Source organism: Paenibacillus pinistramenti (assembly GCF_005869875.1).
In the GTDB taxonomy this organism is placed as follows: Bacteria; Bacillota; Bacilli; order Paenibacillales; family Paenibacillaceae; genus Fontibacillus; species Fontibacillus pinistramenti.
In genome coordinates this window covers 57,672-113,195 of record NZ_VAWG01000011.1, presented here as the reverse complement: position 1 = coordinate 113,195, position 55,524 = coordinate 57,672, and the positions used below count along the sequence as shown (strand labels likewise).

61 protein-coding genes and 1 other RNA gene (2 of these 62 running past the window's edge) are annotated in these 55,524 nt (G+C 52.0%); 20 read left to right on the top strand and 42 right to left on the bottom strand.

What is annotated here, in order from left to right; genetic code table 11:
• The 3 genes from FCN15_RS13680 to FCN15_RS13670 all read right to left on the bottom strand — a co-directional run.
• A protein-coding gene (locus tag FCN15_RS13680) for a L,D-transpeptidase (RefSeq protein ID WP_238996685.1) crosses the window boundary here: on the bottom strand, positions 1 to 1,119 show its 5' portion. The gene continues 366 nt to the left of window position 1, outside the view; only the first 1,119 of its 1,485 coding nucleotides appear in the window; the start codon lies at positions 1,117 to 1,119; its stop codon lies beyond the left edge, outside the window.
• Positions 1,120 to 1,319: 200 nt separating this feature from the next.
• A complete protein-coding gene (locus FCN15_RS13675) occupies positions 1,320 to 1,562 on the bottom strand; it encodes a ferredoxin (RefSeq protein ID WP_138495551.1) in 243 nt (80 codons plus the stop codon).
• A gap of 122 nt (positions 1,563 to 1,684) precedes the next feature.
• Positions 1,685 to 2,971, bottom strand: a complete 1,287-nt coding sequence (locus tag FCN15_RS13670; protein WP_138495550.1) for a DNA polymerase IV — start codon at positions 2,969 to 2,971, stop codon at positions 1,685 to 1,687.
• A 156-nt stretch (positions 2,972 to 3,127) separates the two neighbouring features.
• Here FCN15_RS13670 and cimA point away from each other — a divergent pair, with 156 nt between their 5' ends.
• Entirely contained in the window at positions 3,128 to 4,747 is a 1,620-nt protein-coding gene (gene cimA / locus FCN15_RS13665; protein WP_138495549.1) for a citramalate synthase, read from the top strand.
• A gap of 80 nt (positions 4,748 to 4,827) precedes the next feature.
• On the opposite strand, the gene FCN15_RS13660 is transcribed toward cimA, so the two are convergent.
• The gene (locus FCN15_RS13660) at positions 4,828 to 5,406 is read right to left on the bottom strand and encodes a TlpA family protein disulfide reductase (RefSeq protein ID WP_138495548.1); all 579 of its coding nucleotides are present in this window, start codon (positions 5,404 to 5,406) and stop codon (positions 4,828 to 4,830) included.
• A 98-nt stretch (positions 5,407 to 5,504) separates the two neighbouring features.
• On the opposite strand from FCN15_RS13660, the gene FCN15_RS13655 reads away from it, so the two are divergent.
• The gene (locus tag FCN15_RS13655) at positions 5,505 to 6,023 is read left to right on the top strand and encodes a M67 family metallopeptidase (protein WP_138495547.1); all 519 of its coding nucleotides are present in this window, start codon (positions 5,505 to 5,507) and stop codon (positions 6,021 to 6,023) included.
• On the opposite strand, the gene FCN15_RS13650 is transcribed toward FCN15_RS13655, so the two are convergent.
• From FCN15_RS13650 to FCN15_RS13640, 3 genes are read right to left on the bottom strand one after another with little or no spacing between them, the layout of a single operon-like run.
• On the bottom strand, positions 6,010 to 6,744 hold the full coding sequence (locus tag FCN15_RS13650) for an exonuclease domain-containing protein (protein WP_138495546.1): 735 nt from the start codon (positions 6,742 to 6,744) through the stop codon (positions 6,010 to 6,012). The genes FCN15_RS13655 and FCN15_RS13650 overlap by 14 nt on opposite strands.
• Complete coding sequence (locus FCN15_RS13645) at positions 6,741 to 7,817, bottom strand: DUF294 nucleotidyltransferase-like domain-containing protein (RefSeq protein WP_138495545.1); 1,077 nt, start codon at positions 7,815 to 7,817, stop codon at positions 6,741 to 6,743. Before FCN15_RS13645 ends, FCN15_RS13650 begins: the two co-directional genes overlap by 4 nt.
• Positions 7,818 to 7,863: 46 nt before the next feature.
• Positions 7,864 to 9,255, bottom strand: a complete 1,392-nt coding sequence (locus tag FCN15_RS13640; RefSeq protein WP_138495544.1) for an ammonium transporter — start codon at positions 9,253 to 9,255, stop codon at positions 7,864 to 7,866.
• 303 nt (positions 9,256 to 9,558) lie between these two features.
• On the opposite strand from FCN15_RS13640, the gene FCN15_RS13635 reads away from it, so the two are divergent.
• Both FCN15_RS13635 and FCN15_RS13630 read left to right on the top strand, forming a co-directional pair.
• Entirely contained in the window at positions 9,559 to 9,987 is a 429-nt protein-coding gene (locus FCN15_RS13635; protein ID WP_138495543.1) for a MerR family transcriptional regulator, read from the top strand.
• Between the two features lie 31 nt (positions 9,988 to 10,018).
• Positions 10,019 to 10,702 carry a zinc metallopeptidase gene (locus tag FCN15_RS13630; protein WP_138495542.1) on the top strand — a complete coding sequence of 228 codons (684 nt, stop codon included), beginning with the start codon at positions 10,019 to 10,021 and terminating at the stop codon, positions 10,700 to 10,702.
• 55 nt (positions 10,703 to 10,757) lie between these two features.
• Here the strand turns inward: FCN15_RS13630 and gltC are convergent, their stop codons facing one another.
• Positions 10,758 to 11,660 carry a glutamate biosynthesis transcriptional regulator GltC gene (gene gltC, locus FCN15_RS13625; RefSeq protein WP_138495541.1) on the bottom strand — a complete coding sequence of 301 codons (903 nt, stop codon included), beginning with the start codon at positions 11,658 to 11,660 and terminating at the stop codon, positions 10,758 to 10,760.
• Positions 11,661 to 11,699: 39 nt separating this feature from the next.
• The gene (locus FCN15_RS13620; RefSeq protein WP_138495540.1) at positions 11,700 to 12,323 is read right to left on the bottom strand and encodes a rhomboid family intramembrane serine protease; all 624 of its coding nucleotides are present in this window, start codon (positions 12,321 to 12,323) and stop codon (positions 11,700 to 11,702) included.
• A gap of 156 nt (positions 12,324 to 12,479) precedes the next feature.
• Here FCN15_RS13620 and tpx point away from each other — a divergent pair, with 156 nt between their 5' ends.
• On the top strand, positions 12,480 to 12,998 hold the full coding sequence (gene tpx / locus FCN15_RS13615) for a thiol peroxidase (protein ID WP_138495539.1): 519 nt from the start codon (positions 12,480 to 12,482) through the stop codon (positions 12,996 to 12,998).
• 86 nt (positions 12,999 to 13,084) lie between these two features.
• On the opposite strand, the gene FCN15_RS13610 is transcribed toward tpx, so the two are convergent.
• The 4 genes from FCN15_RS13610 to cshA form a co-directional block, all read right to left on the bottom strand.
• Complete coding sequence (locus tag FCN15_RS13610) at positions 13,085 to 13,477, bottom strand: DUF1499 domain-containing protein (RefSeq protein WP_138495538.1); 393 nt, start codon at positions 13,475 to 13,477, stop codon at positions 13,085 to 13,087.
• 118 nt (positions 13,478 to 13,595) lie between these two features.
• Positions 13,596 to 13,785, bottom strand: a non-coding RNA gene (ssrS, locus tag FCN15_RS13605) — 6S RNA.
• Positions 13,786 to 13,890: 105 nt separating this feature from the next.
• Positions 13,891 to 14,706, bottom strand: coding sequence for a YesL family protein (locus tag FCN15_RS13600; RefSeq protein ID WP_138495537.1), 816 nt, complete (start codon positions 14,704 to 14,706; stop codon positions 13,891 to 13,893).
• A gap of 172 nt (positions 14,707 to 14,878) precedes the next feature.
• Complete coding sequence (gene cshA / locus FCN15_RS13595) at positions 14,879 to 16,450, bottom strand: degradosome RNA helicase CshA (RefSeq protein WP_138495536.1); 1,572 nt, start codon at positions 16,448 to 16,450, stop codon at positions 14,879 to 14,881.
• 301 nt (positions 16,451 to 16,751) lie between these two features.
• On the opposite strand from cshA, the gene FCN15_RS13590 reads away from it, so the two are divergent.
• From FCN15_RS13590 to FCN15_RS13580, 3 genes are all read left to right on the top strand, one after another.
• The gene (locus tag FCN15_RS13590) at positions 16,752 to 17,573 is read left to right on the top strand and encodes a YitT family protein (RefSeq protein ID WP_138495535.1); all 822 of its coding nucleotides are present in this window, start codon (positions 16,752 to 16,754) and stop codon (positions 17,571 to 17,573) included.
• A 221-nt stretch (positions 17,574 to 17,794) separates the two neighbouring features.
• Positions 17,795 to 17,983 carry a hypothetical protein gene (locus tag FCN15_RS13585; RefSeq protein WP_203232146.1) on the top strand — a complete coding sequence of 63 codons (189 nt, stop codon included), beginning with the start codon at positions 17,795 to 17,797 and terminating at the stop codon, positions 17,981 to 17,983.
• A gap of 143 nt (positions 17,984 to 18,126) precedes the next feature.
• Positions 18,127 to 19,497, top strand: a complete 1,371-nt coding sequence (locus FCN15_RS13580) for an MATE family efflux transporter (RefSeq protein WP_138495533.1) — start codon at positions 18,127 to 18,129, stop codon at positions 19,495 to 19,497.
• Between the two features lie 63 nt (positions 19,498 to 19,560).
• Here FCN15_RS13580 and pfkA read toward each other — a convergent pair whose 3' ends face one another.
• The 4 genes from pfkA to FCN15_RS13560 all read right to left on the bottom strand — a co-directional run bounded on the left by pfkA (position 19,561) and on the right by FCN15_RS13560 (position 22,520).
• Positions 19,561 to 20,532 (bottom strand): 6-phosphofructokinase, encoded by a 972-nt coding sequence (gene pfkA / locus FCN15_RS13575; protein WP_138495532.1) that lies wholly within the window; start codon positions 20,530 to 20,532, stop codon positions 19,561 to 19,563.
• A gap of 141 nt (positions 20,533 to 20,673) precedes the next feature.
• Complete coding sequence (locus tag FCN15_RS13570) at positions 20,674 to 21,753, bottom strand: tetraprenyl-beta-curcumene synthase family protein (RefSeq protein ID WP_420819576.1); 1,080 nt, start codon at positions 21,751 to 21,753, stop codon at positions 20,674 to 20,676.
• Positions 21,754 to 21,839: 86 nt separating this feature from the next.
• A complete protein-coding gene (locus tag FCN15_RS13565; protein WP_138495531.1) occupies positions 21,840 to 22,160 on the bottom strand; it encodes a hypothetical protein in 321 nt (106 codons plus the stop codon).
• Positions 22,161 to 22,322: 162 nt separating this feature from the next.
• A complete protein-coding gene (locus tag FCN15_RS13560; protein WP_068694440.1) occupies positions 22,323 to 22,520 on the bottom strand; it encodes a cold shock domain-containing protein in 198 nt (65 codons plus the stop codon).
• A gap of 247 nt (positions 22,521 to 22,767) precedes the next feature.
• On the opposite strand from FCN15_RS13560, the gene FCN15_RS13555 reads away from it, so the two are divergent.
• The 6 genes from FCN15_RS13555 to serS all read left to right on the top strand — a co-directional run bounded on the left by FCN15_RS13555 (position 22,768) and on the right by serS (position 28,536).
• A complete protein-coding gene (locus tag FCN15_RS13555; RefSeq protein ID WP_138495530.1) occupies positions 22,768 to 23,001 on the top strand; it encodes a hypothetical protein in 234 nt (77 codons plus the stop codon).
• A 51-nt stretch (positions 23,002 to 23,052) separates the two neighbouring features.
• A complete protein-coding gene (locus tag FCN15_RS19335) occupies positions 23,053 to 23,223 on the top strand; it encodes a hypothetical protein (protein WP_203232142.1) in 171 nt (56 codons plus the stop codon).
• Between the two features lie 226 nt (positions 23,224 to 23,449).
• Complete coding sequence (pepF, locus tag FCN15_RS13550; protein ID WP_138495529.1) at positions 23,450 to 25,240, top strand: oligoendopeptidase F; 1,791 nt, start codon at positions 23,450 to 23,452, stop codon at positions 25,238 to 25,240.
• Between the two features lie 104 nt (positions 25,241 to 25,344).
• A complete protein-coding gene (locus tag FCN15_RS19660) occupies positions 25,345 to 25,800 on the top strand; it encodes a lipopolysaccharide assembly protein LapA domain-containing protein (RefSeq protein ID WP_138495528.1) in 456 nt (151 codons plus the stop codon).
• Between the two features lie 36 nt (positions 25,801 to 25,836).
• A complete protein-coding gene (locus FCN15_RS13540) occupies positions 25,837 to 26,868 on the top strand; it encodes a M42 family metallopeptidase (RefSeq protein WP_420819575.1) in 1,032 nt (343 codons plus the stop codon).
• 354 nt (positions 26,869 to 27,222) lie between these two features.
• Entirely contained in the window at positions 27,223 to 28,536 is a 1,314-nt protein-coding gene (serS, locus tag FCN15_RS13535; protein WP_138495526.1) for a serine--tRNA ligase, read from the top strand.
• Positions 28,537 to 28,595: 59 nt separating this feature from the next.
• Here serS and FCN15_RS13530 read toward each other — a convergent pair whose 3' ends face one another.
• The 9 genes from FCN15_RS13530 to hemE form a co-directional block, all read right to left on the bottom strand.
• The gene (locus tag FCN15_RS13530) at positions 28,596 to 30,569 is read right to left on the bottom strand and encodes an ABC-F family ATP-binding cassette domain-containing protein (RefSeq protein WP_138495525.1); all 1,974 of its coding nucleotides are present in this window, start codon (positions 30,567 to 30,569) and stop codon (positions 28,596 to 28,598) included.
• A gap of 30 nt (positions 30,570 to 30,599) precedes the next feature.
• A complete protein-coding gene (locus FCN15_RS13525; protein WP_138495524.1) occupies positions 30,600 to 31,166 on the bottom strand; it encodes a TetR/AcrR family transcriptional regulator in 567 nt (188 codons plus the stop codon).
• Between the two features lie 145 nt (positions 31,167 to 31,311).
• Positions 31,312 to 32,187 carry a DUF92 domain-containing protein gene (locus tag FCN15_RS13520; RefSeq protein ID WP_138495523.1) on the bottom strand — a complete coding sequence of 292 codons (876 nt, stop codon included), beginning with the start codon at positions 32,185 to 32,187 and terminating at the stop codon, positions 31,312 to 31,314.
• A 3-nt stretch (positions 32,188 to 32,190) separates the two neighbouring features.
• Positions 32,191 to 32,817 (bottom strand): fumarylacetoacetate hydrolase family protein, encoded by a 627-nt coding sequence (locus FCN15_RS13515; RefSeq protein WP_138495522.1) that lies wholly within the window; start codon positions 32,815 to 32,817, stop codon positions 32,191 to 32,193.
• A 4-nt stretch (positions 32,818 to 32,821) separates the two neighbouring features.
• On the bottom strand, positions 32,822 to 33,598 hold the full coding sequence (locus FCN15_RS13510; protein WP_138495521.1) for a glycerophosphodiester phosphodiesterase: 777 nt from the start codon (positions 33,596 to 33,598) through the stop codon (positions 32,822 to 32,824).
• Positions 33,599 to 33,722: 124 nt separating this feature from the next.
• Positions 33,723 to 35,048: a CapA family protein gene (locus FCN15_RS13505; RefSeq protein ID WP_238996684.1), complete on the bottom strand. Its 1,326-nt coding sequence runs from the start codon at positions 35,046 to 35,048 to the stop codon at positions 33,723 to 33,725.
• Positions 35,049 to 35,275: 227 nt separating this feature from the next.
• The gene (gene hemG, locus FCN15_RS13500) at positions 35,276 to 36,694 is read right to left on the bottom strand and encodes a protoporphyrinogen oxidase (protein ID WP_138495519.1); all 1,419 of its coding nucleotides are present in this window, start codon (positions 36,692 to 36,694) and stop codon (positions 35,276 to 35,278) included.
• 5 nt (positions 36,695 to 36,699) lie between these two features.
• The gene (gene hemH / locus FCN15_RS13495; RefSeq protein ID WP_138495518.1) at positions 36,700 to 37,647 is read right to left on the bottom strand and encodes a ferrochelatase; all 948 of its coding nucleotides are present in this window, start codon (positions 37,645 to 37,647) and stop codon (positions 36,700 to 36,702) included.
• A gap of 31 nt (positions 37,648 to 37,678) precedes the next feature.
• Entirely contained in the window at positions 37,679 to 38,743 is a 1,065-nt protein-coding gene (hemE, locus tag FCN15_RS13490) for a uroporphyrinogen decarboxylase (protein ID WP_138495517.1), read from the bottom strand.
• 147 nt (positions 38,744 to 38,890) lie between these two features.
• On the opposite strand from hemE, the gene FCN15_RS13485 reads away from it, so the two are divergent.
• Positions 38,891 to 40,108, top strand: coding sequence for an MFS transporter (locus FCN15_RS13485; protein WP_138495516.1), 1,218 nt, complete (start codon positions 38,891 to 38,893; stop codon positions 40,106 to 40,108).
• Between the two features lie 21 nt (positions 40,109 to 40,129).
• On the opposite strand, the gene FCN15_RS13480 is transcribed toward FCN15_RS13485, so the two are convergent.
• Positions 40,130 to 40,759 carry an O-methyltransferase gene (locus FCN15_RS13480; protein ID WP_138495515.1) on the bottom strand — a complete coding sequence of 210 codons (630 nt, stop codon included), beginning with the start codon at positions 40,757 to 40,759 and terminating at the stop codon, positions 40,130 to 40,132.
• A 115-nt stretch (positions 40,760 to 40,874) separates the two neighbouring features.
• Between FCN15_RS13480 and FCN15_RS13475 the strand changes: the two genes are divergently transcribed.
• Positions 40,875 to 42,020, top strand: a complete 1,146-nt coding sequence (locus FCN15_RS13475; protein WP_138495514.1) for a THUMP domain-containing class I SAM-dependent RNA methyltransferase — start codon at positions 40,875 to 40,877, stop codon at positions 42,018 to 42,020.
• A 121-nt stretch (positions 42,021 to 42,141) separates the two neighbouring features.
• Positions 42,142 to 44,214, top strand: coding sequence for an LTA synthase family protein (locus FCN15_RS13470; protein WP_420819578.1), 2,073 nt, complete (start codon positions 42,142 to 42,144; stop codon positions 44,212 to 44,214).
• A 39-nt stretch (positions 44,215 to 44,253) separates the two neighbouring features.
• Here FCN15_RS13470 and FCN15_RS13465 read toward each other — a convergent pair whose 3' ends face one another.
• From FCN15_RS13465 to FCN15_RS13420, 10 genes are all read right to left on the bottom strand, one after another.
• The gene (locus FCN15_RS13465) at positions 44,254 to 44,490 is read right to left on the bottom strand and encodes a YuzB family protein (protein WP_138495513.1); all 237 of its coding nucleotides are present in this window, start codon (positions 44,488 to 44,490) and stop codon (positions 44,254 to 44,256) included.
• Positions 44,491 to 44,514: 24 nt separating this feature from the next.
• Positions 44,515 to 44,817, bottom strand: a complete 303-nt coding sequence (locus FCN15_RS13460) for a HesB/IscA family protein (protein ID WP_138495512.1) — start codon at positions 44,815 to 44,817, stop codon at positions 44,515 to 44,517.
• Between the two features lie 115 nt (positions 44,818 to 44,932).
• A complete protein-coding gene (locus FCN15_RS13455) occupies positions 44,933 to 45,175 on the bottom strand; it encodes a YkvA family protein (RefSeq protein ID WP_138495511.1) in 243 nt (80 codons plus the stop codon).
• Positions 45,176 to 45,226: 51 nt separating this feature from the next.
• Entirely contained in the window at positions 45,227 to 46,162 is a 936-nt protein-coding gene (locus tag FCN15_RS13450; RefSeq protein ID WP_138495510.1) for a M14 family metallopeptidase, read from the bottom strand.
• Between the two features lie 218 nt (positions 46,163 to 46,380).
• Positions 46,381 to 47,208, bottom strand: coding sequence for a glutamate racemase (racE, locus tag FCN15_RS13445; RefSeq protein WP_203232145.1), 828 nt, complete (start codon positions 47,206 to 47,208; stop codon positions 46,381 to 46,383).
• Between the two features lie 162 nt (positions 47,209 to 47,370).
• Positions 47,371 to 47,769, bottom strand: coding sequence for a YtxH domain-containing protein (locus FCN15_RS13440; protein ID WP_138495508.1), 399 nt, complete (start codon positions 47,767 to 47,769; stop codon positions 47,371 to 47,373).
• Positions 47,770 to 47,879: 110 nt separating this feature from the next.
• Positions 47,880 to 48,302, bottom strand: coding sequence for a DUF86 domain-containing protein (locus FCN15_RS13435; RefSeq protein ID WP_138495507.1), 423 nt, complete (start codon positions 48,300 to 48,302; stop codon positions 47,880 to 47,882).
• A 48-nt stretch (positions 48,303 to 48,350) separates the two neighbouring features.
• Positions 48,351 to 48,638, bottom strand: coding sequence for a Dabb family protein (locus FCN15_RS13430; protein ID WP_138495506.1), 288 nt, complete (start codon positions 48,636 to 48,638; stop codon positions 48,351 to 48,353).
• A 95-nt stretch (positions 48,639 to 48,733) separates the two neighbouring features.
• Positions 48,734 to 49,456, bottom strand: coding sequence for a DUF1361 domain-containing protein (locus FCN15_RS13425; RefSeq protein WP_138495505.1), 723 nt, complete (start codon positions 49,454 to 49,456; stop codon positions 48,734 to 48,736).
• A gap of 239 nt (positions 49,457 to 49,695) precedes the next feature.
• A complete protein-coding gene (locus tag FCN15_RS13420) occupies positions 49,696 to 49,947 on the bottom strand; it encodes a type B 50S ribosomal protein L31 (RefSeq protein WP_138495504.1) in 252 nt (83 codons plus the stop codon).
• 189 nt (positions 49,948 to 50,136) lie between these two features.
• Between FCN15_RS13420 and FCN15_RS13415 the strand changes: the two genes are divergently transcribed.
• Positions 50,137 to 50,319, top strand: a complete 183-nt coding sequence (locus FCN15_RS13415; RefSeq protein WP_138495503.1) for a hypothetical protein — start codon at positions 50,137 to 50,139, stop codon at positions 50,317 to 50,319.
• Between the two features lie 177 nt (positions 50,320 to 50,496).
• Here the strand turns inward: FCN15_RS13415 and FCN15_RS13410 are convergent, their stop codons facing one another.
• From FCN15_RS13410 to FCN15_RS13390, 5 genes are all read right to left on the bottom strand, one after another.
• The gene (locus FCN15_RS13410; protein WP_138495502.1) at positions 50,497 to 51,099 is read right to left on the bottom strand and encodes a histidine phosphatase family protein; all 603 of its coding nucleotides are present in this window, start codon (positions 51,097 to 51,099) and stop codon (positions 50,497 to 50,499) included.
• Between the two features lie 218 nt (positions 51,100 to 51,317).
• Positions 51,318 to 52,274 (bottom strand): D-2-hydroxyacid dehydrogenase, encoded by a 957-nt coding sequence (locus FCN15_RS13405; protein WP_138495501.1) that lies wholly within the window; start codon positions 52,272 to 52,274, stop codon positions 51,318 to 51,320.
• 60 nt (positions 52,275 to 52,334) lie between these two features.
• Positions 52,335 to 52,943, bottom strand: coding sequence for a ferric reductase-like transmembrane domain-containing protein (locus FCN15_RS13400; protein WP_162515361.1), 609 nt, complete (start codon positions 52,941 to 52,943; stop codon positions 52,335 to 52,337).
• A gap of 15 nt (positions 52,944 to 52,958) precedes the next feature.
• Positions 52,959 to 53,975, bottom strand: a complete 1,017-nt coding sequence (locus tag FCN15_RS13395; protein ID WP_138495499.1) for an FAD:protein FMN transferase — start codon at positions 53,973 to 53,975, stop codon at positions 52,959 to 52,961.
• Between the two features lie 20 nt (positions 53,976 to 53,995).
• The gene (locus FCN15_RS13390; protein ID WP_138495498.1) at positions 53,996 to 54,388 is read right to left on the bottom strand and encodes a hypothetical protein; all 393 of its coding nucleotides are present in this window, start codon (positions 54,386 to 54,388) and stop codon (positions 53,996 to 53,998) included.
• Positions 54,389 to 54,590: 202 nt separating this feature from the next.
• On the opposite strand from FCN15_RS13390, the gene FCN15_RS13385 reads away from it, so the two are divergent.
• Together FCN15_RS13385 and FCN15_RS13380 are read left to right on the top strand one after the other, a co-directional pair.
• Entirely contained in the window at positions 54,591 to 55,286 is a 696-nt protein-coding gene (locus FCN15_RS13385; protein WP_138495497.1) for a response regulator transcription factor, read from the top strand.
• Positions 55,276 to 55,524, top strand: partial view of a sensor histidine kinase gene (locus FCN15_RS13380; protein WP_138495496.1) — the 5' end (the start) only. Its footprint extends 1,212 nt past the window's final position; only the first 249 of its 1,461 coding nucleotides appear in the window; it begins with the start codon at positions 55,276 to 55,278; its stop codon lies beyond the right edge, outside the window. The genes FCN15_RS13385 and FCN15_RS13380 overlap by 11 nt, the downstream gene beginning before the upstream one ends.

Sequence of the window (55,524 nt, the reverse complement as noted above, 5' to 3'; positions counted from 1 at the left end):
CGTGCGAAGCACCACTTTCCCGCTCACCAGGGCAAGCAAATGCCTGCTCTTGTCGATCTTGATTTCAAGCGGCTGCTGAAAAAAAGGCTCTCCCGGAGCCGCAGTCTGCTCTCCGGCAGTTACAGATGCCCCGGTCTCCGCCTTCGAAGCGGCGGACTGTCCGGTCTGACTCTTGGCCTGAGCCAGCGCGGTTTGAAAGGCCGGCCCTGCCTCCGGAGCATCTCCGGCAATCCAGTTGTTCGGATAAGGCTGGTTTAGTTCGCCAAGCTTACCCGGATAACGGCCCTCAGCCTCCTTGAACTGCTCAATCGCAGAGGACAAAACCGCCAGCAGCTCCTGTTCGCCTGTCCACTCTGCAGCCTGGCTTTTGAGAACAGAGGAGGAATCCTCAGGCGGTTCACAGCCGCAGGAAGCCGGATTCAGCGCCTGAATGGAGGTTTTACCGGAACCGGCGTCCTGCAGGACGCTGTATTCAAGCGGCAGATCCCGCTTCCACAGCAGCCAGCCATCCAAGCTTTCCATACCAAGCATGACCGTCTGAGTCTCCAGCTGACTGCCTGTTTGCTTGCTGCCTGTTTGGAGCAGGCCGGCCAGCGCCTCTGCCCGCTGCTCCGCGCTTCCTGCCGCCGCAGCTGTAAATAACGGCCCCTTCTTCTGCTTGGCCGTCCCTTGATTCCCTTTGCCGGATGGAGCGGCAGCCGAGGCTATTACAGAATCTTCCTGCCCGCCTCCGTCCGCCGCTTGTCCAACTCCAGGAGCCTCCGTCCACAGCGGGGCCGATAATACGAGCAGCAGAAGCATCAAGGCTGCAAGCGCCCTGCGCCACCGGGTCCGGCTTGCAGCTTTGCGCTTTGAAGCAGCCAGCAGCTCCGCTGCATATTCTTTCCACACCTCGTCCGGTGTCTTGCTGGATTCAAAAGCTTCATAAACATTTCCTGCTTGTATGTAACAATAATTCGCTTTGCCTTCCTGGCCGCTCTGCTCATACTCTTTCCCCAGCAGATACCAGGCCATGCGGTTATCCGGATGCATCCGGACGTATTCTTTCAAATAGGCCGAATTGCTCATCGCGTCCTCCGTAGGTTCTCTTCTTAGATTTTGGATACCGGCTTCCGCCAATTTCCTTCTTCTCCTATTATCGGCAGTATGATACCTATTCGATATACAACAAAAGCACCAGTTGCTATAACAGATAACTGCCCGTGGTTCTATAAAAACGGCCTTGATTCTATAAAAAAACGGTCTATGCTTCTATAAAAAACACCCCTTGCCTTCGGCAAGGGGTGTTTACCATTCATCAACTGCTCTGCGAACAGCGATTAACCTTCTTTGTTGAAAGGTTCATCCGCAATTTTGATGGAATCTGTAGGGCAGCCGTCGCAAGCATCTTGAAGATCATCATGCAAATCGTCCTCAATGGCAGTAACGCCGCGGTTTGCGTCGCTTTGGTAGATTACTTCCGCCAAGCCTTCATCATCATAATCAAAAATGTCTGGTGCTGTAGCGCCGCAAGCTCCGCATGCGATGCAGGTGTCTTTATCAACCCAACTATATTTTGCCATATTCGTCTGCCTCCTGTTAAAAAACAATACAAGTTCTAGTGCGGTCGGACTCTCCACTCAAGTACATTATAATGAAATAACTATTTATATTCAATTACCTCTTTGTCCCAGCCTGCCTGATTCTATTCAAAACCCTCGTTCTTCAGGAAATCGGTCTGTAAAGATGTTCCCCGTATTTTATGATTCCGGATCAGGGTTGAAGGATCGTCTCCCAGCATCCCGGCCGTCAGCACGGCGCTTTCCCCAAACTTATCCCTCAGCTCATCCATTACTTTGGTCAGCTGCTCTTTCCTCGGCTGCTGCTCGTAGCTGAATAGATCCAGCTGCATGGCCGATTCTTCCCTCGGAACCAGATTTTGAAGCGTGATTCCCAGCAGACGTACGGGCTTGCCTTCCTTCCAGTGCCTGCGGAACAACTTGCATGCCTCATGATATACCTCATCCGCCGTTTCCGTTACACTGGCAAGAGTTTGGGATCTGGTGATCGTCTTCATATCCGGCGTACGGATTGTGATCTGCACCGTCTGCGCCATTAATCCCTGCCTGCGCATCCTTCTGGACACTTGGTCCGCCAAATTCAGCATGACGCGTTCTACATCCTTCATCTCCGAGATGTCATATGGAAGAGTTGTTGTATGGCCTACCGATTTATTCTTGTCCCTTTCTTCCCGGACAGGGCTCAGGTCGATCCCGTTCGCTGCCTGCTTCATCCAGGCGCCCATGACGCCGAAGCGTTCCTGCAGCCTTCTTTCATCCGCAGCGGCCAGCTGGCCAATGGTATAGATGTGCAGCTTCTTCAGCTTATCCGCCGTTCTCCCTCCGATCCCAAACAGCTGGGAGCAGGGTTTATCCCACAATAGATTTGGAACGTCCCGAATCCGCAGGACCGTGATGCCGCTGGGTTTCTTCATATCAGACGCCATCTTGGCAAGCAGTTTATTCGGCGCAATGCCAACCGAGCAGGGAAGCCCGAGCTCGTCACCTATCCGCCGCTGAAGCTCTTCCGCAATTTGAAGCGGAGTTCCGAATTGTCTTGAACCCGTTATATCCATGTAACACTCGTCTATGGATGCTGTCTCCAGCAGGGGAGTATACGAGTAAGCGATGCTTTGAAAGCCCTTGGAGTATTTCCGGTACAATTGAAAATCAGGCTGTAAGACAATAAGATCCGGACACAGCTTAAGCGCCTGTTTCACGAGCATGCCGGTCTTCACCCCAAGCTTCCTTGCTGCATATGAACTGGTTACAATGATCCCTTTGCGCTGCTCCGCGCTTCCGGCAACTGCCGTTGCCCTTCCTTTATATTTGCCGGGCTCTTCGGCCTCGTGCACCGAACAATAAAAGGCGTTCATATCCACATGAAGAATTACCCTGCCGTTAGCCGGATAATATTCATCTACACTGCTCACGCCTTCCCCTCCTCAAGCAAAACCGATTATACAAATTTGACAAACCATGATACAGTAAAGCAATAAAGTCTATTCGGGATTACTTTTTTTATATACCATTATATCAAATGAGCAATGAACAGCGTTATGTTTATCATTCCAAAAGGGGGACTCTTCATGTCTAAGGCTCTATCTATCTTTGATACCACCTTGCGCGACGGCACTCAAGGGGAGGGAATCAGCCTTTCGGCCGACGATAAATTAAAAATCGCCAGAAAACTGGACCAATTGGGCGTTCATTATATAGAAGGCGGAATTCCCGGCAGCAACAATAAAGACATTGAATTCTTCCGCAGAGTTCAAGAGCTTGGATTAAGCGCAACAATAACCGCTTTCGGCAGCACGCGCCGCAAGAACAGCGAAGCCCATCTGGATGCCAACCTGAACCGGATTGTAGAATCCGGCGTCAAAGCCGCCACCCTTGTCGGCAAATCGTGGGATTTCCACGTTCACACCGCACTGCAGACTACGCTTGAAGAAAATCTGGCCATGATCGCCGATTCCATCGCTTATTTGAAGCAGCGGGGGCTTGAAGTGATTTTTGATGCCGAGCATTTCTTTGACGGATACAAGCATAACAGCGAATATGCAGCAGCTGTCCTGAAGAAAGCCGCTGCTGCCGGTGCCGACTGGCTGGTCATGTGCGATACGAACGGCGGCAGCATGCCCGGAGAAATCCATTCCATTGTATCCGACATTCACGGCAAGCTCGGAGGTGCCCAGCTCGGAATCCATACGCATAACGATTGTGAACTGGCCGTTGCCAACGCCCTCAGCGCTGTCCAAGCCGGAGCAACCCAGATTCAGGGCACCATTAACGGGTACGGGGAACGCTGCGGCAACGCCAATCTCTGCTCTGTCATTCCAAATCTGCAGCTCAAGATGGGTTATGAAGTTTTGTCGGCCGAACAAATCGCCCAATTGACCAACACGGCCAGATATGTCAGCGAAATCGCGAACGTGCATATGCCTAACAACCAATCCTATGTCGGCACTTCCGCTTTCGCCCATAAAGGCGGAATTCACGTTTCTGCCATTCTGCGCGACTCCAGAACGTATGAGCACATCCAGCCGGAGCTGGTCGGCAACAAGCAGCGGGTACTGGTATCCGAGCTGGCCGGACAAAGCAACGTCGTGTCCAAAGCCCAGGAAATGGGCATCGCTTTCGATCCTGCTAATGAACAAACGAAAGAAGTTATTCAGCACATTAAAGACTTGGAGCACCAGGGTTATTCCTTTGAGGGCGCCGACGCTTCTTTGGAAATGCTGCTGAGGGGAGCAAACGGAGAAATCGAAGAGAAATTCGAGTTTGAATCCTTCAAGATGCTTGTAGAAAAAACCGCCGGGAAACCGGTCGTCTCCGAGGCCTTTGTTAAGGTGAATGTTGCCGGCACCAGCGTTTATACGGCAGCGGAAGGCAACGGTCCGGTCAATGCGCTCGACAATGCCCTGCGTAAAGCGCTTGTCACTTATTTTCCTAAACTCAAAGAGATGCACCTGTCCGACTATAAAGTTCGTGTGCTGGACGAGAAAGACGCTACCGCAGCCAAGGTCCGCGTTCTGATCGAATCCCGCGATCTGGCCAGCAGCTGGAACACGGTCGGCGTCTCCGAAAACGTTATTGAAGCAAGCTGGGAGGCGCTGGTCGACAGTATCCGGTACGCCTTGCTTGGGGAAACCTACAAAGAGACTGAGCAGGAGACCAAAGAGCAGACCCACGGTCTGTTTAACCATTAGCCCTTGATGACGGCAAGAGCGGCACCACAAGGACCCGGAAATCCCGTACAGGGGCTCCGGGTTATATTTTTTCAAGCTGGTTATGGACCACCGCCCGGCTGCCTTGATCCTGTCTCTTCTGCATCCAGCACCCTGCGGATCCGTTCCTCCAGCTCTTCCGGCGGAAGCAGGCCGATGATAATGTCTCTTACCAATCCGTCCCGGCCGATCAGCACCTGGGTAGGAAAAGCCTGCCCTTCGTACTTGGCATAGACCTTCTCCTTCCGGTCCATCAAGATCGGATAATGCACACCGTACTGTTCAACAAAAGATTTTACCTGGGCTTCTTCATCATAAGCGGTAACGTTGACGCCATAGAGGTCTAGTTCAGTCTCATATTTTTCAGCCAGATGTTCAAGGTCAGGGGCCTCCAGCCTGCAGGGCTCACACCAGGATGCCCAGAAATTCAGCAGCAGCACTTTGTCTCTTCTGCCTTCGACACGATAGGTCTGCCCGTCAAGCCCCTTGAGCTCAAAGGCGGGAGCTGTTTTTCCGATTTCAAGGCCTGTCCCTTTGGCAGCAGCAGCTTGCCCGGACCAAAGCGTAATAGTTATACTGCATATGAAGACGAAGGCCATTTTTCCACCTAAAGTATGTAGAGGCAAGATTTTCTCCTTCATGACCGCCGCTCCTTCTCAAGAGAGTGATTCAATTCTGTCTATATTGTTTCCCTAAAGATTAGATACCATTACATACACCCCCTGAAAAGAGGAATTTTATGGAATATTCAGGAATTGGATCTACAGGAAGGCTGGGCGTACAGATCAGCGAAGAGATTATGGAGTCTATTCTCCAGCATATGCGAAAGAGTTATCCTGCTGAGGGGTGCGGAATCCTGTTTGGAAAGCCCCTTGATGGCGGGAACAGCTGGAGCATCAACAAGTTTCTCCCCTGCCGGAATTTATCCCCTTCCCCGGGAAAAGAATTTCTGCTTGATCCCAAAGTTTGGATACCGGGCAGCCTATCCCCAGACCTTACAGGCATCGTCCACAGCCATCCCGTCTCCGGGCCGGAGCCCTCGCTGAAAGATCTTAAGCAGCTGCAGCAGTTTGGGGCTATGATCAAACTCTATCTGATCGTTTCAACCTCTCCTACGGTCAGCAGGAACGCCGCTTTTTCCGGACATAAAAATCCCCCTCATTTCTCCTTCTACGGAGTTGAATCAGGGGAAAGCGGAGAATATACTCTGCTTAAGCTGAGCATACAGAGCCAGGCCGATGTCTTTAAGAGTGACTGAGATAAACATACAGATCTCCAAGCGTATTTACACCTTTCTCACGAAGTTGGTCCACTAAAGCAATCCATAAATGCGCCGTCATTTTGGCATCCTCTAACGCGTTATGCCGCCGGGTAACCGGAATCCCGTAATATCCCAGCCAGTCGTCCAGACTCGCTATCTGGCTGCCGGAATGCAGCCGCTGTGCGATCATCATCGTATCCAGCACCCTGTGGCTGAGCTGGACCTTGGATGTTTTCCATAAGGCCAGATCCAAAAAAGCTTTATCATGCCCGCTGCAGTGGGCAATCAGCACCCGGTCCTCGACAAAACTCATGAATCCATGCAGCGCTTCAACAAGCGGCGGCGCCTGGTCGGCCATTTCCTGGGTAATACCCGTCAGCATAATGATCTCTTCTGGCAAGGGTTTGGATATTCTTGATAAAGAGTGGTGCCCCTCGTCTGCCCTTACTGCAGCCCCCTCTACCTTAACTGCACCAAACGACAGGATTTCATCCCCTTGCTTTGGATGAAAACCTGTCGTTTCCAGATCAAACACTGCCGTCTTCAGTTCTTTAAGCTGAATGTGAAGCGTTTCGGGTCTTCGCAGCCCTTTATTCAGCGATCTTAGAAAAGCAATCTGCTGTGCGCTTTGCGTGCCCATTTTTGATGACATGGCAGATGGCAGTGTTCTATTCTTTATGGCATTCCACAAACCGTGATGACGTGCCGGCTCTTTCATGGAAGCCTCCTTTCCGCAAAACGATGCTGCCTCTGCAGCATCCGGTACAGCTGGCGGACCGTCTGCAGGCTTTCTCTTAATTCCCTCGATACATCTTTTTGCTTAAGTGTTTCTTGAGATAAGTATGAGTCTCCTTGGATAATCCCGTCTTCAGTATGCCGGTTCGTCAGCGACCTGAATTTCAGGGATTTTACAAAAGCTCTCCGCAGTGCATCCAGCCACGGCCTTGGAAAAGCCTCCAGCTCGTGCAGCTTGGAGATCCTCTCCTGCGTAGAGGATTCTTCTATGCCGTAATACAGCGCCATGCAGCGGATTCCATTGACCAGAGGAATATAGAGGCCGTATTTCACATCAAACTCCCCGGCATGCTCTCCAAACCGTTCAGTAATCACCTGTCCAAGCACATTCAGTGCGGCCTTATGGCGGACAGTATTCCCCAGCAAAGCCGCCTCAAGCGCTTCGCTGCGCCCCAGCAAATCCATGAAGCTGCGTTTCCAGGCCTTCGCCAGCCCTTCATCTCCAGCAATGCAGCGAAGATCGGAAGCGATCGTCAAATATCGGACGTCCTCCCACCTCAGTGTCTCTACCCAGCCAGACAGCTGGTCCTGCCACTCCTTTAGACTCAGCCTCCACATCGGATTAGAAGCCATAACCCGGCCTCTGCAGGGAGGATATCCGATGTCCACCAGCAGATTGGATAACTGCTCCCCGAACTTCTCATAATATTGCTGAGCCTCAGTGCCGCCTCCGTCTGCATAAATCAAGCCGTTATCCTGATCGCTCCAGGACGTCTGCTCACAGCGCCCCCCGCTTCCAAAAAGAACAAAAGCGAAGGGGACGGGAGGATCTCCCGCGCCCGCCTCCGCCAATTGCCGCTCACAAATGATAGTGGCCTGCCTCATCACTTCATCTTGCAGCCGGTTCACGCCTTCGTTCCATTCTTCGATGGGGTAAGAAGAGAACAGCTGAAGCAGCTTATTCTCTTCCTTCCACCGGGTTAAACGAAGATCGCCGGAAGTTACCGCAGATTGAATACTTGATAAATCAATATGGTTCACAGCAGATTCTTTCATGCGGTGCACTTCCTCTCTCTAACGTTCTATAGTTCGATTCGCAGAGTTACTTGCTGATCTCTCTGCTTCCGCTGTTCAGAATACTCATTTGTTCCGGATAACCATAGGTGCCGTGTTCACTAATATCCAGACCCATGGTTTCTTCCTCTTCAGTAACCCTCAGGCCCGTCACTGCTTTAATGATCCCCAGAATAATGAAGGAAAGCACCAGTACGAATACGAAGGTTCCGATCATACCCAAAGCTTGAACGCCAAGCTGTTCAAAGCCGCCGCCGTAGAACAATCCTGCCTTACCGACACCAACCGTTTCAGCAAGCTCTGGAGTAGCGAAGAATCCAGTTGACAGTGCACCCCACATCCCGGCAATCCCGTGTACGGAGAAAGCATAAACCGGATCGTCAAGCCCGGCTTTCTCAAACCATTGAGCCGTGAAGAAGGTAAGAACGCCAGCCACAACGCCAATGACTACTGCGGCCCATGGATCAACGAAGGCACAGGAACCTGTAATGGCAACCAGCGCTGCCAGAACACCGTTCAGCATGCTTGGAATGTCGGCTTTGCCAAATACAGCCCAGGAGACGAGCAGAGCGGCAACCCCGCCAGCTGCGGCTGCAAGATTTGTAGTTAAGGCAACATATCCGAAGAAGCCGTCATTCATTGCGCTCAGCCCGCTGCCCGGGTTAAATCCGAACCAGCCGAACCAGAGAATTATTACACCCAATACGGACAACACTTGGTTGTGACCTGGAATGCTGTTAGGTTTGCCATCTTTATTATATTTGCCAAGACGAGGCTTAAGCAGGAAGGTCGCTACCAGTGCTGCAGTTGCGCCCGTCAAGTGAACAACCGCGGAGCCTGCATAGTCCTGCATTCCCATTTCCGCCAGCCATCCGCCGCCCCAAACCCAGTGAGCAATGATAGGATAAATAACGATCATAAACAGCAGGCCGAAAATAATGTACACGCTAAGCTTAGCGCGTTCCGCCATACCTCCGCAGGCAATGGCCAGCGATACAGCGGCAAAGGAGAACTGGAACAGGAACATGATCACCATCGGAACTCCGGAGGCCGTCAAGGAATCAAAGGATGCCGTGTCTGCATTTCCTCCAAATAAGAAACCGGTATAACCAAAGAACCCGTTGCCGTTGCCGAAACCAAAGCCAAAGCCAAGCAGCCAGAAGGCAATTACGCCTATTCCTAACGTTAAGACCGTCTTGCCGGCTACATGCCCTGCATTTTTCATTCGCACAGAACCCGCTTCAAGGAGCGCAAATCCTGCCTGCATGAAGAACACCAGGATAAAAGCCAGGAACACAAACAGGGAGTTAAGGCCGATTTCTACTGCCGGTGCAGTGACATCATCTGCTGCAAAAGCCGAGACAGGAACTGCAAACAGCGAACCAAAAGTAAGCAAGCTTAACAACCACTTCTTCCTCAATATAACCCTCTCCTTAATGTCATGTTTCTTAACATGTTTTTTATGTTACAGCGATTATAATCAATAAATCAGCAACTTGACAACAAGTTTTTTTTATTCGGCTGAAAAAAATAACTCCATTTCCCAATAACATAACTCTTCATGTTAGGTTTTACTTATGAAAAACCTTCCTGCCGGCAGATTTTAGGGTTATGTCCAAAGTATAACGTTTGACTGTATACTTTGAAATCCTGTATTATACGTTATATGAAGCAACATATATTATTAGAAACGGTTAGGACAGGGAGTGAGACCATTGGGACTATGAAATTGTACCGGATCGGGGAACTGGCCAAAGCCGCAGGCGTCAGCGAACGAACAATCGACTACTATACAAAACTTGGCTTAATCTTTCCAGAAACAAGAACCAATAAAAATTACCGCTTATACAGTTGTGAAACCTTAAACCGGCTGGAGCGTATTATTCAATGGAAGCAGGAGAAATATACGCTGGAGGAGATCCGCGCGAGACTTGAAGAATTGACGGACATCAACGAAGACCAGGTATCTGAGAAAGTGAGCTCTCTGGAACTTCACCTGCAGCAGCTCGAACGTGAAGTTAAAGAGCTGGAGCCTTTAATCTCGCAAATGAAACCCGGACAGGCTAAGAAGATCTCCACGCATATCATGCCGTCCAGTCTGGCCTGTATTGAGGCTCTCCGTTTATTAATGAACCACGGACCTTTCACCTGACAGCAAATTTTAATTCACGGAGGAATGGCAAATGTACTTTGATGGAATGTACTTTTTGATTATCATCGCGTTTATTTTCTCCCTTTGGGCCCAGTTCAGGGTTAAGGGTACGTTTAACAAATATGCTGAAGTTCCGAACTACAGCGGAATGACGGGGCAGGAAGCGGCACGGCGAATGCTTGACGCGAACGGACTCTATGATGTGCCGATCGAACCGGTCCGAGGCAGCTTGACAGACCATTATGATCCCATTCAAAGAGTTGTCCGTTTATCCGAGCCTGTCTATTATGAGCGGTCGATTTCGGCGGTTTCAGTAGCCTGCCACGAAGTGGGCCACGCCATTCAGCACAAGGTTCATTATCCGATGCTCGTCCTAAGACACCGGATCTTCCCGATCGTGAATTTTGCCTCCGGCGTTGCTCCCTTCCTGCTTCTCGCCGGGATTTTGTTCAATGCCTTTAACCTCTTGGGAATCGGCATCATTTTCTTCTCGGTAGCTGTGCTCTTCCAGGTCATAACCCTTCCTGTAGAGTTTAACGCCAGCAGCCGGGCGCGCAAGGTAATGCTTGAACAAGGCTATGTAACCCACAGCGAGGCAAAGGGTGTCGGGAAGGTATTAAATGCAGCAGCGTTAACCTATGTGGCTGCAGCCTTGATCTCGGTTCTGGAGCTTCTGCGTTACATTCTGATGTTTACAAACAACAACCGCGATTGATGATCTTTAACTCCAATTTAAAAACTCCCGCACATGGGTATGTGCGGGAGTTTTTTTAGTGCCGGTCCGGCTTGACATCGAAATGCTCCAACAAAAAGTTTCGGAAAGACTGGGCAACGAGCGGCAGCTTATCATCTGAACGATAGATCAGGCCAATCGTACGCGTCACTTTGGGAGAAGCAATTTTAATTCGGGCCGGAACCAGATTTCCATTATGGTACGAGGCCATTTCCGGCAGAAGACTAACTCCCATTCCGGCGGCGACCAGACCCCGGATGGTGTCCGTTTCTTCTCCTTCAAAGGCAATTTTAGGCGTGAATCCGGCCTCCAGACAGGCATGCAGGACAATCGGACGCAAAGAATAACCTTTATTAAACAAAATGAATTTATCATCCTTTAACTGCTGCAGGGAAATCTCTTCCTCACCCGCCAGCGGATGTCCCGGGGGCAGGATGGCGAACAGTTCTTCGGTTAATACCACATCTCCTACTACGTGTTCATGCTGCTCCGGAAATGGCGAAATAAAAGCCAAATCCACTTCCGCTTCCGTTACATCCCGAATTAAAGTCGTATACATCCCCTGCTTGAAACGGAATTTGACATTCGGGTACCGCTTCTTGAACTCGGCAATAATGATCGGGAGCATATGAACACCAAGACTGTGCGGAAAGCCAAGCCGGATCTCCCCCTGCTCCGGATCCAGAAACTCATGGACCTCAGCCACAGCCCGGTCCAAATCTTTAAGGACGGTTTCAATCCGGTTCAGAAAAAGCTGCCCGACGGCCGTCAATTGAAGATTGCGTCCTTTCTGCTTAAAGAGCTCTACCCCGAGCTCTTTCTCCAGCTGATGAATCTGTCTGCTGACCGCAGACTGCGCCACATGCAGCTCTTCAGCCGCCTGGGTCACATGCTCTTTATTTGCTACCTTTACAAAATACTGCAGTTGTCTTAGTTCCACTCCGTTGTCCGCTCCATTTCATTGCTATCCCTATCTATATTAACGCGTCTTGAATCGTCCTGTAAGACGAATCAAGAGGCCGTACATAAAAAATCCGCCGATCAGTCCGCCCAAATGAGCCATCCAGTTTGTACTGGATACCGCGAAGGAGAAGATGACACCCACCATCAGAATCGCGTAAAGGGTCCGTCTTGAGCCTTCATCCATAATCTGCCGCTGTAGAAGCGCGATATATAAAAACGCTCCATAAACCCCATAGATTGCTCCTGAAGCGCCGACAGACAAGGTAGGTTCCATCGCGTGCCGGTACATCGCCATGCTCAGGGCATTTCCGAGTATACCGCTGACCAGAAACACGAGCGCATACCGCCACCAGCCAAGCAGCCGTTCAAGCGGAGGCGCAAACACTAGAATGGCAAAGCAATTAAACAGCAGATGCGAGAAGCTGACATGCAGAAAGATGGCCGTAACATAACGCCACCAGTCCTGACTGTAAGGAAGCTCCGATCCAACTGCCCCGAAGCGGAACAGCGTATCCGGATTGGATGCGCCGCCGTTAAACAGGAGGATACAGTATATTGCCAAGTTAGTAACCAGAATCAAAGAGGTTACCGGATAATATCTTAAATAATTTCTCCAGTTCTCATAACGGATAAAGATCATGCTGTACCTTCCTTTTAGCAAGCTGATTTCATTTCATTGGACAAGCGCTTTTTAAAACGATTATAATGGATTTTGGCATGAAATACCACGAAAAGCCTTGCAGTTCAAGCTTTCGCCAGTGCCGCAATATCCGATCATCCAAAGGAGGAGATTTATTTGGCGCAAGAACGTGCACAAGCTGCTACTTTTAAAGGCAATCCCATCACTCTGGTCGGCCCGGAACTCAAAGCGGGCGATAAAGCCCCTGATTTCACACTGAACAAAAGCTTGGTAGAAGAAGTATCCCTGAAGGATTTCGATGGAAAAATCAAGCTCATCAGTGTCGTTCCTTCCCTTGATACCGGCGTTTGCGACGCGCAGACCCGCCGTTTCAACCAGGAAGCCCACAATCTCGGTGACCAGGTCGTCGTACTGACTGTCAGCGTCGATCTTCCTTTTGCACAGGCCCGCTGGTGCGGAGCAGCCGGAATCGACCGTGTCGTCACATTGTCCGACTATAAACACAGAGCTTTCGGTGAAGCCTATGGCGTACTTATCAAAGAGCTTCAGCTTGATCACCGCTCCATCTTTGTCCTTGATGCCGATAATACGATCCAGTATGTCGAGTATTTGAGCGAAATGGGCGAGCATCCGGATTACGACAAAGCGATTGCTGCCGTTAAATCTCTGTTATAGAAAAATATCCTCGAAGCATCGAATTTATTCTGCTCGAGCAAAATAAAAGCGAGTTCCGGAAACGGACTCGCTTTTATTGATTGGCTTTATGCCGTTGTTTTGTAACGGCTCAGCTTCTTATCCAATATACCGAATAAACTGATAATATTCCGATAGTTAGCACCCAGATCCCCAAGGGAGCCGCGGGTTGCCGAATAAATGTCGACTGCGCTGCGCGTAGGGCCTGTACCGACAATCGAAACCGTAATGTCCATCACCCGGCCAAAGGCGCTTTTTCTCTCCAGCAAAATTTCACCTACGGAAGGCACTTCATGCACCACTTTATAGCCTGGAATCTTCTTCAAAGTAGAGCTCACTTCGTCCCATAATTTATCTTTGCCAAGCTGATAATAACGAGTCTTAAGCTCTGGCGATTTTGCACGGTCACTCGTTCCCTCAACACTTCGGAACAATCCGGTTAACATTCTTCTTAGCGACAAACCCGCTTCCCCCTCCATCAATCCGACAAAATAATGATCGCACTCCAAGTCATTGTATCATTCAGAAAAATAAAAAGCACCTATCCGCCAAGGCGAACCGGTGCTCTAATGAATTTGATAAGGTCCCGCATATGCCGTCCGGTTACAGTGTCCGTGAACCTGCTCAGCAGGTGGGTGACCGCAGCCAAACTTTTGAATTCCCCTAATCATATAGATAGGGCTTTCCAGCCGTTTGATCGTTTAGATCTCCCTAGACATTGTCATTGGTTCAAAACAACAAATAACCGAAACGCACATCGCAGGATGTATATTCATTATAGAGCCTGCGCCGGCAAAAGTAAACCAACCGGCCAGGGTCATCCGCCTTGTAATATTCTCCAGATCATTTACTCCGGTTCTCCAGATCGACTGGATCAGGAATTTCGGCTGTTACCGTTCTCCCCGTTCGTTAACGGCCCGGAAGCATCATGATCTGCTTCAGCACCCGATGCTGCAGCCTCCGCAGCTTTGGCCTCTTCCGCTTCATTCATTTTGGCAAGCTGGGCCTGCATTTTGGTAAAAGTAGCGTAGAAGTTGACAAAGGCCAGCCAGGCAAGCAGCGTAGCCGTACCGAAGACCATCAGCCAAGAAAATCTGTAGGTCATATAGAGCAGAACTGCCGCTCCCGCCAGAGTGGAAAAGGAACGGAATGGACGTATAATCGTCAGCAGGACCGCATTCTTGATCATCGTTGACGTCTTCAAATGATAGTGTGAAACCATCGAGAAGAAATTAAACATCGAAATCAGCAGCAGTACCAGCAGAACCAGCATCAGCATGCCGATCACCTGAAGGTTCTTCATTTTTCCCATATAAACCGTGTAATCTACGGCCATAACTACAAACAGCAGCGTATAGAAAATACCGCCGACCATGCTTTGCTTGTAATTCTCTTTGTATCCGCGGAAAAAGGTCCGGGTTACACTGACATCAGCTTCCCCCATCACCCATTTACGGACAACAGTGAACAATGCGGCTGTTGCCGGGAACAATGTAAACGGTGCCAAGATTGCCATGGCGTAAACCGAAATTCCATCCTCCCCCAAGCCATTAAGAACAATAAGCAGTTTCGTCAGCACAAAAAACAAAAACGGTGAAGAGCAAACCAGCCATAACAGGTTGCTGCCCGCTATTCTCATGATCCATTCTGTTACGCGGTATAAACCGCCCGTGACGCCTCTGAATTCCAAGTAAGTCCTCCCCCTCGCCTCTCTTTAACTGTCTCTGCTCTTACTATACCTTATTCCCCTGCCGCATTCCAGTTTGTCTAACTTTAAATTAGATAAACGGCCTAAAAAAACAAGGCGAAGCCTTCCGGCATCGCCTTGTTTCATGTTCAACAGCCTAAAGCAAAGCTGGATCTTAATTGTTGTCTTCGCTGCGGTTATAAGGACGGCGTTCTCCGCTTGGACGCGGCTTGCGGTCATAAGAGGAAGAACGGGAAGAATCACGGCTTCCGCCTTCTTTGCTGTATCCGCCTTTACCGCTTCCGAAACTGCGGCCGTCACGGTTGTCCCGTCTGTAAGAGCCGCCTCCGCCTCCACTGTTGCGGTTGCCGTAACCCGATGGCTTCCGTCCGCTGGAACGGATGTCCGGCTTCCGGCGCTTCACACGAATTGGTTCTTCAGGAGTCAATTCGATATGAGTACTTTCGTTCTTGTCTCCGCCAGTCACCAGCTTGATTGCTGCGGCAAGCAGATTAACGGAATCGTACTGCTCAAGCAGCTGAATTGCAATGCCTTTGTATTCGTTCAGCTCTCCGCTTTCTACGATATCAATGAGTCTTTCAGCCGTAATCCGCTGTTTGCCTTCGATCGCCTCAGCAATACTTGGCAAAGGCTTGCGAGGAATGCGGTGACGTGTGACCCGTTCAATAAAATGCAAATGGTCGATCTCACGAGGAGTAACGAAGGAATAAGCCGCGCCTTCTTTACCTGCACGTCCTGTACGGCCGATACGGTGCACATAGCTCTCCGGATCCTGAGGCAGGTCAAAGTTCACTACGTGAGTTACACCGGAAACGTCGAGACCGCGGGCCGCAACGTCAGTTGCCACAAGCACGTCAATGCTGCCGTCACGGAATTTGCGCATTACCGTATCACGTTGGTTCTGCGACAAGTCGCCATGCAGACCGTCAGCAGAGTAACCGCGCTTCTGCAGAGCTTCTGAAAGCTCGTCTACACGGCGTTTCGTGCGTCCGAATACGATGGCCAGTTCAGGCGATTCCATGTCGAGCAGGCGGGAAAGAGCGTCGAACTTCTGGCGTTCATTTACTTCAATGTAAGCCTGATCAATCAGCGGGGCGCTGACTTGTTTAGGAATAACGGAAACATGTTCGGGATCTTTCAAAAATTGCTGAGCCAGCTTCTGGATATTAGGAGGCATTGTGGCCGAGAATAACATTGTTTGGCGTTCTTCCGGCACCAGCTTCAGGATCGCCTGAATATCTTCCATAAAGCCCATGTCTAGCATTTCATCCGCTTCATCAAGAATGACTGTCTGTACATCATCCAGCTTGATCGTCTTACGGTTGATATGGTCAAGCAAACGTCCAGGTGTTCCGATAATGATTTGAGGCTTCTTCTTCAAAGCGCGGATTTGGCGGGAAATATCCTGTCCGCCGTAAATCGGCAGGGAACGGATGCCTTTAAAGCGGGACAACTTACCGATTTCTTCAGCTACCTGAATCGCGAGCTCGCGGGTAGGCGCCATAATCAAAGCAACGATGCGTTCTTCTTTCGAGATCTTGTTGATCAGCGGAAGTCCAAAAGCGGCAGTCTTGCCAGTACCTGTCTGTGCCTGGCCGATCAAGTCTCTGCCTGTCATTGCAACCGGAATGGATTTCGTCTGGATCGGCGTCGCTTCTTCGAAGCCCATCTCCGTGATGGCTTGCAGGACTTTAGGCTCTAGGCCGAATTCTGAAAATGTGCTCAATAGGGTTCAAACTCCTTCTATATGGTGGACAACTCCACAATCTTGACGTTATTCTTAAGTAGCGGTAAACGTTTATAGACTATCCCAATAATCCTAAAAATTTTCACGGAAACACAATTTTAGCACCGGACGAGCTTAAGAATCACTAAACGGTACAGTTCATTATGAAACAAGTGCTTCCGGTCATTATTCGTAGATGGAAATCACTACCTACTCAAGAATATCTTTAATAGTATATCATAAAACATTCACAAAACACCAGTTGCTCTAAAAAGGTTATTTCAACGATGAGGTGAAAGAGTTGTTTAAGGAAATTAGAAACGGTTTAGTTGTAATACTAGGTGCGGCGCTGATCGCTGCAGGATTTAACTTATTTCTTGTTCCGCACCAGCTGCTTAGCGGCGGGGTGTCCGGGTTATCGATGCTTGTCAAATATATCACCCCCATAAATCTGAGCATTCTATACTTTTCCTTTAATATTCCGCTGCTAATTGCAGGAGTCTTTCTGCTCGGCAAGCGGTTTATTATCCTCAGCATCCTGTCCGTCATCTGCGTTACCTGGTTTGTGGCGGTTATTCCGGCAGACGGCCTTGCCACTGACCCTATCCTGGCCGCAGTCTTCGGCGGCGCGCTGGTCGGCCTGGGCAGCGGCATTTCTTTTCGGGTAGGCGGTTCTTCAGGCGGATTTGATATTTTGGGCTCCATCGTTACTAGGTACAGGGATTTCCCGATCGGCAACGTCCTGGTTGGCCTGAATGCGCTGGTCATTCTGGCTATGGGATATACGAACCAGAACTGGAATTTGGTGCTTGCCTCAATCTTATCGTTATATATCACTGGTAAGGTATTGGATTTTATTCATGTGGGGCATATTAAGATTACCGTCTACATCATCACCAATGAAGCCGACCGGATGCTCGAAAGGCTTCTGGCTCATCCGCGCGGAGTTACACTGATTAAGACGCAGGGAGCTTTTTCACATAAGGAAAAAGATATGCTGATGACCGTCACCACGATGTACGAACTGGCGGAGCTGCGGGAGATCATTAAAGAGACCGACCCGTCCGCTTTTGTCAATATTGTCGAGACAGTCGGAGTAATGGGCTCCTTCCGGCGCAGATAAGACAAGCAGCAAGCTGCGGAGATTCTTCAAACCGGGGGATTCACCCCTGCATTTCGAAGTCATTTATGCTACAATGTAGTTGCGCCGGTTCCTCACCAGTTTCATGAGATAGACCTGTTCTTGACCTTTATTTCACAGACTTTGCTTTTTCGTTGATCTTTGATGAATCTGTTTGTTGCAGAACGAATGATTCCAGGGGAGAAGGAGTGGTTGTTGTGGAAATGGAAACGGTAAAACTGGAGCAAATCGTTACGAAATGGTTTCCCGACATGCTTCCGTTCTTCAATCAAAGGGAACTCAACTCTATGATCATGCTAAGGGACGGGTTCAGAATGCTGGAACAAGAAGATGCCATGGAGATTATGCAATACAGTATTTGTGAACATCAAAATTCAAATCTTCTGCATTGAAACGCTTGTATCTCTAAGGCCGCTTCCCCCGGGAGGCGGCTTTTTTAATGGACAAGGCCACTGGTCAAAAGCTGTTCAATCAACTAAAATGAATGTCACATGTCATGTTAATCTTTTTAAATGGAACGGAGCTTTATTCTCAAATGAAACCAACAGCAACAATCAAACAAAAGTACGGAATGTTCATGCGGATCCTCGTGCCGATTCTGATCACCCAGGTGACGATGTCCCTGATGACTTTCTTTGATACGATGATGTCCGGGCATGCCAGTCCCTCCGATTTGGCAGGCGCAGCAGTCGGTTCAAGCTTATGGATCCCGGTGCAGACCGGTTTGAGCGGAATTCTGATGGCCATGACCCCTGTGATCTCGCATTTTATTGGTGAAGGACGCAAGGACCAAATCGCCTATCAGGTTATGCAGGGCTTAATGCTGGCCATGGTAATCGGATTGATTGTCATCGCAGCAGGCTTTCTGCTCGTCTCACCGATTCTGGACGGAATGAATTTAGAGCCAAAGGTGCATCATGTGGCTTTTTATTTTCTGACTGCAATGGGGACTGGAGTGCTGCCGCTGTTCGGATACGTCGTGCTCCGGTCCTGCATGGACGCGCTCGGGCAAACCCGGATCTCCATGCTGGTCACTTTAACTTCCCTGCCGATAAACGTCGGTGCCAATTATCTGCTTATCTTCGGTAAATTTGGTTTCCCCAAACTGGGCGGCATCGGATCAGGCGTCGCATCAGCGTTCACTTACTGGTGCATCTTTGCTCTGGCTCTATTCATTCTGCGGCAGACTTCAACCTTCAGCGAATACAGCCTGCTGCGCAGCTGGTACCGGATTTCGCTCGGTAAATGGAAGGAGCTGCTCAAGATCGGGATTCCGATCGGGTTCGCGATCTTCTTCGAAACAGCACTGTTTGCGGCTGTGACCCTGCTGATGAGCCGCTTTAATACGGTCACCATTGCTGCTCACCAGTCGGCCAATAATTTTGCATCAACGCTGTATATGATTCCCTTAAGCATCTGTTCGGCTCTGACGATTTTGGTCGGTTATGAAACAGGAGCCGGAAGGCTCAAGGATGCCAAGCAGTACGGAAAATTGGGCATTCTGACAGCAGCCCTGCTCTCTCTGATTACCGCCGCCATTTTGATGGTGTCCCGCCGGCATGTCGCAGAACTGTATTCCAATGACAGCGCCGTTATTGCGATGATTGAGCATTTTCTGGTCTACGCGATTTTCTTTCAGATTTCTGATGCCATTGCTACACCCATTCAAGGGGTATTGAGAGGTTATAAAGACGTAAACGCCGCGTTCTGGATTACCCTGTTATCTTACTGGGCCGCTGCGCTTCCTTTCGGTTATATTTTGGCGAATTATACTCAGCTTGGCCCTTACGGCTACTGGATCGGACTGATCAGCGGACTCGCCATTGCCGCCGTTCTCCTGATTATCCGTCTAAATAAGGTTGAGCAGCGAATGCATCAGATCACGAAGCAAAGCGCACAAGTCTAAGCTGATTCAAAAATAAAAGCCTGCACTCGGACCCAATCCGGATGCAGGCTGTATTTATATTCATTACTGGGACAAACGTTGTGCCAGCTGGTAAAGCTCCATATCAAAGTCTTTCTTCGTATGGACTACCTTCTCGATCTCTGTAGCTACCAGATGGCCGTTAATTACGCCGCACGCTTTGTTGGAATCGCCTTCGAGCAGCTTGCGCACCGCGAAATCGCCGAGCCGGCTTGCCAGGTTCCGGTCAAACGGAGTTGGCGAGCCCCCGCGCTGAATGTGTCCGAGAACCGTAACCCGCGGATCAATACTTGGATACCGCTCTTTAAGTGCATCCGCCACATCTTCCCCGCGGCCGACGCCTTCAGCTACAATGACGATACTGTGGCGCTTGCCGTGTTCAAAGTTCTGCTTCATGCGGTCAGCCACTTCATTCAAGTCGTAAGGCACCTCTGGAATAAGAATGGTCTCCGCACCGGAGGCCAGGCCTGCATGCAGGGCAATATCGCCGCAGTGACGACCCATAACTTCAACCACAGAGGAACGTTCGTGGGAGGACATCGTGTCACGCAGTTTATTGATAGCGTCCACAACAACATTTACGGCAGTGTCGAAACCGATGGTAAAGTCTGTAAAAGAAATGTCATTATCAATCGTGCCTGGCAGCCCCATCGTTTTGATGCCCAGAGCGCTCAGCTTGGCAGCTCCCTGATAAGAGCCGTCACCCCCGACTACAACAAGGCCGTCGATTCCGCGCTCACGCAGAATGGCCGCACCTTTCTGCTGGCCTTCAAGGGTTTTGAACTCGAGACAGCGTGCGGACTGCAGAATCGTTCCCCCGCGCTGAATGATATCACCTACACTGCGAATATCCATCGAAAAAATATCGTTATTCAACAACCCCTGGTAACCGCGTTGAATACCGTATACTTCAATTCCGTGGTAAATCGCGCTTCGCACAACGGCGCGTACCGCCGCATTCATTCCCTGGGAATCGCCACCGCTGGTTAACACTGCAATTTTTTTGACTGCTGACATTTCATTTTCCTCCTCAAGTAAAATAAACCTGATCCTTCCGTCCGCAAGCCTGGAGCTGATTCGGATGAAAGGCCGTAACCCGCGGCTTCCATAGTCATAACCAAAGTCTTAACCCAGTCAGACTAAACAAGCGCAGCAAATTCATAAAAATTTTCTGATCCATCTGCTGTTAGCAAAAAAGAACAGCCTGGTAAGCGGGCTTCGGCGCATCAGCCTGCGGGAAACCTGCTTAATTTCGGCATGCTGGCCTACCTTTGGATCGGAAAGGTACAGAGCAAGGAGACCTTCGATAATCATCCTGTGAAAGGATGAGACCGGAAGAGTCTTAATATCCTGTCTGGCCGACGCTGCAATCCATTCGATCCGGTTCAATGTTTCGCTCTCGCTCTCATAATAGCTGCAGAAATTCAAATCCCCTCCGAGCTGATCTTCCGCCTGGTCGATCAAATAATCCAGCAAGATATGTAGACCGCACACATGGGGAAAATACGACCGGTGCACGACTGCAGCCGCAGCATCATCCAGTTCTGGATCACACGCTGCGAGAAACAGCATAAACATGCCCAAGGTTGAGCCGGTTGCTGCTGCAAACTCATTCCATTTCAGATGAGGCGCCCGGTCCCGGTTCTTCTGTCTCCAGGTGAGCAGCGCAGGTTCTCGCAATTCCGGCTTAATATGTTTGTACACCTGCAAATCGATATATAAACCAACCAGATCTACAACATAAGGCTGTGCTGCAGCATATCCAGGCAGCTGTTGAATGCATGACCGGCACTGGTCAACCAATCCCTGCAGGTATCCCCCGTCCTCCTTCTCATTGCGAAGCGCATAATAATCCGCCTGCTCCTGATCGGGGATGACAGCGTCGAGCATGGACTGATGAATGAGGCGAAAGTCATCCGCATCCATCGAAGTGCTGCGATCGCACAGGTTGTCCAGGTAATCGCTGATCGTCTGAAAGGCTACGATCAGCGGAATCAGCACATGCCGCTGAGGCAGATTAGCCGCAGCATACACGCTGCCGCCCTGGCAGTGAAATTCCTTGGTTTGAATGCTGGCCAAAGCCTGCCTGCGCAGTTCTGGGTCGGGAATTATTGATGCTTGCTGTCTTATGCGGTTCAACTCCGTCTTAACGGATGGCAATATAAATTTGTATACTCGGCTCATAAGGCGGAGCGGATCGCCAGGCACTTGATAACGGCTTGCATTTAGTTCAATCAATGGTTTGCCTCCACAACGTTGTTGAATACCGTAACAAAACAATCCTAATTATAATATGCCCTATAAATTTCTACAAATTAACTATATCACAATTGCACTTTATTTGAATTAACGTCTGCCTGCATCCGGTACCAGATGTGCAGGTCATTAATAACGCTGGCGAGATCAGCAATTTCTCCGTTCAGCAGACAGGAAACTCCAAAGTCTTCCTCATCGGCTAACCGGTGAAGCTTGTCTTCAATCACCCGCTCAAGTTCAATAACCCGGGAAGGGATTCGTCCTCTGATCTCCTCCCAAACGGTCACGATTTCTGTGCGCTCCTCCAGCGAGAAGGACTCATACGGTTTGTACAGTTCAGGCAGCTTGATGCCCAGTCTTTCGTTATATCTGAATTCGTGATTGCCCATGATCCGCTTTCGCCCCCATAGGTTAAAATATCTCCTATTATACTAGAGATATCTGCATTTGTTGAGAACCAGTGCAAAAAAGGCACAACCCCAGGGGGCTGTGCCTTTAACATGTGCCGAAACCTAAACTTTATAAGTTATCCGCGCAAAGCGGAGGCCTTCTTATAATTTGATTACGTTAGCGGCTTGAGGGCCACGGTTGCCTTCAGTAATTTCGAATTCAACTTCTTGACCTTCGTCCAAAGTTTTGAATCCATCGCCTTGGATAGCCGAGAAATGTACGAATACGTCTTCTCCACCTTCAACTTGAATGAATCCGTAGCCTTTTTCTGCGTTGAACCATTTAACTGTACCTTTCAAGTGAACAACCTCCTAAAAATATCGTCATCGTGGACGAATAAGAACATTATACCCCATCCTCAATCATAATGCAACGAACGATTTAAAGCGCTTGCTATACTGCTTGAAAGAGCCTGCTTCAGCTTTAGGACAAGCGTTCAGCCCTTGACCCATTTGATTTCCCGCATAGTGTGGGGTATGATTTTACCAAAAAAAGATTTCCAAAAAATGCTCCCTGTTTGGGACGAAAGAAATGGAGCACCGCAAGATGATAAAAAAGCATGAGATTTATAAGAAAGACAAATGGAACATGATGACAGTGGAAATTCAAGGCAAAACGCTTGTTCTGCGTGAAATTTCCGACCAATGGGGGGAAGAATGCCATACTTTTCTCAGCCGCCCTGCCCTTATGAACTGGGTTCACCAGCGGTTTCCGAAAGAAGATTTTGAAGGCCGGGAACAGGAATGGGAAGATTTGATGAAATCCTTCGAGGAGATTTAAGCGGGAGGCAGCGACAGCCCAAATTTATCTGAAGGAGTATTGAATATTATTATGAATTCTTCCGACACTACCGTATTTGTCATTGTGGCCTTTGCGCTGGCGATCGTCGTTCTGCTCAGCAGGAACAGCATCCCGCAGAAATTCAAACGCGGCCTCGCCCTGTTCTCCCTGATCATGGTGATCGCAGCCTTTGTACTTATTATCTACAGTTTTTCCCCCTGAATCTTAACGCCTGAACGGACAGCCGGCAAAATAAATGCAAGCTTCAAGGAACATACTAAGCGGCAAAAAAGGAAAGAGGGCTTTCAGCATGTATACATCAAAAGCTGTCCCTTTATTGCTTGCCTGCTGTCTGGTGACGGCGATGTTCCCTGCTGAAGCGGGCTCCGAAAGCAGCGGATTACAGGATGAAGGGTCATCATATATTCTTCCAAGGAGGGCATCAAACATGAGCACATTGCCTAAACGTTCTGAAGTTGCAGCCGATAATACCTGGAATCTGGCAGATCTTTTTCCCGACCAGAAAGCCTGGGAACAGGCCTATGAAGAGCTGAAGAAAGACTTGAAGAAAGCAGCCGGGTTTGAAGGCAAGCTGGACAGCGCTCCTCAAATCAAAGCGATCTTTGAACTGGAAGATGAACTTGGACTTGCCACCGAGAGACTGTATGTTTATGCCAATCTTCACCACGATGAAGATACCGCCGACCCTACATATCAGGCACTGCTTGAGAAGGCGAAGAAGGTCAGCGTTGAGGTCAGCGAGGCCCTTTCTTTTGTGACGCCTGAAATTCTCTCCCTGCCTGAAGCCGAGCTTGATAAGCTGATTGAGAGCAAGGAGCTTGAGGCCTACCGTTTCACCTTGACTGAGATCAAACGCGAGAAAGCGCATGTGCTGTCTAAAGCCGAAGAAGCCCTGCTTGCGCAGGTAGGCAACCTTTCGCAGGCTCCGCAAAGCATCTTCGGCATGCTTAACAATGCGGATATGAAGTTCCCTAAGATTAAAGACGCAGAGGGCAAGGAAGTTGAACTGACACACGGAAGCTACATTCAGTTCCTGGAGAGCCCTGACCGCGAAGTCCGCCACAATGCCTTCAAGGCTGTGTACGAGACTTACGCCAAGCAAAAGAATACTTTGGCCGCTACGCTGAACGCCAACGTGAATAAGAACATGTTCTACGCCAAAGTCCGCAAATACCCTTCTGTGCTGGAAATGTCCCTCTACGGTGACAACATTCCCGAAGACGTCTACGATAATCTGATCGGCACCATTCATGAAAGCCTGCCGCTTCTGCACCGGTATATGAAGCTGCGCAAGAAGCTGCTTGGAGTCGATGAGCTTCATATGTATGACCTGTTCGCGCCTTTGGTTGAAGAATACAAGTGGGACATCACTTATGACGAAGCGAAGAAGCTGTGTATTGAAGGCTTGAAGCCGCTGGGTGAGGACTACTCTAAAGCGCTCCAGGAAGGCTTTAATAACCGCTGGATTGATGTCTACGAAAATGAAGGCAAACGCACCGGCGCCTACAGCTGGGGCTCCTATGGCACCCATCCTTATGTGCTTCTCAACCACAAGGACAACCTGAACAGCATGTTTACGCTGGCCCATGAGATGGGGCATGCTCTTCATTCTTATTATTCGGACAAAGCGCTGCCTTACCGGGATGCGCAGTATACGATTTTTCTGGCTGAGGTTGCCTCCACGACAAATGAAGCGCTGCTGATGGACTACCTGCTGAAGCATGCCGATGATAAGAAGCAGAAGCTGTACCTGCTTACTTACTACGCCGATCAGTTCCGGACTACTGTATTCCGCCAGACGATGTTTGCCGAGTTCGAGAAAATCGTCCATGAACGTGCGGAAGCCGGAGTCTCCATGACTCCTCAAGAGCTGTCGTCCATTTACTATGACCTGAACAAGAAATACCACGGCAGCGATATGGTCGTGGATCAGGATATTGAAATGGAGTGGGCACGCATCCCGCATTTCTATAGAAGCTTCTACGTGTATAAATACGCGACGGGTTTCTCTGCGGCAACCAGCTTCTCCAAACAGATTCTGGATGAAGGACAGCCGGCGGTCGACCGTTATCTCGGTTTCCTGAAGAGCGGCGGCAGCGACTATTCGATTAACATTCTCAAGAAGGCTGGCGTTGACATGTCCTCGCCGCAGCCAGTCCGCGATGCGATGAGCGTCTTCGAGGACGTCATTTCACAAATGGAGCAGCTCACGAAATAACAGCCCCGCTCCATAGATCTCTAAGTCCCTTGCCCGCCAGGGTAAGGGATTTTATACTGTCTACAGACACTGAGCCTATTTCCGCACCTAAGGAGGTTGATGATTTGAAAAGTCAGTGGTTTCTGATTCTGGCGTTGATCTTTGCTCTGATCACCGCTACGTTCGCTGTAATTAACGTGGAACAGGTGGAAGTTAATTTTCTGTTCACCTCCGTTAAGCTTCCGCTGATTCTGCTCATTCTGGGAAGCGTACTGCTTGGCGGCCTCATTGTGGGAGCGTTCGGCATTTACCGCGGCTTCCGGCAGCAGCGGCAGATTAAACAGCTTAACGCCAAGCTGGCCCGCATTCTGGAGGTTACCGGCTACGACGAGATGGACGCTGCTTCGGGCGGGTCCCCTGAAAATGGATTTTCAGTGAACGCGTCTGCTGGGAGTGATTCCTCGTTGAATGAGTCCTCGGCGCATCCATTCTCTGCAGCCAAGGCTTCTGTCCCATCTAAAGACACAGAGACAGCTCGACACGCTTTTTCCGAGGAGAAAGATGTGAAGGAGAAGCTTTAATCTTTTTTACTAAATCACATAGGAGGCAAGATAGAAATGAATGTGAATGAACAATACGTCATTACTTTTCTGAAGCAGCTGCTCGACACCCCAAGTCCCAGCGGCTACACGCACCATATTATTGAAATGATTGAGCAGGAGGCGGACAAGCTCGGCATTCCGTTTGAGCGCAATGCCAAGGGCGGAGCCATTTTGCGGTTAAAGGGTGCCGACAGTTCAAATCCGCTCTGCCTTAGCGCCCACGTAGATACCCTGGGGGCTATCGTCCGCTCGGTTACCCCGCGCGGCACGCTCGCTATTACTTCGGTCGGCGGTTTCATGATGCAGAGCATCGAGAACGAATACTGCCGGATTCATACCCGCGGCGGGAAAGTTTATACCGGGACCATTATGAGCACGCATCCATCCGTCCATGTGTACAGCGACGCCCGCGAGTTCCCCCGTGTCGAGAAGAACATGGAGGTTCGCATTGACGAGCTCGTGAATAGCAAAGACGATGTGCTGAAGCTGGGGATTCAGAACGGCGACTTTATTTCTTTTGATGCGCGGGCGGTCGTTACGGACAGCGGGTTTGTGAAATCCCGCCATATCGATGACAAGGCCAGCGTCGCCGCCCTTTTCGGTCTGCTTGAAGCGGCATCGTCAGGGAGCTGGAAACCAAGGCGTGAAGTGGTCATGCTGATCTCCAACTATGAGGAGGTTGGCCATGGGGCTGCCTGCATTCCGGAGGGAATCGAGGAAATGATTGCAGTGGATATGGGCTGTATAGGTGAAGACCTCGCCTGCAAGGAAACGGATGTCTCCATCTGCGCCAAGGATTCCAGCGGTCCTTACGATTACCATATGACCAGCAAACTAATTGAACTGGCGAAGCAGGAAAATATCCCGTATGCCGTCGATATTTATCCGCAGTACGGCTCAGATGCTTCGGCGGCCCTTCGTGCCGGCCATAACATCCGCGCAGCATTGATCGGCCCGGGTGTCCATGCCTCTCACGCGATGGAGCGGACCACAAAGCAGGCCGTGATCAATACGGCGCGATTGCTTGGCGCATACGTGAATGCGTAAGGCCTGAGCATATGACTTAGTCCGGTTATATCTCTTGGCGGAGCAGCTGAGGATAACCCGTTAAGCGATTCACTCTTGCACAGCTCCCGGTTATCCAGTATACTTTCTAACAAATCATATCGGATCACGCCAGTGAAGGGCATCCAACCCGGAGGCGTTCTCGCTAAGAGAGAGCTTCCGGTTCTCTGCCGTTCGCTCTCTCCTAAGTTAACCGGCACCGCCCGTTATCGCGGAACCAAAGCGGATCCTGTTGTCAAACAGGGTCAAATTGGGTGGCACCGCGAGTACAAGCGCTCCTCGTCCCATAAGACGAGGGCGCTTTTTGTATTTTCACAAAAAAAGGAGACGGTGTAAATGCTGGACATGAAATGGATTCGGGAACATACGGAGGAAGTACAAGCTGCTGCGGACCACAAGCAGATCGGCCTTTCGGTAGCTGAACTGCTCGAATGGGACGGTCAAAGGCGACAACTTCTGGCCGGAATGGAACGGCTGAGACAGCAGCGAAATGAGATTACGGAGGAGATTCATTCCGCCATGCTTCTAAAGAAACGGGCTGAGGCCGAAGCTCTCAGAAATGAAGCAGCGGACATTAAAGGGGCGCTCCAGGAAGCAGAAATCCGCTTTAATGAGGCCGATGAGAAGTATAAACAGCTGATGCTGCTCGTTCCGAACATCGTATCGAATGATACGCCTATCGGGCGATCGGATGCAGATAATGTAGAGGTCCGGCGCTGGGGAGCTCCCGCTGCCTTTGATTTTGAGCCACTGGATCACGTGATGCTCGGCAGAAACCTGGGCATTTTGGACATTGAACGAGGAGTTAAAGTAGCAGGAAACCGCCATTATTACCTGAAAGGCGACGGCTTCCGCCTGCAGCGGGCGGTTCAGCAGCTGGCGCTTGATGTACTGGAGCGCAAAGGTTTTGATTTCTATGAGGTTCCATTAATGGTCGGCCGGGAGGCAATGGTGAACACCGGGTTTTTCCCGCTGGGTGAGGATCAGACTTACCCTATACAAGGTGAGAGCCGCTTTCTCGTCGGGACATCAGAGGTTCCGCTCATCGGATATTTCAGCGGAGACGTTGTCGATCTGGCAAAAGGGCCGGTCAAGGCCGCTTCGTTATCGGTGTGCTTCCGCAGCGAAGTGGGATCGGCGGGCCGGGACACGGCGGGATTGTACCGAGTCCATCAGTTCTCAAAGGTCGAGCAGGTGGTGCTGTGCCGCAGCGATGACCGCCTCTCGGAGCAGCTGCTTCAGGAGATTACTGTGAGTGCTGAAGAAATTCTTCAGCTGCTGGAACTTCCGTACAAGGTCATGGCGGTATGCACCGGAGACATGTCGCAGAAAACCTATAAGCAGTACGATATCGAAACTTGGATGCCAGGCCGCGCCAGCTACGGGGAAACCCACTCGTCGTCGAATTTGCGCGACTTTCAGGCCCGCCGCTCGAATATCCGGTACCGGGATGAGGACGGCAGCCTAAAATTCTGCCATACGCTGAATAATACAGCGATCGCAGCGCCGCGCATTCTGATCCCGCTGCTGGAAAATCACCAGCAGGAGGACGGTTCGGTATATCTGCCGCAGGCGTTACGGCCCTATATGGGCGGCCGGGACAGACTGGTGCCTGTTTGTAATGATCTTCTTGCCGAAACACGGGAGTAAGGCATACCCGGCAAAACAAAACGGCGGAGCCTGATTCAGGCTCCGCCGTTTGTTTATGTTCAGCCCCGCTGGGCTTCAATCTTCTCTGCCAGTTCGTTCAGATAAGTCCAGCGTTCCATCAGCCGCTCCAGCTCGGCTTCGGCCTCCTGCTGCTGCTGCATCAGCTCCTGCAGCCGGCGGGCATCGCTGGCCGCGCCTTCCATCTCCGACTGAATCCGCTCAAGCTCCTTCTCTGCGGCTTCAACGAGGCCGTCAATCGCTTCATATTCGCGCTGCTCATTATAGCTGAATTTGAGCTTCTCACTTCTGGAGGAAGAAGAATCCTTTCCTCCGCCTGCTGTGCTTTGGCCGTTGCCGCCGCCGTTTTGGCTGCCGGAAGAAACAGCTGTATTTTTAACATGTGGACTGGCTGTCTGGTCTTTCGGCTTGGCGTTTATGCTGCCAACACGTTCCTCGTATTCGCTGTAATTGCCGACATGGACAGCCACGGTGCCTCCGCCTTCAAATGCCATAATTTTATCAACCGTGCGGTCCAGAAAATAGCGGTCATGGGAAACCGTGAACACAGCGCCCGGGAACTCATCCAGATAAGCCTCCAGCACGCTTAACGTCTGGATATCCAGGTCATTCGTTGGCTCGTCGAGCAGCAGCACGTTCGGCGCACCCATCAGCACGCGGAGCAGGTACAGCCGCCGCTTCTCTCCGCCTGACAGCTTGCCGATCGGCGTCCACTGCATCGCTGAAGGGAACAGAAAACGCTCCAGCATCTGCGATGCCGTAATCCGGGAACCGTCGGCCGTTGTCACTACCTCCGCTTCTTCCTTGATGTATTCAATAACCCGCTGCTCGGCCTTCATTTCCTGATGCTCCTGGGTGTAGTACCCCAGCTTAACGGTCTGTCCCAGCTCAATAGATCCGCGGCCGGGCTGCAGGCGTCCGGCAATCAGATTCAGCAGGGTGGACTTGCCGCTGCCGTTCGGCCCGATAATGCCCACGCGGTCCTGCGGCACCGCGGTATAAGTCAAATCCGAAATCAGCGTCCGGCCCTCAACCTCGTAATGAAGTCCGGAGATCTCCAGAATTTTGCGTCCCAGCCTGGACGAGGCGACCGAAATATCCAGCGATGACGAACGCGCCGCCGGCTCCTGCTCCACAAGCTTCTCAAAGCGCTCAATCCGGGCTTTCTGCTTGGTGGACCGGGCTTTTGCCCCCCGTCTGATCCAGGCCAGCTCATTCCGAAGCAGGTTCTGCCGCTTCTGCTCCGCCGAAGCTTCTCTTTCCTCGCGTTCAGCCTTCAGCTCCAGGAACCGGCTGTAATTCGCTTCATAGCGGTACAGCCTGCCCTGATCCAGCTCCAGCATGACGTCGCATACCCGGTCAAGGAAATAGCGGTCATGGGTAATCATCAGCAGCGCGCCGCGGCGCTTCTGCAAATACTGCTCCAGCCAGGCCACCGAGTCGTTGTCGATGTGGTTCGTAGGCTCGTCCAGGATCAGCAGCTCGGAGGGCTGAATAAGCGCCGAAGCCAAAGCGACGCGCTTGCGCTGCCCGCCGGAGAGCTCTCCCATTTTTCGAGTAAAATCCTTAATGCCCAGCTTGGACAAGACGCTCTTTGCTTCACTCTCCAGCTGCCAGGCCTGCAGACGGTCCAGCTCCTGGCCAAGCCGTGCCAGCTTCTCCTGCAAAGCGCCATTTTCCCCGCCCTGCTCCAGCTGTCTTAACGTCTCCATATATTCATAAACGCTGCGCAGCTCTTCGCTCTCGCCCCGGAAAACCTGCTGCAGGACCGTCATATCCGGGTCAAAGTCGGGATTTTGAGCCAAATACCGGATGCGGACGCCGTTGTTAACGGCTACCTTGCCTTCGTCCGGACTGTCCAGTCCGGCAATCACCCGCAAAAAGGTGGACTTGCCCGTGCCGTTTACGCCGACAAGCCCGATTTTATCCTGATCTTCCATCCCGAAGGAAGCACGCTCGAATAATACTTTCTCACCATAGCTTTTGGACAGCTCTTCCGCCGTTAATATGTTCATTTGTTCTCCTTGCCTTCCCGCCACAGATCGTTATTTTAAACAGCCGCGCATGAATAAACGGCTTGCAAACTGAATGTTCATTTTAAGGTCTTGATCCGAATAGTCTGGATTAAATAAAATATCCATTTTGAGCTCATTTAGAATGCCGATGTAGGCTTTGGCATGCAGCCGCTCTTCCGGAATGCCCGCCTTCTCAAGCACTTCGGTCAACATCGTATTGTACTCCTTTAAAAAAATCTCCATGCTCCGCATGAGCTCCGGATCGCTGTTCGGCACCCGAAAGAAGAGGTTTGTCCGGTTCTTCCGCTCATAATAATAGGTCAGGTGATGAACAGCAATAAACCGGAGGCACTCTTCCAGCGATCCGCACTTCCGGAGCCCTTCCCGCAGGTTATCCAGAAACAGGTCAAAATCCCGCTTGGAAACCGCCGTGAACAGCTTCTCTTTACTGTTAAAATACAGATAAACCGTGCCTTTGGCGATTCCGGCCTTCTCGGCGATGTCCGATATTTTGGTTTCATAGAAACCGTGGGTGCCAAACAGCTCAAAGGCCGCATCTAAAATCGCCTCATATTTCTCCGCCTGAAGCTCCCTCATTCCGTCCTCCCTAAAGATTACTGATCCTATAACAGATTATTGTTCCTATAAAATCTAACGATTAACGATTAACGTCTAACGTCTAACGTCTAAATCTGTGCAGCGTGTGCGCAGGCCGTAATGCTTCAAAAAAAGCCAGGCCGGGTCAGGAGCCCAAGCTCCAGCCCAGCCACAAGGCAATCAGCCCGCCTGCAACAGAGCTGATCAAGTTCACCGCATCATTGGTCATCCACCGCCAGCCCCGAGCCCGCTCCGTCAGCTGACCGCAGTGCTGCTTCACTTCCACCAGCTGACCGCATACCCGGCAGCGGTACATCTTCTGCACCGTGGCGCCGAGCACGGAATCGGCTAATGCCCCGGCAAATCCGCCGGCGCTTCCCAGCAGAAGCAGCCCCGGCAGCGACACAGCGCCTGCGCCTATGGCGGTGACTGTGTCTGTGGCTGCACTGATACTGGCGCCTTGACTGCCGCCGGCACCGCCGCCAAGCTGCAGGAGCAGCCAGGCGGACAGCCCGATGCAGCAGCCGGCGGCCAAAGCAGCGCAGCTGCCCAGCAGCGAAACGCCGCCCGACGTGCCCTTCGGCACTACTCTGCCGGTCAGCACAAAGCGGGGCGGCTTTCGGCTCAGACTGCCCAGCTCGGTAGCCCACGTATCCGAATTGACGGTGGCCATAATACCTATATACGCATAGATCCACAAAGGATCTGGTGCGATGACGTATCCCAGACAAACAAGCATGCCAAGCCCGCCGTTTGCAAAGACCTGCCCGGCATCCCTGCGGCCGGTTTTGGCATAGGATTGCTCCAGCTCGTGCTTACGTTCCTTCTTCCATCTGGAGAGCAGGGTTGAGCTAATGAAAAAGACAAGCAGGAGGCCGAACCAAAACGCGCTGCCTGCCCCGTAAAAAATCGTTCCCATGATGACAGCCGACATCATCCCGGATAACGATAACGAACCCTTTAAATAGGCCAGGCCGGCAATGGCAGCCGCTCCGGCAAATCCGATCAGCCAGTGAAGCACGGATCAGCTTTCCCGGGTGCCGATGACACAGGAACCGAGAATTTCCCCGTCCCAGGCCAGTTCAAGCTTATCGCCGGTTTTGACCGGTCCCACTCCCTCAGGCGTGCCGGTAAAGATCAGATCTCCTTCTCCGAGCCCGTAGTTCTCCGCGATATAATCGACAATCTTTTGCAGGGAGAAGATCATATTCTTCACATTGCCGCGCTGAACCTCGTCCCCATTCAGCAGAAGGGTGAAGTCTTTACTCTCCAGCTGCTCCTGATCCGGAAGTGCGAAGTAGGAAGTAACCGGAGCCGAGCTCTGGAAGCCTTTCGCCGCCGTCCACGGATGGCCTTTCTTCTTCAAAATGTTCTGGACATCCCGCAGTGTAAAATCAATCCCCAGCGCCGCTGTATCCACCAATTCCTGTACAGCCATGCCCTTCTCATAGGCACGTCCGATCCGGATCACCAGCTCGGCCTCGTAATGGATCTCACCCTTGTCAGCCGGCATAATCAGCGTCTGTCCGTCCGCTTTGACTACCGCATGGCTAGGTTTGAGGAAGATCATCGGTTCGGAAGGAACATCGTTGCCCAGTTCCTCCGCATGCAACTTGTAATTCCTTCCAACGCAGTACACATTTCGAATCATAAACTTATCTGCCTCCCAGTCTCCACCATTTGACTTTTGTTTTGATCGCCTGCGGTTCAATGAAGGTTTCACGGAACACGGCGGGTTTGTTCGTGCAAATTATAATTTTCCGGTCCAGGGCAGCCAGCCTGAGCATCGATTGGGGACGGTCAACCGTCCAGGCGATGATCTTGACCCCCTTCTTCTCTGCTTCATCGACAAGCCGGGCATCAATCTTCCTGTGCGCCATGGACAGGAAATTGCATCCCATATCTTTGAGCTTCTTCAGCAGCTCCGGCGTCTTCCGCCCTGCGATCAGACCGGTTTGAATCCCTGCATCCTCTTCCCTGACTTTGCCGATTGAGGCAGTATCAAATGAAGTCAGCACTACGTCCTGCTCCATCCTGCGGCCTCTTACAGCCTGAACGATCTTCCGCTCTAGTCCGGGATACATTCCGCCCTGCGTTTTTATTTCGAGATCCAGCTTCAATCTTCCTTTAACGGTGTCAAGAAGCTCATCCAGCGTCAAAATTCGTTCTCCCGCGTAAAAAGGGGATTTCCAGCTTCCGGCATCCAGCTTCTTCAGCTGGTCAAGCGTCTTCTCTCTGACCAATCCCCGTCCATTCGTGGTCCGGTTAACCGAAAAATCATGAATAATGACAGGAACCCCATCCTTGGACATCTGCACATCAACTTCCATCCAGGTTACGCATGGCTCTTCCATGGCCATCCGCACCGCTGCCATCGTATTCTCAGGCGCTATCCCGGAATAGCCTCTGTGGGCGGCACAAAAACGGTTCATTTCAAACCGCTCCTTTCCTTCAAGGACGGCGACTTCAAACGATTCTCCTCCAATAACGTCACCTGTTACCTATTATTCTTTATGTTCTTCATTAACCATTCTTCAGGTCTGGTAAAAGAATTGTTTAAGGATTCGCAGCAGCCGCCGCATTCCCTGCCTTGTCAACGGTTACCCCCGGAGACAGGGATTGAATCTCCTGCAGCAGTTTGGCTCCGGCTGCGGCATCCATCGGGACGGGCTGAGCCAGTTCTGCGTCGTAAGGAACCAGCTTCATGCTGCAGCTGCCCGTTTTCGTACAGCGAACCTCAAACAGCGCAGTTTCCCAGGTCTTGGCGGCAGAAGAACGGGTAAAGATAAAGTTGCCTGTGCTGTAAGCAATCCACTTCCCTTTATATTGCTCCAAACCCTGAAGCACATGCGGATGGCCGCCGATCACCAGATCGGCGCCCGCATCAATCAATCCATGGGCGAGCGACTGCTGGGTATCATCATACTGCTGCACGCGTTCCTTCCCCCAGTGCGTCACCACAATGACCACATCCGCCTTCTGCCGGGCCGCCTTGACTGCGGCATAAGCCCGTGACGGATCATACACGCTTGCAATGCCCGGGTGCCCGGCTCCGGCAGCCCAATCAGATTTCGGCAGCACACGGCTGAAGCCGAACAAGGCAATTTTAATGCCTTTCTTCTCCACATAATAAGGAGCATAGGCCTGATCGTCATCACTTCCGGCTCCAACGGAAGCAATACCGGCCGATTTTAAATGATCGAGCGTATCCAGCAGTCCTTCTTCACCCTGGTCAAGAGTATGGTTGTTGGCCAGATTGACGGCATCCACCCCGGCTGCGGCCATAGCCTCAAGAGCCTTCGGCGAAGATTTGAACACATACTGCTTATCCGCAGCACCTACTCCGCCGTCCGTTACCGGCGTCTCCAGATTCAGGACCGTCAGATCATCCTGCTGGAACAAACTGCTGACATACTGGAACGGAAAATCATAGCCTTCGGTGCCCAGCTTATCTGCCACCTTGCCGGAGAATAACGTGTCGCCCCCGAAATGAAGCACCAGCGAGCCGCCTGCATCCTCAGGCGAAGCTGAAGCCGCGTCACCTTGTGAACCGGACTGGTTCCCTTCAGCGCCGGCGGAAGCATTTGCCGTCCCGTCTGCTGACGCTGCAGCAGCATTCCCTGCTCCTCCCTGCTGCAAGGAAGCCGCCGGGGCATCCGCTTCACTGCCTGCAGCTGATGGAGCCGCCTGCTGCGAATCCTCGGAAGCCGTACCGGCACTGCTTGCGGAGCTTTCGGCTGACGGCGCTTCACTGCCTCCTGCAGCATTGGAAGATTCAGCCTGCGGCTGCCCCAAATCGGAAGCCGCATTATTATCGGAATTATAATACACATAAAGGCCAACCAAACAAACCGCGACAATGAGCATTAAGTTTATAATCATCCAGACCTTGTTCTGCCGCTGCTGTCTCTGTTTCTTCTCATGCTTGTTTTTCTCTGATCTCGGCGGGTACATGGTTCACTCCTTAATCCTGATCTAAGCTTAATCTCTTTACACCAAACTGATGTTATTATACCAGCAAGCCAAGAACAAATAGAACCCCTGCCGGAGCAAAGGGTTCTATTTACACAGTTCTTAAGTATGAAATTCAATGCGGCAGGCCGCTTCGATCAGATAGATCTGCCGGAAGCCATCGCCTCGGCAAGCTCTTTCGCCTGCTTGATGCAGTCTGGCAGCCCGACGCCTCTAAACGCCGCTCCGGTTGCATAAACACCGGGCAGCTTGCCTCGGAGCTCCTGCTCAAAATGGCTGAGATGCTCTAAGTGCCCGACCGGATACTGGGGCATGGACTTCGGAAGACGCGTAATCTCCACAAACTGCGGCTTCGCTTTGAGGCCCATCAGTTCTTTGAGATCTTTAAGCACAAGCCCGGTTAAATCCTCGTCCGGCAGAAAGACATTTTCTTCCTCGCCCGACCGGCCGACGTAGCAGCGCAGCAGCACCTTGTCGTCCGGGCTGGTATGCAGCCACTTTGTCGAGGTCCAGGTGCAGGCGGTGATGTTACGCTTCTCTTTTCTCGGAACAAGAAACCCGGAGCCGTCAAAGGTCTCGCCGAACTCCTGTTTGTCGAACGCAAGCACGACATTGGCCACCGATACATAGTTGATCGCCTCAAGCGCCGAGGTATCCACATGCCCGCGGAGGAAGTCCGCTGCCGCATAAGCCGGGGAAGTTATAACAAGATCGCTTGCATGAAGCTTCTCACCGTCAGCCAGAGTGACTTCATAACCGCCGCCGGCTGTTTTTGCAAAAGAAACGGCTTCCGCTTCTGTCCGGAGCTCCACATCATTTAAGTCATGAATCAGGCCGTGAATCAGGCTTTGCAGGCCCTGGCGGAACGTAAGAAACGCACTGCGTTTAGTGCCCGTATGCGTCTCGACCGGCTTGCGACCTGTCATCATCCCGCGGATCAGGCTGCCGTAGGTTTTCTCCACTTCACCAAACTGGGGAAAAGTCGCCTGCAGGCTCAGATGCCGCGTGTCGCCCGCATAAATACCGGCAAGCAGAGGCTCGGTCACATTTTCGAGCACCTCTGAACCAAGCCGGCGTTCAATAAAATGTCCCAGCGATTCGTCGCCGGCCGTCTTGCGCGCCGGAATCATAAAATCCATCAAAGCCCGGAGCTTCGCCCTGCCGGAAATGAGCCCTGTCTTCAAGAAAGGCTTCAGCTCCGTTGGTATGCCGAGCACCAGGCCGCCCGGCATCGGATGCAGGCGGTCACGGCTGACAATGTAGGTCTTCTTGGACTGCGGATTCTGCTGCACAAGCTCATGATCGAGCTCCAGCTCCTTGGCCAGATCAATCATTGCCGTCTTGCGGGCCAGAAAGGAATCCGGCCCTTTCTCAATTACAAAGCCGTCGCGGTGGAGCGATTCGATCTTGCCGCCCAGCACCCTGCTTTTCTCCAGAACCGTAATCTGCGGACGGAGTCCCTTCTCCCGGTAAAACTTGCGGATGTAAAATGCAGTGCTCAGGCCCGTCAGCCCCCCGCCAATGATGAGAACGCTGCTTGAAGAAGATTCGCTCATCCCGATCATTCCTTTTCCATGACATCAAATACGGATTCGCATAATGCCTGTATATAGAGCGGGTCGCTGTTCAGCATGTCAATCCGTTCAAGCCGCATGTCCAGCTCTTTGGCGATCGCCTTCGCTTCAATATCCAGATCGTACAGCACTTCGAGGTGGTCGGACACAAAGCCGACCGGCGCTGCCAGCACGTCCTCAACCTGCTCAGCGCTGAGGGACTTGAGCGTATCCAGAATGTCCGGGCCGAGCCACGGTTCTGCCGTCCGGCCGGCACTCTGCCACGTAAACTGCCACTGGGTGATCCCGAGTTTCTCGGCAACAGCCTTGGACGTAGCAAGCAGCTGATCCTGATAAGGATCGCCCATGTCCAGAATTCTTGCCGGCAGGCTGTGCGCACTGAACAGGACACGGACCTGATCCCGCTTGGCCCCCGATTCCTCAAAGAGATCCAGTTTGCTTGACACCTTGCGGCTGATCGCTTCGATCAGGGAAGGATTCAGATGATACTCCTTCACAAATTTCATGGATATGCCAAGCTCACCGGCTTTCGCCTCCGCCCGCTTGATATAGCTGCCGACGCTCATTATGGAATAATGAGGAGCAAGCACGATGCCGACCGCTTCCTTGATACCGTCTTTGGCCATCTGCTCCACTCCGTCTTCGATAAACGGCGAGGTATGCTTCAGCCCTTGATAGCAGACAAACTCGGCGTCCGCTTTGCCTTCGGCTGACAGCTTGTTCAGCGCCTGCTGGAGGGACTCGGCCTGATGATCCGTATTGGCCCGCAGCGGGAAAACGCCGCCGACAATCGCCTCATAGCGGTCGGTCAGCTCTTTGAGCTGTTCCTCGGAAGGGCGGTTTCCTCTCCGGATATGGGTGTAGTACGCTTCAATTTGATCCATGCTGGCCGGAGTTCCGTAGGACATGACCAGCACGCCGATTTTCTTAGTCATAGAATTACCACCTTTAAGGGTTAGAGTTCAATTAACGTTCATAAGTAGATTTGCGCTTGCGGATCGCTTCAGCAGAATACTCATGGATGAATTGCGTCAGCTCATGCAGCTTCTCAAGCGATGCCTCCGGGAACAGGCCGTGGCCAAGGTTAAATACATACCCCGGCTCCTGAATGCCCTCGTCGATGATCGCCGCCGCCTGGCGTTTAATAACATCCATAGGCGCGGTCAAGATGTAAGGGTCCAGATTCCCCTGAACCGCATGTCTGCCTCCGAGTCTTCTGCGGCCTTCAGCAATGGATACCCGCCAGTCGAGGCCGATCACATCCGCCTGCAGCTCAGTCAGAAGAGGCAGCAGCTCGCCGGAGCTGACGCCTGGAAAATATATTTTTGGCACATTCAAATCCTGAAGTTCGGCAAAAATACGTTTGATCGTCGGCAGCACATACTGCTCGAAGTCCTTTGGAGCGAGCGCTCCGACCCAGCTGTCAAACAGCTGGAACGCTTGGCCGCCGTGCGCCACATGCGCGCGGAGATAAGCGATGACCATGTCGCCGAGTTTGTCCATTAACCGGTGCCACAGCTGCGGTTCGCCGTACATCATGCTTTTGGTGCGGATGTAGCTTTTGGAAGGACGGCCTTCAATCAAATAGCTGGCAATCGTAAAAGGAGCCCCTGCAAAAGTAATCAGCGGGACATCCAGCTCGTGGTTTAGAATCTCAATCGTCTTCAGAATGTGCGGCAGATCGCCTTCCACGTCAATCGGCTTCAGCCGTTCGATGTCTGCTGAGGTCCGGATCGGGTTATCGATAACTGGACCAATATTTTTGACAATATCGAAATCAATTCCGATCGAAGCGACCGGATTCATAATGTCCGAATACAGAATAGCAGCGTCCACGCCCAGTTTCTTGACCGGCATCATGGTTACTTCTGCTGCCAGCTCGGGCTGTCTGCATATTTCAAGAAGGCTGTATTGTTCCTTGATCTTGCGGTAATCCGGATCATATCTGCCTGCCTGGCGCATGTACCAGACCGGGAGCTGATCCACTTCCTGCATCAAGCAGGCGCGAATAAAACGGTCATTGTATGTCATGAGAACTGCCTCCATCATAAAAGAATCCCTAAATTACATTATGCCCTTTTTAAAAGTAAGTAACAACCATCACAAGCTTGCAAGCCTTGACAATTCTCCGAATCTTGCAGATACACATAATCCGGCAGAGAAAGGAAGTGCAGCCCTTTGAATTCGTGGAAAATCAACCTCCTCGTGCTCTGGTTCGGCGCGTTTATGGTCAACTCGGGGATGACCATGATTACCCCATTCCTATCTCTTTATCTGTCCCAGAATTTGCATGTGCACGGGGAAAAAGCCCTCGGCCTGTGGGCGGGACTTATCTTCGGCGCCAACTTTGCTACTTCGTTTCTGTTCCAGCCGTTATGGGGGAAGCTTGCAGATAAATACGGCCGAAAAATCATGCTGCTCCGCTCCGGATTCGGCATGGCCGTCGTCATTACCCTCATGGGCTTCGCCACCGCCCCCTGGCAGCTGCTCCTCCTTAGGCTTCTGAACGGTACGATATCCGGCTTTAACCCGGCCGCCATCTCCCTGATCTCAAGCACGACTCCCAAGAAAAATATGGGGTTTGCCATGGGAAGCATCCAATCCGGCACCGTAGCCGGTACCATTCTGGGGCCGCTTATGGGAGGACTGCTCGCCAGCAGGGTCGGCTACCGCCCAATCTTCTACATTACAGGAGCCCTGCTCTTCGGCGCATCGCTGCTCGCCCTTCTCCTCGTCCAAGAGAAATTTAACCGGGTCGAAGCAGCGAAGAAAGACGAGGTTTCCGTTATCGCCGGCTTCCGGGAGCTGGCCAAAACGCCGCAGCTTCCGGCGCTGTTCGCGGTCACGTTCCTGCTGCAGTTCGCCATGATCAGCCCGATGTCGATCCTGCCGCTTTATGTCGAGAAGCTGCATGGTTCTGCTGTGAACCTGCCGTTCTGGGCCGGCTTCGTGACCGCAGTTACCGGGCTGTCCAACATGATCGCCTCCCCGCTCCTCGGCAAATATTCCGACAAAGTCGGAGCGCATAAGATTCTGACATTCGCCTTAATCGGAGCGGCGGTGACGATGATTCCCCAAGCTTTTGCAGGGTCGGTCTGGCAGCTTGCCGGCATCCGCTTTCTGATGGGGGTGTGCATGGGCGGGCTTCTGCCAAGCGTCAACGCCCTGATCCGGTTCTATACGCCTGACGGGATGGAGAGCCGGGCCTTCGGCTTTAACAGCAGTACCCTGGCCCTCGGCAATATGCTGGGCTCCCTCATTGGCGGCTTTCTGTCCGGATTTATCGGAATCGAGGGGCTGTTCATCATTTCAGGCATTTTAATGCTCTTTAATACCGTATGGGTGAGGATGAGCCTGTACCGCAGAAAAATCGATAAAGCCGCTGCACCCCGCTGATTTATAAAGATGACGGCGGCTCTACTTGACAATCGCCAGCGCCAGCCCGTCATAAGCCGGCAGGAAGGTGCTCATCAGGCGGGGATCAGCAGCAATCTGCTCATTAAACTTGCGCATAATCTGAACAGACGGCCCGTTCTTCTCCGGATTCAGCGTCCGGCCGCGCAGCAGTGTATTATCGCCGACGATAATGGCTCCCGGATGGGCCAAAGCAATCGCCTTTTCCAAATAATTCACGTAATTGCCTTTGTCAGCATCAATAAAAAATAAATCAAACCGCTCGCCGCGCTGCTCCAGTATGTTCATGCTGTCCAGCGCCGGGCCCACCATATACTGTGCCACGCCCTCAAAGCCCGCAGCAGCCATATTCCGGCCGGCCAGCCCGGCGTTAACCTCGCTGATTTCGAGGGAGACAAGCCGTCCCCCGGCGGTAAAGCCGCGCGCCAGACAGATCCCGCTGTAGCCGCCGAGCGCGCCGATTTCCAGCACCGCTTTCGCTCCGGACATGCGGACCAGCATCGTCAGCAGCCGCCCGTATCCGGCCGCCACCGAAACATCCTGGATTCCAGCCTCTTCCAGTGAATGTTTGACATTCACCAGCACTTCATCTTCCTTGTAGAGCTCTTCACTGTATTGTTCAGGTGTAATCACCGTATCCTCCTTGATCACTAAGCAAATTCGGTTTGTATCTTGGGAAACATTCCCCTATACTAAATTGTATGGTTTTTGGACGATCCCTACAAGTGTAAACGGAGTGAGAACATTCATGGCAGCTAAACTGCAACTAATCGCCACAGCCCCGATGGGACTAGAAGCTGTGGTCGCCCGGGAGTTAAAAGAACTGGGATATACGGATATTAAAGTGGAAAATGGACGAGTCTCCTTCCCCGGGGATTTGATCGACATCTGCCGCTGCAATTTGTGGCTGCGCACGTCGGACCGGGTGCTGATCAATATGGGCGAGTTCGAAGCCCGCACCTTCGACGAACTGTTCGAAGGCACGAAAGCGCTGGAATGGCAGGACTTCATTCCGGCGAACGGCGAATTCCCGGTGGAGGGCCGGTCGCACAAATCGCAGCTCAGCAGTGTTCCTGCGTGCCAGGGCATCGTTAAGAAAGCGATTGTCGAGAAGCTGAAGGGCACTTACCACACCGAATGGTTCCCGGAGAACGGCCCGAGATACGTCATTGAAGTCATTCTGCTGAACGATGTGGCTCTGCTGACGCTCGACACCACAGGCGCAGGCCTCCACAAACGGGGCTACCGCAAGCACGCTACCGAGGCGCCTCTCAAAGAAACCCTTGCCGCAGCGCTGATTCAGCTCAGCCGCTGGAACCCGTCGCGCCCCTTCTATGATCCGTGCTGCGGATCAGGCACGCTTCCGATCGAAGCGGCTATGATCGGCTGGAACGTCGCGCCGGGACTGCGCCGCTCCTTCAATTCGGAGAACTGGCCGGTCATTCCCGAGGAGCTTTGGGAACAGGCCCGGGAAGAAGCCTTTGACGCGGTGGATGACTCCATCCCGCTCGAAATCACCGGCAGCGACATTGATCCTGAAGCGATTGAGATCGCTAAAGCTGCCGCGAAGGCAGCGGGCTTTGCCAAGGAGATCAAATTCCATGCCGCGCCAGCCGTGCGCATGACCAAAACAGGCGAATACGGCTGCCTGATCACGAACCCGCCTTACGGCGAACGGATCGGCGAGGAGAAGGAAATCCGCAGGCTGATCACCCAGCTGGGGCGGCTGTACGCCGAAATGCCGACCTGGTCCTTTTTTACAATCAGCCCTACGCCGACTTTCGAGAAGGACTTCGGCCGCCCGGCGGACAAGCGGCGCAAGCTGTTTAACGGACGGATTGAGTGCCAGTATTATCAGTATCTGGGCCCGCTTCCGCCAAGAAACCGGGATTAAAGGGAGCCGGCCTGACCGGCGCCCTGCTATTTTTGGATGGACCTGATTTAATCGGATTATTGATTCATCCGGCCCCACGACGTGGGGTTATTTTTCTTGGAAAGGAGCGGCTGTGCCGACAATGATTGATTCTTCTTTAGGTTTGCCTGCAAGAAAACGGCTGCTCTCCGTCTGGAGATATGGCAGCTATCTCCTCTTCCTGTACGTCATGGTGCTGAAGCTGTGGTACCTTCATTCACATCTTCATGCCCGCTATATCGACATGAACAGGCTGGACTTCGTCATCGCAATAGGCTCGCTGATGGCGGCCTCCTTCTGGACGCTCTGGCTCTCTGTGCGCGGACAAATCATCGCATTGATCGTACTGGATGTCCTGCTTACCGCGCTGATCTATTCCGATCTCATCTATTACCGCTATTTCCAGGACTTTATTACCCTCCCTGTGCTGCTCCAGGCCGGTCAGGTGGGCGAGCTCGGCGACAGCATCAAGTCCCTGCTTCACTGGACGGATCTGCGTTTTGCCGCAGACTGGGCCGTGATGCTCATCGGCTTCCCGACTTTAAAAGGAATCAGCAGACGGATCGCCCTCCGGACTGTCAAGACTTCACCCTTGTCCGAGGGGTTGTCCCCATCACTGGTTCCTTCGTTATCCGCTGTTAGATCGGCCGCTCCACGCATGGAGCGCATAGAGAATATTGGGCCCCTTGGTCAGAAGAGAAGCCTGCGCTTCAGGCAGAGAGTGGTCCGGGCCTCTAACGGATTGGCCGTGCTGGTGCTGGGACTTGGCCTGTCCATCGGCCCCATCAAGCATTACACAAGCTCCTGGGCGCAAGGGCTGCTGACGGGCAATTACTGGAGTATGTCGCTGTACAATGTCACGGGACTGCTGGGGTTCCATGTCTATGATGTATACCGGTTTGCCAAAGATCATATCGGTGGCGATCCTCTGAGCGCCGAGCAGAAGCAAGACATTCAGGACTGGTTCAGTCAGGCCGGGCAGAGCCGGGACGTCCGCAACGCGTCCTTCGGGGCCTACCAGGGCAGCAATGTCATTGTGATTCAAACCGAGGCGCTGATGAACTTCATGATCGGCCGGAAGATAGGCGGACAGGAAGTGACGCCTAACCTGAACAAGCTGCGCGAGAGCAGCCTGTATTTCTCGAACTATTACCATCAGACCGGCCAGGGGCGGACCTCGGATGCGGATTTTTCATCCAACGCCTCCCTTCATCCGCTGCCAAGCGGCTCGGTGTTCACCCGGTTTGCCGATCATCAGTTTGATGTCCTGCCGCAGATCCTGAAGGATACCGGCTATCATGCTTTCGCCTTTCATGCCTATGACAGCAGCTTCTGGAACCGGCTCGCCATGTATCAGTCTATGGGATATGATCAATTCTTCAGCAAGAAAGATTACCTGATCGACGAGCCGCTCGGCTGGTCTTTGGGCGATAAATCGTTCTTCAAGCAGTCTCTGGCCAAACTTGCCGCCGAGCAGCAGCCTTTCTATTCCTTTATGATCACGTTATCCAGCCATCATCCCTACTCGCTGCCGGAGAAAGAGCAGACGCTTGACGTCGGTTCCTTTGAGGGGACTATGTTTGGCGATTATCTCGAAGCCGTGCATTATGTGGACGGAGCGATCGGCGAGCTGGTGGAGCTGATGAAGGCGCAGGGGCTGTGGGATAATACGATACTGTGCATCTATGGAGACCATGACAACTCGTTGACCGGCCAGGCGGATTATGAAAAATTCCTCGGCCGCAGCCTTACGGAGCTCGACATGCACAAAATCATGAATCAGGTGCCGCTGTTCATCCATCTCCCTGACGGCAAAATGGCGGGCACCTATACCGAAGCCGAGGGCCAGCTGGATCTCGCCCCTTCCCTTCTGCATCTGCTCGGCATCTCGACTGCAGCCAAGTATATGATGGGAAGCAATATGTTCGACGGCAATCCGAACCATCTTGTGGTGCTGCGCACCGGCGCTTTTACAGACAGCAGACTGCACTATATCCCTTCACCGGACGGCTTGTTCGAGAACGGGACCTGCTACAGCGAAGCAAGCGGGGAGCAGGTCGGCATTGAGCAGTGCAGGGCGGAGAATACGGAAGCCCAGAAACGGCTGGAAATTTCCGATCAGACGGTTACTTACGACTTAATCAAAGAATTTGAACAGCAAAACGGCACCCCTTAGGATGCCGTTTTGTTTATTTTTACCTGGAATATGCACTTATTAGGACTGCACAGGTTTCTTGATAAAAGGCTCTACCTTAGCCAGCACTTCCTCTTCCGTTGGAGCGCTGACATAACGTCCATTGACATAAACAAACGCCCGCTTGCCGCAGGGGCCGCAGTAGGATTTGCAGCCGACCTTAATGTCTGCGTCGGGAGCCATCTTCTGCAGCTTGGGCAAAATCGTCTTCATACGGGTAAAATTGCATTTATCGCATATGCGAATATCGTTGGCCATGATCTCTCCTCTATTTCTTATTGATCAATGATCGCCATGATTGCCTTGGGAAGGATTCGTAATGACAAATCCCTCTTCCGGGAAATAAAGATAGTCAATCTTCACCCCGCTCAAGAACGGCTCGTTCAGGTCGATCACAACATCAATTTCTTTATCTGTAGGCACTACAGTGTCCGTTTCAGACGGCTTGACCAAATCCAGACCGTAGTGGGCATGGTCGCCGTGAGCATGAGTAACGAAAACTTTAAGCGCCATTCCCTTGTTCTCTTCTTTATCCAGCTCTCTCTTTATCACTTTCGCCGCATTGCGGGTAATCTTAACGCTCATCGTTCTCGCTCCTGTCCGGTTGAAATAACATGAACTAACATTCCTATTGTAAAGAATCCGCCTGGGCTTCGCAAGGACAAACCCCAGCCAATCCATGACAATTCAAGTACATCGTTTATCGGAGGCTGGGGTTCCGCCGCTCTACCCTGTCCACAAACCAGTTCATCAGGAGCAGCGTAACGGCCATATCGTCAACCGGAATAAAGGGAAGCACATCAGGAAGCACCCAATAGAGGACGGCTGGCACCAGCAGGAGCAGCTTGTCCATCCAGGGAACCCGGGGGGAGAACAGCAGCCCGGGCACTCTTTTGAAGACGTGAATCCAACGCCGGACCGACCAGATCTTTCTCCACTTCATGGTTATCCCTCCTATAAAGATAGGATACCCCATTTCCGGGCTTTCGAAAAGCTAGAAGGACATGGCCCCCGCAAGGATGGCCGATACGTCCTTATAAATGTCGTCAAAATCGCTGGCAGGCAGCGGATTTATTCCTTCCCCCACCTCAATGGTAAAGCCCGGCCTGCGGAATTCCTGAATAAACCAATCTTTATACCCGGCATCGCTGCCTCCAAGCTTGACGGCCCGGTAATGTCCCGCTGCAGCAAGCTGCTCCGCCATCTGCTCCGCTTCCTCCGGCTCGTAATCCCGGTAATTCCAGTAAATTTCTTTCCCCTGGCTGTGCAGCGACAGCACCCTCTCAAACGGAACCTCTCTCGTCAGCGCAGCCAGAGCTGCCGCTTCCGGTTCGCTCAGCGGCTCAGGTCCGCTGTAATCCTGCCGGGCCGGCTCCGCCACCCCGCGCCGCTCCCGCTCCTCCTCCCAGAATGCCGGAAACTGGTCATTCAAATCCACTCCCCGGATATTTGCTTTCCAGCGGGAGAAATCAGGGGACTGTTCGTTCCACGCCAGCAGCCTGCTTTGGTAAGCCCCGCAGTGGACGGCTCCGTTCTGGGCCAGATCCACGCCGTCCGGATTAACCATCGGTACCGCCCACAGCGTATAGTCACGGTACCAGGCCTCCGCCTGCCGGACGCTCATTCCGGCGTCTTTCGGCCGGCCCTGAAGCGCTGCAGCATAGTCCTCCAGAAAATGCAGCAGCAGCACCGAGGTTATCCATTCATTCGCATGGACAGCCGCATTCATATGGATATGACGCGAGCCTTTTCCGATGCGCACGCACCAGATCGGTTTGCCCAGGACGCTTTGGCCGATCGAAGCAAATTTCAGCACATCGTATTCCTGCTGCAGTCTGCTGCACTGCTGGCAAAATTCGGCATATCTGAACTTTTGACCGGCAATATGAACGATCCTGTCCGGGCTGTTCCCGTAATGGGGTATGATCATGCCTAACACCTCCACCTCTTTGCTAAACTGTATGACGGCGTTGTTGTCCGATATAACCTTGTTAAAGTAAACGCTTTCAATTCATAAACTGCAAAATCTTATACGAGGCAGCAGAACATTAAGGGGAACACCCTGTGCCCGGTAACGGGCAGCAGGGCCAGCGTTGGTTCTTATCTGATTCGGTTCTTATCTGATTCGGTTCTTATCTGCTCTGGTCCCTATCTGCCATCGTCCGCCATCCGGCCCACATGCCAAACGATGGGCGTCAGATGAATTTCTTCGCCCAGCCATTCCCGGGCAATCTGCCGGAACTTCACTTCATCCCCGCTGCAGAAAAATTGATGAATCGGCGTTTCCATGCCCCGCGCAAGCTGGCCTTTCTGGTACAGCACCGTGCTGATTTCACGCGCCGTTTCGTCCGCTGAGCTGATCAGCTTTACATCCGGACCCATGACCTTTCCGATTGCTTTGCGCAGAAACGGATAATGCGTACAGCCCAAAATCAGGCAGTCAATATCATTCTGACTCATACGCGACAAGGAACGCTGGACAACATCCCTTGTGTGATCCGTATCGAATTCTCCGCGTTCAACGAGAGGCACCAGATCCGGGCAGGCCTCGCTGATGACCTCAATATATGGGGAAAGCTCCTTAAGTGCTGCCAGGTAGGCTCCGCTTTGGATCGTTCCCACCGTGCCGATTACCCCGACATGCCCGGTTTTGGTGGCGCTGATTGCAGCGCGGGCTCCGGGATGAATGACGCCAATTACCGGAATCGGCAGTTTATCCGAGATAAAGTCAAGGGCGGCGGCCGTCGCGGTATTGCAGGCGATCACGACCATTTTCGGATGAAATTGAATCAGAAAATCTACAATCTGTTCGGTAAAAAAGCGGACCTGTTCGGGAGTACGCGGACCGTATGGCGCTCTGGCCGTATCTCCAAAATAAATGATTTTTTCCCGGGGCAGCTGGCGCATCACCTCTTTGGCGACTGTCAGTCCGCCCACTCCTGAGTCCAATATGGCAATGGCTTGATGCACGAACATACCGCTTCCTTTACTTAGGTTTATCTTGCTCTCCGTTACTTTATGCCGGTCCCGCTTAAAGGGTACCGGCGGCGGCTGGTCTGCCGTTTCCTGCAAGATGGACAAGCTGGCAAACCAAAGAGGCCTCCTTCCGGAAGCCCCGCTGATGAAACCGTCTGCTGTTTACTTCACCGTAACTTCCGGGCTTCTTTCCTCCTCGATCTCCTCTGCGGCATCAGCCTCCAGAGTTTCCTCGGAGAGATCTTCTTCTATTCCTTCATCCTCAGTGGCTGCTGGAACGGCTGTATCCTGCTCGGACGATTTATCTTTACCCAGCCGGGACTGCACATCCTCCACCAAGTTACCGGCGGCTGTTTTGATCCGGGAGTAAAGCTCTTTGCTCTGCTCACTGACTTTGCCTGCCGCTGCCTGGGTCTTCTCGGCTGCCGTCTTGGCGCCTTCAGCGATATCCTGACGCAGCTCCTTGCCTGGCTTAGGTGCAAACAGCAGGGCCGTTACCGATCCGGCCACAGTTCCGATTACAGCACCCCAAAGAAAATTTTTACCCGATTTGCCCATCATCCATCTCTCCTTATGCGGCGGCGCCCGCTTACGGTTCCGGGCGAATGCCTAATGTTTAATACATTATAAGCAGGATGGGCTTGACCGGTCACAAATTGGGGCAAACATTTTTAATAAGCGAGCTCCTGCTCCAGATACTTGCGGACCTGTGCCGCAAATTCAGTTAACGCGCCAGTCAGCCGGGCCGTATCCGTCTGACGTCCGGCGGCGTCCAGGAAATATTCCTGCACCAGCGGCCTGCGCAGACGCACGAGCTCTTTCAGCACAGCATACAATTCGTCCCCGATCACCTGCTCATCGTGGATGATGTCCATAATATCTTCGTAGCTGCTGGCATCGCGCATAATGAAGCCGTCGATCAGATAGCTCCCCACGTCCGTGACTACTTCAAGCGCCAAATGCAGAGCTCTCTCTTCCGCATAGCGGTAAAGCACATCATGGCTGGAATGCTGCGAGGACTTGTCCAGCACCTGAATCATTTCAGGCAAAACATTCAGCCTCAAATCGATTTGTTCACGATTGACATAATACATGTGCGTCCCCCTCTAGCATGTCTGTCTGCTGCGGCTGCCTCCCGGCAGTTAGAATTCGTAATCCACAACCGTCTGGGACTCCCGCGCTTCGGTCATGTGCTCAATTACCTTCTTATGTTCGGGATGCACCTGATACCCTTGAAGATCGTCCAGCGTACGAAAAGTTGCTTCAAGGGAAAGGTCATAGGAACGCGGAGTATTGACAATATTTTTACCGATATGAAGATCAACCAGCTGCTCGACTTTGCCTTGCATGCCGTTAAGCACAGCAAAGGTCTTCTCCACACTTTCCGGCGAGTTATCTTTCAGTTTGAATAGTACGATGTGCTTGATCATGAGTGCCTCATCCTTTACAGGTTAGTGGTTGAACCAAAATTTCCTGACCAAAATATATCATATCTGTTTAAATAGATGCCAGCGGCGAAAGAGGGCTATCCGCGGCGGTCAGCATGAAGATACCCGAAGAAATATAATGCCGTATAGAAAATGAAGGTCACCATAAAGAGTTTTATGCAAAAATGAGCGGCAAACGACCTTTGGCCGGCAGCAAACACCAGGTCCGGCAAATCGCGGGCAATCATCCGCGGATTCTGCCACAAATCCCAAGTGTTCCACCGGATGAACCGGCCGATATAAATGCCGAAGCTTCCGATTCCAAGCATGAGGCAGGCAAACACCCAGCCCGCTGCAGAGCCCAGGCGCCGCCGGACCTCCGTGTGAATGGACAGCAGTGTGAAGGAACTGAGCAGCAAGCCTAGAACCGCCGTCAGAAACAAAGCCAGCAGATGATCCCAGAAGGGCATCACCGTCCAGAATCTCGCTTCAGGGTTCACCGGATAATTGACGAACACATGCAGCAGATCGGTTACGAGGTATGCGGCATTCGGATAAAAGACTAGCCACAGCACGAAAAATCCCGACGCCGCCAGCTGCCTGAACCGCCCGGCCGGCAGAAGCAGCGCCCAGTCCATCAGCACCATAAATGCTGCCGGGAGCCAGGCGAGAAATACATTCCAGAAAATAAACCTGTAAGGCCTGCGGCCTGACGCAAGCTGAAGATCATATACAAGCTTCACGCATATTACCGAAATAATGGCTAGAACAAGGATGACTATCCATTTTGCCGGATAACGAAGTTCCGATTTCGTTCTCATTGCTCCTCCTTATGCTGTTTGACAAACCCATTAATTGCCCGTCAGGGCGGTTTATTCCTATTTTATTCATATAACTTTTATTCATATAACGCCTAAGCCGGCGCTTAAGTTACACTGTTTCATTCCCCGTGCTGCCTCCGCTCAAACAGAATGGCCGAGTCTTACAAGTAAATTTTGAAATATAAAAAAGGCATCAGTCAAACCGAAAGGTCTGACTGATGCCTTTGACTTGAACAAGCTTACTTGCTGTTCAGGTTGTATTTCTTGTTGAAACGGTCTACGCGGCCGCCAACATCTGTGTTACGCTGTCTGCCAGTGAAGAACGGATGGGACGCGGAGCTGGTATCCACGCGGATTACCGGATAAGTGTTGCCGTCTTCCCATTCCATAGTTTCGTTGGAAGATTTAGTGGAAGCGCTCAGGAATTTGTAGTTGGCACTTGCATCAAAGAAAATCACCTGTTGGAATTTAGGGTGAATTTGTTGTTTCACTCTGATCACCTTTACTGTTGAGATTATTTCGTAACTTTTACGATACTTTTTATTATAACAAAATACACAGAAAAACACCAGCACGAAATAAAAATATCAATTATTAATGGAAATTTAATAATATATTAATAACCGTTGGATATAATAGAAACATGAAGGAATTCTCAAGAACCTAAAGGAGGACTTGGTATGAGACATGAAACCAACTTAAGTTTGTGGATGACGGAATTTCTGTGCAGTTCGGACCAAGTGAAACTCCGCCGGATCCGGGAAGCTGAACATCTTCATAATCCGGAATTGATGAACAGCATCTATTTTCATCTGGCCATGCGGAACAAGCTTCACCTGCTTGAGAGCCGCAGAATCGGTTAACTGATATTATCTTTAATACAATAACTTCCCTGATTGCTGCGGTATCGCCGGCGGGTTTCAGGGAAGTTTTTTTGTTTCATATTAATTTATTCCCATTACAGCCTGGAACGGACGGACGAATTTGCTCCAGCCTCTGTTCTTCCTCCAAGCTTGCCGCAGGCTTGTCCTGGCCGTTCATCAGCAGTCCTCCTCTGCCTCTTCCTTCTCCATTAAGTGCTCTGTTCCATTGTAGATGGAGCAGTTCCATGTACCGTCTTCCCGCGAAATCACGGTGATCGCCGTATTGCTGAGATTCATTTTATCCGCCAGCCCCGGAACCAGCTTTCTGAGACTGTGGAAGAGCAGCACACCATGGCTCACAATGAGGATATGTTCTCCTTCATGCCGGTCTGCTATTTCCGCAATGCAGGCGGCTCCCCGTTCCATACCCGTATCCGGCGGCTCCAGCCCGAGATCCAGACTCTTCCATCCGGTTCCCCACTTGCTGCGCCGCTCCTCTTCGGTTGTCCCTTCGATCTGGCCGGCATACAGTTCACGCAGCCGGGGATCGGTCTCTACCTTATCTATGCCCAGCTCGCCGGCAATAATCTCAGCTGTTTCCCGCGCGCGGAGCAGATCACTTGAATAAATCCTGTCCCATTTCTGTCCGCTGAGCCACAATCCGAGCATTCGGGCTTCCCTTCTGCCGTCTTCGTCAAGCGGATTATCGGTTAAGCCTTGAACCCTGCCCGATTTATTCCATATCGTGCTTCCATGTCTGATCAATCCTACTTGTGTCATACCGTGCGGCCTCCTTCTATCGGAACCTCTGTCAATACAAAGGATCAGCATTCAGCTTTACATGCTGTCTTTCATTATAAAGGAGGCTTCAGCCGGAAGCGAATGCTAGCCGGCTTTAAATAAAGCATGAAGCCTTTTTGGCGCTGAAACTAGATCGTGAAAAATACAAAAAACGCCCCGCAAACCCGGACGTTCCCTGCTGATTAAACTTCAATTGCTCAATACTGCTTCTCCAAATCAACCACGTTAAGACCCGGAGCCTGGCCTTGAACATATAACCGCAGATTCTCGGTAAAAATTGAAACCAGCCGCTCCGTATAGCTGGCGGAAGCACCTGAAATATGCGGGGTCAGTATCACCTGTTCCATATCCCAGAGAGGATGATCCTGCGGGAGAGGCTCTTCCTCGAACACATCAAGACCCGCAGCGCCAACCGTCCCGTTCTGCAGGGCGGCAACGAGCGCCGCCGTATCGGTGGTCGCCCCGCGCCCAATATTGATATAGCAAGCGCCTCTCTTCATGGCAGCAAATTGGGCTTCCCCCATTATCTTGTCCGTATCTTTCGTATGAGGCAGGCAGTTCACCACATAATCGCATTCGGCCAGCAGCTCGTTCAGGCCGGAAGGCTCATACATCCGGTCAACCCACGGATCGGGCTTCCCTGAATGCCGCAGGCCAAGCACCGTCATCTGAAAAGCTTTGGCCAGCCGCGCCGTCTCCGAGCCGATCGCACCTACGCCCAGAATCCCGATGGTTCTTCCATGCGCCTCGCCCATCCCTTCCTCGGACACCCCCCATGTATGTGCCGCCTGATTGCGGATTGCCGTATGCACCCGGCGGGTCAGGGACAGCAGCATGGCAAAGATATGCTCGGAGATCGGGAAAGGATGCACGCCGCTTGCATTGGTTAACGTAATGCCAAGCTCCTTGAAGCGCTGCAGCGGCATATGCTCCACACCGGCTGACCAGTTCTGGATCCACTTCAAGGACGAGTCCTGCCTCAGCAAAATATCGGCCGAGCTGCTCTTCCAGCCCAGCAGCACTTCAGCATCAGGCAGACGGGCGAGCATCTTCTCCTTATCGCTTCCATCAATCAGCTCCCAGCCGGGCGCTGCATCCTGAATCTGCTTGCGGAACCGCTCCTCCAGCGGACGGACGGCTATGATTGTTCCCATGATGATCCCTCCATTTCCATTCGACAAAGATGCTATCACCTGGAAATGAAGGCTGTCAAATCAGACCGAACGGGCAGGCTGGCGCTTGACTTTGTTCTGCGAAGAGCGGGCAGCGTACCAAATCCGGTAGATAATGAGCCCGAGAACGATTGCTCCTGTCAGGGCGTACATGATTGTAAATGCCATTCTGGAGGTGTCCGAGCCTTCCATAATTCCGTGCAGCAGGGCCATTACGTAAGTTGGGGCAGCGAGAAAATGAATCGCTCTCCACACCTTTTTGCCCAGCTTCTTCATCAGGTCCGAGGTGGCCACCAGCAGGATCATTCCGTACAGCGCCAGAGTGCCAAGACCGCTCCAGACAGGTTCATAATCGGAAGCGAACGGAACCAGAATACCTTTCAGGTCATAGGGAACGTCTGTTCCAAAGGTCAGCACGAGCCCGTGCAGCATGCCAAACAGGATGCCAAACCAGCCGCTCCACTGGTGGATCATGTTCAGTTTGGCTTTTCTCGCGCCTGTCGCCCAGGTTCCTCCCTGCAGCAGACCGGCGGTCATAGCTGCAAACAGCAGCAGATACGAGGTGAACGCAGCAGCCCGGGTCGTCGTCCAAACCGTAAGAGAGCTTGCGATCGTATCCAGCATTGAATTTATTGTATTTATGGCTTCCATAAAGATCATCTCCTTCTATTCTTGCACGTGTAAGAGCCCTTCAGGCTCATACTTCTCCAGCTCGCCACCGGTAAGCAGCTGTCCGTCTTCGCGGACGATTATAAAATCTGCCAACGGAAAATGCCGTCTCATCCACAGCGTTCCTTCCTCCGAGCCGAGGAGCAGCAGACATTTTGCCGCCGCTTCTGCCGCCGCCAGGGAAGGGTGCAGTACGGTAACCTGAACGAGGTCCGTGCTGCCTGAGGTTAATGTCCGCGGATCTGTAATATGATGCTGGAGCTTCCCGTCCGCATCCGTCCAGCTGCGTTTGAGCCGGCTGCTGGTCGCGATGCCGGTCCGCTCTGAAATATGCAGCGCAAGCAGGTCTCCGGCCGGATGAAACGGGTCTGCAACCGCAACCCGCTGCGGGATGTCCCAGCTTCCCCAGAGCATAATGTCGCCGCCGGCGTCGATGACCCCCTTGGAGACGCCTTTTCGCTTCTGCATATCTGCAAACTGCTCCGCGCTCCAGCCTTTGGCGATGCCTCCAAGATCGGCTGACCAGCCAGCCGGGATGAGGATGCTGCGCAGGGCGGCGTTAAGCTGAATGTCCAGCAGCGGCAGTCCGGTTGTCCGCTCTCCTTGCTTGCCCCCGCGGTTTACCGCCTGCGCCTGGTGCGCTTCCCCGGCCTCAAGCTCAAGCTCCGGCGAAGCAGCAGGAGAGCCGGCCGCTTTCTTGTCCGCTCCCGCTCCAAGGTGTTCAAAGCTTCTGCTGTACCCGCGCTGCTCAAGGGCTTGGCCCAGGAACGGATGAAATAATCCTTCGGTGTAAGTGTAGTAATAGACCGCCTGCGACACCGCCTGGAACAGCAAGGGAGTCGCCAGGAACGGGCGGCCCGCAGAGCGGTTAAGCCGGGACAGTTCGCTGTCTTGGAGAAACCGGCTCAGATTTTTCTCAACGAAAGCAAACCAGGATTCCGCTTCCCGCTGCCCTTGCTCCGAGAGCCCAAAGGTGTGAAATGAAGTGTTCATGGCAGAAAAGGAATGCATCATCACGGTCTCTCCTCTCCCGATCAGGAAGCTTGGGTACGGATGGAGCCGCTGCTGTCCCCAGAGCTCTGATCCTGCCCGCCGCCCTGAACAAAGCCGCCGTCAGTCGTCCCGCTGCCGTCCATAAAGCGGCCGTGTCTTCCTTCGTATGCTGATGAGCCAGAACTCGAATCAGAACTTGAACCGGAACTTGAACCGGAATCGCTGCCTTGCGAATCACTCTGCCATTGCTGCTGCAGATCATCCTGGCTGTTCCCGCTGGCCGAATTGTCCTCCTGCACGCTTCCGGCGGCCAGGCTCGTGCTTCCGGAGGTTCCCTCCGTCTGCTCACCTTTGGACAGATAACCTACAAACCCTGTAAACATCAGCACTCCGGCCAGCCCTGTGGCCCATTTAACCCATTTTTGATTTGCCATATGAAATCTCCTCCGATATTTTGATTTTCAGGAATTTGAATATTAGAATTTGTTGTGTTGTTAAGGTTGAGGTCAGTTTACCGGCTTTCGGTGAAATCACGGTGAAAGAAATCTTAATTTTTGATTAAAGGCAATTTCATTCCTTTTTCACTCTAAAATGTTATTCTTTCATATAAGGATTTAAGGAAAGGAACGTCTACTCATGAAAATACTGCTTGCAGAAGACGACACCCGGCTTGGGGAATTGATTGTTCATATGCTGAAGAAGAAAGGCGGCTATCTGGTTGACTGGGTCACAGATGGTGATTCTGCCGTTGAATATGCCCTGGCCTCCGCTTACGATCTGCTGATCCTGGACTGGATGATGCCGGGCAGGGACGGTACGGCCGTATGTATGGAGCTGAGGAAAAAAAGTTACATGGGCGCGATTCTGATGCTGACGGCCCGCGACAGTCTGCAGGACAGAATCGAAGGCCTGGATGCCGGAGCTGACGATTATCTGGTCAAGCCGTTTGAAATCGGCGAGCTGCTTGCCCGCATCCGGGCTTTGTCCCGCCGCAACTTCGCTCCGATCCAGGAAGAGGAGCTGCAGATCGCCGGAATGATTCTGAACCGGACGAGCCAGACGGTGACCAGCAGCAGCGGAGACTCCGGGACAGTCCGGGAAACCGTTCAGCTGTCGCCGCGCGAATTCCAGCTGCTTAACCTGCTGCTGCAGAACGCCGGGGTTACCTTAACCAGGGAAGTAATATTGGACCGCATTTGGGGGCTGGATGCCGATGTCGGACCTAAGACTATTGATGCTACTGTGAAGCTCCTTCGCAGAAAGCTTGCGGTCTTCGGCCATGAAGAGCTGATCCAAAGCGTCAGGGGGGTCGGCTATAAAATTGAAGACTAACAGATTCAGCAGACTTAAAGGGTTCAGCCGGCTTGGATGGAACACAATTAAACGGCGGCTTTCAAACCCGGATATGTTCAAACGCACGCAAAATAAACTGACGCTGCAGTACAGCGCTGTTCTGATGGCATTCCTCATCCTGTTTATTGCATCCGTATATATTCTGCTGTATTTCCTGCTGATTACAGAGCAGAAGAAGGACCTCAGCAGCTGGATCAGCGCGAGTGCCTACCAGCTG

Excerpts from the sequence above, each read along its gene's own strand:
- FCN15_RS13675 (WP_138495551.1), bottom strand. The coding sequence starts at position 1,562 with ATGGCAAAATATAGTTGGGTTGATAAAGACACCTGCATCGCATGCGGA.
- cimA (WP_138495549.1), top strand. The coding sequence starts at position 3,128 with ATGTCTAAGGCTCTATCTATCTTTGATACCACCTTGCGCGACGGCACT.
- FCN15_RS13660 (WP_138495548.1), bottom strand. The coding sequence starts at position 5,406 with ATGAAGGAGAAAATCTTGCCTCTACATACTTTAGGTGGAAAAATGGCC.
- FCN15_RS13655 (WP_138495547.1), top strand. The coding sequence starts at position 5,505 with ATGGAATATTCAGGAATTGGATCTACAGGAAGGCTGGGCGTACAGATC.
- FCN15_RS13650 (WP_138495546.1), bottom strand. The coding sequence starts at position 6,744 with ATGAAAGAGCCGGCACGTCATCACGGTTTGTGGAATGCCATAAAGAAT.
- FCN15_RS13645 (WP_138495545.1), bottom strand. The coding sequence starts at position 7,817 with ATGAAAGAATCTGCTGTGAACCATATTGATTTATCAAGTATTCAATCT.
- FCN15_RS13635 (WP_138495543.1), top strand. The coding sequence starts at position 9,559 with ATGAAATTGTACCGGATCGGGGAACTGGCCAAAGCCGCAGGCGTCAGC.
- FCN15_RS13630 (WP_138495542.1), top strand. The coding sequence starts at position 10,019 with ATGTACTTTGATGGAATGTACTTTTTGATTATCATCGCGTTTATTTTC.
- FCN15_RS13620 (WP_138495540.1), bottom strand. The coding sequence starts at position 12,323 with ATGATCTTTATCCGTTATGAGAACTGGAGAAATTATTTAAGATATTAT.
- FCN15_RS13585 (WP_203232146.1), top strand. The coding sequence starts at position 17,795 with ATGGAAACGGTAAAACTGGAGCAAATCGTTACGAAATGGTTTCCCGAC.
- FCN15_RS13580 (WP_138495533.1), top strand. The coding sequence starts at position 18,127 with ATGAAACCAACAGCAACAATCAAACAAAAGTACGGAATGTTCATGCGG.
- pfkA (WP_138495532.1), bottom strand. The coding sequence starts at position 20,532 with ATGTCAGCAGTCAAAAAAATTGCAGTGTTAACCAGCGGTGGCGATTCC.
- FCN15_RS13565 (WP_138495531.1), bottom strand. The coding sequence starts at position 22,160 with ATGGGCAATCACGAATTCAGATATAACGAAAGACTGGGCATCAAGCTG.
- FCN15_RS13555 (WP_138495530.1), top strand. The coding sequence starts at position 22,768 with ATGATAAAAAAGCATGAGATTTATAAGAAAGACAAATGGAACATGATG.
- FCN15_RS19335 (WP_203232142.1), top strand. The coding sequence starts at position 23,053 with ATGAATTCTTCCGACACTACCGTATTTGTCATTGTGGCCTTTGCGCTG.
- pepF (WP_138495529.1), top strand. The coding sequence starts at position 23,450 with ATGAGCACATTGCCTAAACGTTCTGAAGTTGCAGCCGATAATACCTGG.
- FCN15_RS13540 (WP_420819575.1), top strand. The coding sequence starts at position 25,837 with ATGAATGTGAATGAACAATACGTCATTACTTTTCTGAAGCAGCTGCTC.
- serS (WP_138495526.1), top strand. The coding sequence starts at position 27,223 with ATGCTGGACATGAAATGGATTCGGGAACATACGGAGGAAGTACAAGCT.
- FCN15_RS13530 (WP_138495525.1), bottom strand. The coding sequence starts at position 30,569 with ATGAACATATTAACGGCGGAAGAGCTGTCCAAAAGCTATGGTGAGAAA.
- FCN15_RS13525 (WP_138495524.1), bottom strand. The coding sequence starts at position 31,166 with ATGAGGGAGCTTCAGGCGGAGAAATATGAGGCGATTTTAGATGCGGCC.
- FCN15_RS13515 (WP_138495522.1), bottom strand. The coding sequence starts at position 32,817 with ATGATTCGAAATGTGTACTGCGTTGGAAGGAATTACAAGTTGCATGCG.
- FCN15_RS13510 (WP_138495521.1), bottom strand. The coding sequence starts at position 33,598 with ATGAACCGTTTTTGTGCCGCCCACAGAGGCTATTCCGGGATAGCGCCT.
- FCN15_RS13505 (WP_238996684.1), bottom strand. The coding sequence starts at position 35,048 with ATGATTATAAACTTAATGCTCATTGTCGCGGTTTGTTTGGTTGGCCTT.
- hemG (WP_138495519.1), bottom strand. The coding sequence starts at position 36,694 with ATGAGCGAATCTTCTTCAAGCAGCGTTCTCATCATTGGCGGGGGGCTG.
- hemH (WP_138495518.1), bottom strand. The coding sequence starts at position 37,647 with ATGACTAAGAAAATCGGCGTGCTGGTCATGTCCTACGGAACTCCGGCC.
- hemE (WP_138495517.1), bottom strand. The coding sequence starts at position 38,743 with ATGACATACAATGACCGTTTTATTCGCGCCTGCTTGATGCAGGAAGTG.
- FCN15_RS13475 (WP_138495514.1), top strand. The coding sequence starts at position 40,875 with ATGGCAGCTAAACTGCAACTAATCGCCACAGCCCCGATGGGACTAGAA.
- FCN15_RS13470 (WP_420819578.1), top strand. The coding sequence starts at position 42,142 with ATGATTGATTCTTCTTTAGGTTTGCCTGCAAGAAAACGGCTGCTCTCC.
- FCN15_RS13465 (WP_138495513.1), bottom strand. The coding sequence starts at position 44,490 with ATGGCCAACGATATTCGCATATGCGATAAATGCAATTTTACCCGTATG.
- FCN15_RS13460 (WP_138495512.1), bottom strand. The coding sequence starts at position 44,817 with ATGAGCGTTAAGATTACCCGCAATGCGGCGAAAGTGATAAAGAGAGAG.
- FCN15_RS13455 (WP_138495511.1), bottom strand. The coding sequence starts at position 45,175 with ATGAAGTGGAGAAAGATCTGGTCGGTCCGGCGTTGGATTCACGTCTTC.
- FCN15_RS13450 (WP_138495510.1), bottom strand. The coding sequence starts at position 46,162 with ATGATCATACCCCATTACGGGAACAGCCCGGACAGGATCGTTCATATT.
- racE (WP_203232145.1), bottom strand. The coding sequence starts at position 47,208 with ATGTTCGTGCATCAAGCCATTGCCATATTGGACTCAGGAGTGGGCGGA.
- FCN15_RS13440 (WP_138495508.1), bottom strand. The coding sequence starts at position 47,769 with ATGATGGGCAAATCGGGTAAAAATTTTCTTTGGGGTGCTGTAATCGGA.
- FCN15_RS13435 (WP_138495507.1), bottom strand. The coding sequence starts at position 48,302 with ATGTATTATGTCAATCGTGAACAAATCGATTTGAGGCTGAATGTTTTG.
- FCN15_RS13430 (WP_138495506.1), bottom strand. The coding sequence starts at position 48,638 with ATGATCAAGCACATCGTACTATTCAAACTGAAAGATAACTCGCCGGAA.
- FCN15_RS13425 (WP_138495505.1), bottom strand. The coding sequence starts at position 49,456 with ATGAGAACGAAATCGGAACTTCGTTATCCGGCAAAATGGATAGTCATC.
- FCN15_RS13415 (WP_138495503.1), top strand. The coding sequence starts at position 50,137 with ATGAGACATGAAACCAACTTAAGTTTGTGGATGACGGAATTTCTGTGC.
- FCN15_RS13410 (WP_138495502.1), bottom strand. The coding sequence starts at position 51,099 with ATGACACAAGTAGGATTGATCAGACATGGAAGCACGATATGGAATAAA.
- FCN15_RS13405 (WP_138495501.1), bottom strand. The coding sequence starts at position 52,274 with ATGGGAACAATCATAGCCGTCCGTCCGCTGGAGGAGCGGTTCCGCAAG.
- FCN15_RS13400 (WP_162515361.1), bottom strand. The coding sequence starts at position 52,943 with ATGGAAGCCATAAATACAATAAATTCAATGCTGGATACGATCGCAAGC.
- FCN15_RS13395 (WP_138495499.1), bottom strand. The coding sequence starts at position 53,975 with ATGATGCATTCCTTTTCTGCCATGAACACTTCATTTCACACCTTTGGG.
- FCN15_RS13390 (WP_138495498.1), bottom strand. The coding sequence starts at position 54,388 with ATGGCAAATCAAAAATGGGTTAAATGGGCCACAGGGCTGGCCGGAGTG.
- FCN15_RS13385 (WP_138495497.1), top strand. The coding sequence starts at position 54,591 with ATGAAAATACTGCTTGCAGAAGACGACACCCGGCTTGGGGAATTGATT.